Source organism: Gilliamella sp. B3367, from assembly GCF_026536825.1.
Lineage (GTDB): Bacteria > Pseudomonadota > Gammaproteobacteria > Enterobacterales > Orbaceae > Gilliamella > Gilliamella apicola_E.
The window spans coordinates 1-57,671 of record NZ_JAFNNJ010000003.1; the positions used below are offsets into that span (position 1 = coordinate 1).

Annotated in this window: 47 protein-coding genes, 1 tRNA gene and 3 pseudogenes; 27 read left to right on the forward strand and 24 right to left on the reverse strand. The window is 36.0% G+C overall.

Going from position 1 to position 57,671, the window contains the following annotated elements; all coding sequences use genetic code 11:
* The 6 genes and pseudogenes from J3U23_RS05905 to fbpC form a co-directional block, all read left to right on the forward strand.
* Positions 1-98: pseudogene (locus J3U23_RS05905) on the forward strand (elongation factor Tu); the annotation flags it as partial.
* A gap of 135 nt (positions 99-233) precedes the next feature.
* Positions 234-635, forward strand: a complete 402-nt coding sequence (secE, locus tag J3U23_RS05910; RefSeq protein ID WP_065563742.1) for a preprotein translocase subunit SecE — start codon at positions 234-236, stop codon at positions 633-635.
* A gap of 1 nt (position 636) precedes the next feature.
* A complete protein-coding gene (gene nusG, locus J3U23_RS05915; protein ID WP_065563741.1) occupies positions 637-1,182 on the forward strand; it encodes a transcription termination/antitermination protein NusG in 546 nt (181 codons plus the stop codon).
* 525 nt (positions 1,183-1,707) lie between these two features.
* Positions 1,708-2,709 carry an ABC transporter substrate-binding protein gene (locus J3U23_RS05920; protein WP_416379937.1) on the forward strand — a complete coding sequence of 334 codons (1,002 nt, stop codon included), beginning with the start codon at positions 1,708-1,710 and terminating at the stop codon, positions 2,707-2,709.
* A 116-nt stretch (positions 2,710-2,825) separates the two neighbouring features.
* Positions 2,826-4,910 (forward strand): ABC transporter permease, encoded by a 2,085-nt coding sequence (locus tag J3U23_RS05925; protein WP_267338776.1) that lies wholly within the window; start codon positions 2,826-2,828, stop codon positions 4,908-4,910.
* A gap of 162 nt (positions 4,911-5,072) precedes the next feature.
* On the forward strand, positions 5,073-6,119 hold the full coding sequence (gene fbpC / locus J3U23_RS05930; RefSeq protein ID WP_065735070.1) for a ferric ABC transporter ATP-binding protein: 1,047 nt from the start codon (positions 5,073-5,075) through the stop codon (positions 6,117-6,119).
* A 313-nt stretch (positions 6,120-6,432) separates the two neighbouring features.
* Here fbpC and J3U23_RS05935 read toward each other — a convergent pair whose 3' ends face one another.
* Both J3U23_RS05935 and J3U23_RS05940 read right to left on the reverse strand, forming a co-directional pair.
* A complete protein-coding gene (locus tag J3U23_RS05935) occupies positions 6,433-8,358 on the reverse strand; it encodes an ABC transporter ATP-binding protein (protein ID WP_267330379.1) in 1,926 nt (641 codons plus the stop codon).
* A 221-nt stretch (positions 8,359-8,579) separates the two neighbouring features.
* Entirely contained in the window at positions 8,580-10,583 is a 2,004-nt protein-coding gene (locus J3U23_RS05940) for an OPT family oligopeptide transporter (RefSeq protein WP_267338777.1), read from the reverse strand.
* 220 nt (positions 10,584-10,803) lie between these two features.
* Here J3U23_RS05940 and mazG point away from each other — a divergent pair, with 220 nt between their 5' ends.
* Both mazG and J3U23_RS05950 read left to right on the forward strand, forming a co-directional pair.
* A complete protein-coding gene (mazG, locus tag J3U23_RS05945; RefSeq protein ID WP_065563738.1) occupies positions 10,804-11,601 on the forward strand; it encodes a nucleoside triphosphate pyrophosphohydrolase in 798 nt (265 codons plus the stop codon).
* Positions 11,594-12,034 carry a hypothetical protein gene (locus tag J3U23_RS05950; protein WP_267338778.1) on the forward strand — a complete coding sequence of 147 codons (441 nt, stop codon included), beginning with the start codon at positions 11,594-11,596 and terminating at the stop codon, positions 12,032-12,034. Before mazG ends, J3U23_RS05950 begins: the two co-directional genes overlap by 8 nt.
* A 234-nt stretch (positions 12,035-12,268) precedes the next feature.
* Here the strand turns inward: J3U23_RS05950 and J3U23_RS05955 are convergent, their stop codons facing one another.
* Both J3U23_RS05955 and gltB read right to left on the reverse strand, forming a co-directional pair.
* The gene (locus J3U23_RS05955) at positions 12,269-13,681 is read right to left on the reverse strand and encodes an FAD-dependent oxidoreductase (protein ID WP_267338779.1); all 1,413 of its coding nucleotides are present in this window, start codon (positions 13,679-13,681) and stop codon (positions 12,269-12,271) included.
* A gap of 14 nt (positions 13,682-13,695) precedes the next feature.
* A complete protein-coding gene (gene gltB, locus J3U23_RS05960; protein ID WP_267338780.1) occupies positions 13,696-18,153 on the reverse strand; it encodes a glutamate synthase large subunit in 4,458 nt (1,485 codons plus the stop codon).
* A gap of 390 nt (positions 18,154-18,543) precedes the next feature.
* Between gltB and J3U23_RS05965 the strand changes: the two genes are divergently transcribed.
* On the forward strand, positions 18,544-19,725 hold the full coding sequence (locus J3U23_RS05965; RefSeq protein ID WP_267338781.1) for an NAD(P)/FAD-dependent oxidoreductase: 1,182 nt from the start codon (positions 18,544-18,546) through the stop codon (positions 19,723-19,725).
* On the opposite strand, the gene J3U23_RS05970 is transcribed toward J3U23_RS05965, so the two are convergent.
* Positions 19,722-21,146 (reverse strand): sigma-54 interaction domain-containing protein, encoded by a 1,425-nt coding sequence (locus J3U23_RS05970; RefSeq protein WP_416379938.1) that lies wholly within the window; start codon positions 21,144-21,146, stop codon positions 19,722-19,724. The two genes, J3U23_RS05965 and J3U23_RS05970, sit on opposite strands and share 4 nt — an antisense overlap.
* Positions 21,147-21,400: 254 nt before the next feature.
* Between J3U23_RS05970 and lysA the strand changes: the two genes are divergently transcribed.
* The 4 genes from lysA to J3U23_RS05990 are packed head-to-tail and all read left to right on the forward strand — an operon-like array spanning position 21,401 to position 26,824.
* Positions 21,401-22,798, forward strand: a complete 1,398-nt coding sequence (lysA, locus tag J3U23_RS05975; RefSeq protein WP_065563732.1) for a diaminopimelate decarboxylase — start codon at positions 21,401-21,403, stop codon at positions 22,796-22,798.
* Between the two features lie 53 nt (positions 22,799-22,851).
* Positions 22,852-24,258, forward strand: a complete 1,407-nt coding sequence (locus tag J3U23_RS05980; protein ID WP_267338782.1) for an APC family permease — start codon at positions 22,852-22,854, stop codon at positions 24,256-24,258.
* A 19-nt stretch (positions 24,259-24,277) separates the two neighbouring features.
* On the forward strand, positions 24,278-25,384 hold the full coding sequence (locus J3U23_RS05985; protein ID WP_065735086.1) for an alanine/ornithine racemase family PLP-dependent enzyme: 1,107 nt from the start codon (positions 24,278-24,280) through the stop codon (positions 25,382-25,384).
* A gap of 54 nt (positions 25,385-25,438) precedes the next feature.
* Positions 25,439-26,824: an amino acid permease gene (locus J3U23_RS05990; RefSeq protein ID WP_065735088.1), complete on the forward strand. Its 1,386-nt coding sequence runs from the start codon at positions 25,439-25,441 to the stop codon at positions 26,822-26,824.
* Between the two features lie 94 nt (positions 26,825-26,918).
* On the opposite strand, the gene J3U23_RS05995 is transcribed toward J3U23_RS05990, so the two are convergent.
* From J3U23_RS05995 to aas, 13 genes and pseudogenes are all read right to left on the reverse strand, one after another.
* A complete protein-coding gene (locus J3U23_RS05995) occupies positions 26,919-27,521 on the reverse strand; it encodes a MarC family protein (RefSeq protein WP_065735090.1) in 603 nt (200 codons plus the stop codon).
* Positions 27,522-27,672: 151 nt separating this feature from the next.
* A complete protein-coding gene (gene rplS / locus J3U23_RS06000) occupies positions 27,673-28,023 on the reverse strand; it encodes a 50S ribosomal protein L19 (protein WP_065563727.1) in 351 nt (116 codons plus the stop codon).
* A gap of 31 nt (positions 28,024-28,054) precedes the next feature.
* A complete protein-coding gene (gene trmD, locus J3U23_RS06005) occupies positions 28,055-28,807 on the reverse strand; it encodes a tRNA (guanosine(37)-N1)-methyltransferase TrmD (protein WP_267330388.1) in 753 nt (250 codons plus the stop codon).
* A gap of 16 nt (positions 28,808-28,823) precedes the next feature.
* Complete coding sequence (gene rimM, locus J3U23_RS06010; protein ID WP_267338783.1) at positions 28,824-29,351, reverse strand: ribosome maturation factor RimM; 528 nt, start codon at positions 29,349-29,351, stop codon at positions 28,824-28,826.
* Positions 29,352-29,369: 18 nt separating this feature from the next.
* Positions 29,370-29,618, reverse strand: coding sequence for a 30S ribosomal protein S16 (gene rpsP / locus J3U23_RS06015; protein WP_065563724.1), 249 nt, complete (start codon positions 29,616-29,618; stop codon positions 29,370-29,372).
* A gap of 262 nt (positions 29,619-29,880) precedes the next feature.
* Positions 29,881-30,249 carry a DUF956 family protein gene (locus J3U23_RS06020; protein WP_267338784.1) on the reverse strand — a complete coding sequence of 123 codons (369 nt, stop codon included), beginning with the start codon at positions 30,247-30,249 and terminating at the stop codon, positions 29,881-29,883.
* A gap of 150 nt (positions 30,250-30,399) precedes the next feature.
* Positions 30,400-31,311: a PTS system mannose/fructose/sorbose family transporter subunit IID gene (locus J3U23_RS06025; protein WP_267338785.1), complete on the reverse strand. Its 912-nt coding sequence runs from the start codon at positions 31,309-31,311 to the stop codon at positions 30,400-30,402.
* A 16-nt stretch (positions 31,312-31,327) separates the two neighbouring features.
* Complete coding sequence (locus J3U23_RS06030) at positions 31,328-32,128, reverse strand: PTS mannose/fructose/sorbose transporter subunit IIC (protein ID WP_267338786.1); 801 nt, start codon at positions 32,126-32,128, stop codon at positions 31,328-31,330.
* Positions 32,129-32,149: 21 nt separating this feature from the next.
* Positions 32,150-32,692 (reverse strand): annotated as a pseudogene (locus J3U23_RS12075) (PTS system mannose/fructose/N-acetylgalactosamine-transporter subunit IIB); the annotation flags it as partial.
* A gap of 59 nt (positions 32,693-32,751) precedes the next feature.
* Positions 32,752-33,124, reverse strand: a pseudogene (locus J3U23_RS12080) (PTS sugar transporter subunit IIA); the annotation flags it as partial.
* A 186-nt stretch (positions 33,125-33,310) separates the two neighbouring features.
* Complete coding sequence (gene murQ, locus J3U23_RS06040; RefSeq protein ID WP_267338788.1) at positions 33,311-34,222, reverse strand: N-acetylmuramic acid 6-phosphate etherase; 912 nt, start codon at positions 34,220-34,222, stop codon at positions 33,311-33,313.
* Positions 34,209-35,396, reverse strand: coding sequence for a lysophospholipid transporter LplT (gene lplT, locus J3U23_RS06045; RefSeq protein WP_065563718.1), 1,188 nt, complete (start codon positions 35,394-35,396; stop codon positions 34,209-34,211). The genes murQ and lplT overlap by 14 nt, the downstream gene beginning before the upstream one ends.
* 15 nt (positions 35,397-35,411) lie before the next feature.
* Complete coding sequence (aas, locus tag J3U23_RS06050; RefSeq protein ID WP_267330393.1) at positions 35,412-37,559, reverse strand: bifunctional acyl-ACP--phospholipid O-acyltransferase/long-chain-fatty-acid--ACP ligase; 2,148 nt, start codon at positions 37,557-37,559, stop codon at positions 35,412-35,414.
* 183 nt (positions 37,560-37,742) lie between these two features.
* Between aas and J3U23_RS06055 the strand changes: the two genes are divergently transcribed.
* A complete protein-coding gene (locus tag J3U23_RS06055; protein WP_267338789.1) occupies positions 37,743-38,717 on the forward strand; it encodes a hypothetical protein in 975 nt (324 codons plus the stop codon).
* Between the two features lie 142 nt (positions 38,718-38,859).
* Here J3U23_RS06055 and gpsA read toward each other — a convergent pair whose 3' ends face one another.
* The 3 genes from gpsA to J3U23_RS06070 are packed head-to-tail and all read right to left on the reverse strand — an operon-like array spanning position 38,860 to position 40,841.
* The gene (gene gpsA, locus J3U23_RS06060; protein ID WP_065735117.1) at positions 38,860-39,879 is read right to left on the reverse strand and encodes an NAD(P)H-dependent glycerol-3-phosphate dehydrogenase; all 1,020 of its coding nucleotides are present in this window, start codon (positions 39,877-39,879) and stop codon (positions 38,860-38,862) included.
* 25 nt (positions 39,880-39,904) lie between these two features.
* A complete protein-coding gene (gene secB / locus J3U23_RS06065) occupies positions 39,905-40,375 on the reverse strand; it encodes a protein-export chaperone SecB (protein WP_065563714.1) in 471 nt (156 codons plus the stop codon).
* Positions 40,376-40,400: 25 nt separating this feature from the next.
* Positions 40,401-40,841: a rhodanese-like domain-containing protein gene (locus J3U23_RS06070; protein WP_267338790.1), complete on the reverse strand. Its 441-nt coding sequence runs from the start codon at positions 40,839-40,841 to the stop codon at positions 40,401-40,403.
* Positions 40,842-40,971: 130 nt separating this feature from the next.
* Here J3U23_RS06070 and J3U23_RS06075 point away from each other — a divergent pair, with 130 nt between their 5' ends.
* From J3U23_RS06075 to fruA, 12 genes are all read left to right on the forward strand, one after another.
* A complete protein-coding gene (locus tag J3U23_RS06075; RefSeq protein WP_065563712.1) occupies positions 40,972-41,475 on the forward strand; it encodes a DUF4952 domain-containing protein in 504 nt (167 codons plus the stop codon).
* Between the two features lie 269 nt (positions 41,476-41,744).
* Positions 41,745-43,154 carry a glutamate--ammonia ligase gene (gene glnA / locus J3U23_RS06080; RefSeq protein ID WP_065563711.1) on the forward strand — a complete coding sequence of 470 codons (1,410 nt, stop codon included), beginning with the start codon at positions 41,745-41,747 and terminating at the stop codon, positions 43,152-43,154.
* A 74-nt stretch (positions 43,155-43,228) separates the two neighbouring features.
* Complete coding sequence (gene glnL, locus J3U23_RS06085) at positions 43,229-44,278, forward strand: nitrogen regulation protein NR(II) (protein WP_267332421.1); 1,050 nt, start codon at positions 43,229-43,231, stop codon at positions 44,276-44,278.
* A gap of 11 nt (positions 44,279-44,289) precedes the next feature.
* The gene (glnG, locus tag J3U23_RS06090) at positions 44,290-45,723 is read left to right on the forward strand and encodes a nitrogen regulation protein NR(I) (RefSeq protein ID WP_267338791.1); all 1,434 of its coding nucleotides are present in this window, start codon (positions 44,290-44,292) and stop codon (positions 45,721-45,723) included.
* A 200-nt stretch (positions 45,724-45,923) separates the two neighbouring features.
* Complete coding sequence (locus J3U23_RS06095; RefSeq protein ID WP_267338792.1) at positions 45,924-46,880, forward strand: siderophore ABC transporter substrate-binding protein; 957 nt, start codon at positions 45,924-45,926, stop codon at positions 46,878-46,880.
* A gap of 8 nt (positions 46,881-46,888) precedes the next feature.
* Complete coding sequence (locus J3U23_RS06100) at positions 46,889-47,848, forward strand: ABC transporter permease (RefSeq protein ID WP_220225630.1); 960 nt, start codon at positions 46,889-46,891, stop codon at positions 47,846-47,848.
* The gene (locus J3U23_RS06105) at positions 47,838-48,809 is read left to right on the forward strand and encodes an iron chelate uptake ABC transporter family permease subunit (RefSeq protein ID WP_065735126.1); all 972 of its coding nucleotides are present in this window, start codon (positions 47,838-47,840) and stop codon (positions 48,807-48,809) included. Before J3U23_RS06100 ends, J3U23_RS06105 begins: the two co-directional genes overlap by 11 nt.
* Complete coding sequence (locus tag J3U23_RS06110; RefSeq protein ID WP_220225631.1) at positions 48,806-49,561, forward strand: ABC transporter ATP-binding protein; 756 nt, start codon at positions 48,806-48,808, stop codon at positions 49,559-49,561. Before J3U23_RS06105 ends, J3U23_RS06110 begins: the two co-directional genes overlap by 4 nt.
* A 145-nt stretch (positions 49,562-49,706) precedes the next feature.
* Positions 49,707-50,744 carry a catabolite repressor/activator gene (gene cra / locus J3U23_RS06115; RefSeq protein ID WP_220225632.1) on the forward strand — a complete coding sequence of 346 codons (1,038 nt, stop codon included), beginning with the start codon at positions 49,707-49,709 and terminating at the stop codon, positions 50,742-50,744.
* Positions 50,745-50,933: 189 nt separating this feature from the next.
* The gene (gene fruB / locus J3U23_RS06120) at positions 50,934-52,124 is read left to right on the forward strand and encodes a fused PTS fructose transporter subunit IIA/HPr protein (RefSeq protein WP_267338793.1); all 1,191 of its coding nucleotides are present in this window, start codon (positions 50,934-50,936) and stop codon (positions 52,122-52,124) included.
* Between the two features lie 2 nt (positions 52,125-52,126).
* Positions 52,127-53,062, forward strand: coding sequence for a 1-phosphofructokinase (gene fruK / locus J3U23_RS06125; protein WP_267338794.1), 936 nt, complete (start codon positions 52,127-52,129; stop codon positions 53,060-53,062).
* 8 nt (positions 53,063-53,070) lie between these two features.
* Positions 53,071-54,813, forward strand: a complete 1,743-nt coding sequence (fruA, locus tag J3U23_RS06130; RefSeq protein ID WP_267337132.1) for a PTS fructose transporter subunit IIBC — start codon at positions 53,071-53,073, stop codon at positions 54,811-54,813.
* A 52-nt stretch (positions 54,814-54,865) separates the two neighbouring features.
* Here the strand turns inward: fruA and J3U23_RS06135 are convergent, their stop codons facing one another.
* On the reverse strand, positions 54,866-55,438 hold the full coding sequence (locus J3U23_RS06135) for a TIGR00730 family Rossman fold protein (protein WP_267338795.1): 573 nt from the start codon (positions 55,436-55,438) through the stop codon (positions 54,866-54,868).
* 142 nt (positions 55,439-55,580) lie between these two features.
* Between J3U23_RS06135 and J3U23_RS06140 the strand changes: the two genes are divergently transcribed.
* Positions 55,581-55,656: transfer RNA gene (locus J3U23_RS06140), tRNA-Asn, on the forward strand.
* 244 nt (positions 55,657-55,900) lie between these two features.
* Here the strand turns inward: J3U23_RS06140 and J3U23_RS06145 are convergent.
* Both J3U23_RS06145 and J3U23_RS06150 read right to left on the reverse strand, forming a co-directional pair.
* Positions 55,901-56,458, reverse strand: coding sequence for a hypothetical protein (locus tag J3U23_RS06145; RefSeq protein ID WP_267338797.1), 558 nt, complete (start codon positions 56,456-56,458; stop codon positions 55,901-55,903).
* 166 nt (positions 56,459-56,624) lie between these two features.
* Complete coding sequence (locus tag J3U23_RS06150; RefSeq protein WP_267338798.1) at positions 56,625-57,626, reverse strand: hypothetical protein; 1,002 nt, start codon at positions 57,624-57,626, stop codon at positions 56,625-56,627.
* Positions 57,627-57,671: the final 45 nt, after the last annotated feature.

A 57,671-nucleotide genomic window follows, 5' to 3' on the forward strand; every position in this document is an offset into this window, starting at 1 on the left:
TAATTCACCCAATCGCAATGGCAGACGGCTTACGTTTCGCTATCCGTGAAGGTGGTCGTACTGTTGGTGCTGGTGTTGTTGCTAAGGTTATTAAATAATTTAAGCAAGCACTATTTAGAAAGGGTGTCGTTTGATGCCCTTTCTTATCTAGTCTGTTTAGCAAAATGTTTTTATTAAGAAAGAGCATTTTGGAAAATGGATAATATTATAAATAACATAATTATAGGTTCTATATGCTAGTAAGTAACGAGAGTCAAGATACAAGCACAGTTCTAGACAAGTTTAAATGGGTTTTGGTTCTAGTATTAATTGCGTTAATTGTTTGGGGAAATTCTTATTTCTCTGCGCCTAATGATATATATCAACCAAATACAGTTGTTCGAATTATTGCGGTTGTTGTCATTTCGCTTTTAACCTTATTTATTGCATTTACAACCAATAAAGGAAAATCATTTATAACATTTCTGCAAGAATCACGAAAAGAGTTAAGAAAAGTTGTATGGCCAACTCGTAAAGAAACAGTACAAACAACTTTATTAATAGCTGTTATTACAATTATTGTTGGTACAGCTCTTTGGGGTATGGATTCTTTATTCCGTTCAGTCATCTTTTATTTAACATTAATAGGGCGTTAATATGAGTGAAACACAACAAAAACGCTGGTATGTGATCCAAGCTTATTCTGGCTATGAAGCACGTGTTGCACAATCATTACGTGAATATATTAAATTACATAATATGGAAGATTCTTTTGGTGAAGTTTTAGTACCAACCGAAGAAGTTGTCGAAATGAAAAGCGGTCAACGCCGTAAAAGTGAACGTAAATTTTTCCCAGGTTATGTTTTAGTTGAAATGATGATGAACGATGCGACTTGGCATCTAGTTAAAAGTGTTCCAAGAACTTTAGGATTCATCGGTGGAACATCAGATCGACCAGCACCAATCAGCCAGCGTGAAGTTGACGCTATCATGAATCGTTTACAACAAGTTGGTGATAAGCCACGTCCTAAAACCCTATTTGAACCAGGTGAACTTGTTCGAGTTAATGAAGGACCGTTTGCAGACTTTAATGGTGTAGTTGAAGAAGTTGATTATGAAAAAAGTCGCCTAAAAGTATCGGTATCAATTTTTGGTCGTTCAACACCGGTTGAACTTGATTTTAGCCAAGTAGAAAAGAGCTAATTTATCTGAATATTTTTAATTCAATGAAAAGAAAAATCACAGAAATTATTCTGTGATTTTTTTTTAACCTCCCTTATAAAATAACAACTATTATTCTTTATTCACTACTTAAACGTAATGACGTAGATAGCCTTGTTTTGATATCAACGTCAACGTTCTATTCTTTCGATAAAAAGTACGATATAAAATGTTGGTGAATTTTTTTCATCACCGACAAATTGGATACTTTTTTTATATTTTTTTCTTCAAAAGTTCAATCCTATCACTACATACCTCATTAAGTATCTCTCCTAACAAGTATTTTGATAGTTCATAATGATGTACTTAACTTTAAGTCTTAAACAATATTCTTATTAAATAGTTGTAAATATTATAAATTGTCTAAAAAATTAGATCGTTATCACAGTATCAATTATGCATTTTATGTAACATATAAAAATTATAGTTTTTTATTCAATGAAAAAGAAAATATTAATTATCTAAGGGAAGGAATTAACTATGCAAAAAAAAATATTAACATTATTAATGTTGATGGGAATTGCTGTTGGAAGTGCATCGGTTGCTAATGCCAAAGGTCGATTGGTTATTTATTGTAGTGGTACAAACGCGTTATGTGAGGAAGAAGCTAAGGCTTTTGGCGAAAAATATAATGTTAAAACATCACTTATTCGTAATGGTAGTGGTAGTACATTGGCAAAAATTGAAGCAGAAAAAGAAAATCCGCAATCAGATATTTGGTATGGTGGAACGCTAGACCCACATTCTCAAGCCGGTGAAATGGGATTATTGTATGCATATCAATCACCAAATTTAGAGCAAATCATACCAGAATTCCGTGATCCAGCTAAAATAAAAGGGAATTATTCTTCAGCCGTTTATATTGGTATTTTAGGATTTGGTGTAAATACAAACAGAGCAAAACAGCTAGGTGTTGAAGTACCAAAATGTTGGGCTGATCTGATTAAACCTGAATTTCGAGGTGAAATCCAAATTGCTGATCCACAAAGTTCTGGCACAGCTTATACAGCACTAGCGACTTTTACTCAACTATGGGGTGAAGATAAAGCCTTTGATTATCTTAAAGCGCTTAATCGTAATATTTCTCAATATACTAAATCTGGAGTAGCTCCGGCACGTAATGCTGCAAGAGGAGAAACTATGATTGGTATCGGTTTTTTACATGACTATTCATTAGAAAAGGAAAACGGAGCGCCATTAGATTTAATTTCACCTTGTGAAGGCACTGGTTATGAGATCGGAGGTATAAGTATTATTAAAGGAGCACGTAATTTAGATAATGCTAAGTTATTTGTTGATTGGGTATTATCTAAGCAAGCACAAGAAATTGCTTGGCAAAAAGCCAAATCCTATCAGATTCCAACTAATATAACAGCAGAGTCCTCACCACTAGCACTAAAATTAAATGATCTTAACCTAATTAAGTATGATTTTGATAAATATGGTGATTCCAAAATGCGAACTTATTTAATTAACAAATGGGTTAATGACGTCAAAATGGAAAAATAACATTATTTTTCTGGAATATTACCTACTACTAGCTGTGTATATCAGCTAGTAATTACTAATTACTTCTTTTTGTGTAGATAATAAAATTTTTGCACTATGTTAGTTGTGGTGAATTTATGTCATATAGTATTTCTAGTCAATTAAAACAGCAAATGTGTAAGTGTGATCCAGTTTTTTTCTGGTTAGCTTTTATTGTTATTTCTTTTATTTTATTTCCATCCTATGGATTAGATTATGGATTGTTTGAATCAACTACTGATGAATTATTAGAATCATATGGTTGGTCAAATATTGGTATTAGTATTGTATGGTTTGTATTACCATTAGTTTTATTAGTAAGACCTATTAAGCCTCTTGATCGTTCTGCGCTACCTCGTCATTATTTTGATGCTGTTTATGCATTATTTTGTATGGTATTTACCGTAACAAGTTCATGGTTTTTTAATCACAGCATGGGCTATGCGACAATATTTTTGTTTATTGGCTTAGGGATGATAATGACTCATGCATTTGCTCGCCTTGAGTGGATGGGTGGGGATTGCTTTGTTATTGGATCAATGATAACAATTATCGTATTGATATTAATATTTATTTTATACCCAACTATTACTATCTTTATGCCAATGTTTACTGACGGAGAGAAGTTTGTACCATTCCAATTCATCGATATTTTGTCAAAATCTTATATTATTCGGGTGATTTTTAACTCTATTTTATTAGGTATTGCTGTTGGAATTAGTGCAACATTTTTTGGTTTAATCTGTGCGCTGTATACTGCTAGAATCGCTAAGCGTTCGGTGGTTATAGGTCGAATTTTTTCTCTATTACCAATTGTTACCCCTCCTTTTGTCGTTGGGCTTGGTGTTACGCTGATGATGGGGCGATCTGGTTATGTTACTGAATTTGCTGCTAATTATTTAGGTTTATCTGATACTAACTGGTTGTATGGTTTTACTGGTATCTGGCTTGCACAGGTATTAGCTTTTGCTCCAATGTCATTTATGATTTTAGACGGTGCAATCAAAACAGTTCATCCTTCATTGGAAGAAGCTTCTTATACACTAAGAGCAACACCCTATAAGACATTTTTTTCTATTTTTCTGCCATTAATAAAACCAGCATTAGCCAATTCATTTTTAATTGTTTTTGTACAATCACTTGCCGATTTTAGTAACCCTTTAGTTTTAGGTGGTAATTTTGATGTGCTTGCTACACAGATCTATTTTTATATTACTGGGGCACAGTTAGATTATCCTTCAGCAAGTACCCTTGGTAGTGTGCTATTACTATTTTCTTTAGCAATATTTTGTGTACAGTATCTTTGGATTGGTAAAAGATCTTACGTTACCGTTTCAGGAAAATTTTCTCGTGGTGATGTTCAGCCATTACCAATTAGTTTGAAATGGATCATTGTGGGATTATTTGCATTTTGGACACTATTTAATGGATTGCTTTATGGAAGTATCTTCTATGGTAGCTTTACGGTTAATTGGGGCGTTGATTACACCCTAACATTGGCAAATTTCATTAATCTATTTGGACAAGGATTTAGCGATGGCGCATGGCCATCTTTATTAGATACCTTATTATTTGCAGGTATTGCTGCGCCAATCACAGCCTTTTTGGGTTTATTAATCGCTTATGTTGTTGTTAGACAACATTTTAAAGGTAAAAAGATTATTGAGTTTACTACAATGCTTTGCTTTGCTGTGCCAGGAACAGTTGCTGGAGTATCTTATATTTTAGCTTTTAATACCGCCCCTTTTTATCTAACAGGTACCGCTGCTATAGTGATTATCTCGATGATTATGCGTAATGTACCGGTTGGTATTCGGGCTGGAATAGCTGGGCTAGGGCAATTAGATAAATCTCTAGATGAAGCTTCATTAAGCTTAAAGGCTGGATCATTTAGAACTATATTTTATATTTTAATTCCGCTTTTACGCCCAGCGATTTTATCAGCTTTAGTTTATAGCTTTGTGCGAGCTATTACTACGGTGAGCGCAATTGTGTTCTTGGTTACACCCGATACACGTGTTGCAACTGCCTATATTTTAAATAGAGTTGAAGATGGTGAATACGGTATTGCCATTGCCTACGGCTCAATATTAATTGTAGTTATGCTGTCAATTATTTTGTTGTTTGATTATTTAGTTGGTGAATCAAGAACTTCTCGTTCAACTGCTAAAAATACCCAATAGTTTGTCTCAGAAGGACTATAGGTTTAATTGAACGTAAGTAGCTTTTGGTTATGCTTGAATCTTAGGATTGTTTAATTATATAAATAGAATCTATAAGGTTAATAAATTTTTTGAATTAAATTAAAAGTTTAATATTAAAAAACTTTTGTGTAGGAATGAATTATGTCGAATGAGAATTATGTTGAACTAAGAAATATTACTAAACGATTTGGTAAAAACACGGTGATTGAAAATTTCAATTTATCTGTTGCTAAAGGTGAAATGATTACCTTACTAGGCCCTTCAGGCTGTGGAAAAACCACAATTTTGCGTCAACTTGCAGGACTTGAAAAGCCTAGTGAAGGGCAAATATTTATTGATGGTGAAGATGTAACTAATTTATCTATTCAGCAACGAGATATTTGTATGGTGTTTCAATCTTATGCACTTTTTCCACATATGTCGATAGGTGAAAACATTGGTTATGGATTGAAAATGATTGGTGTACCTAAAGAGGAGCGTAAAAAAAGGGTTGAAGAAGCATTAGAATTAGTTGATCTAGCCGGATTTGCCGATCGTTTTGTCGACCAAATTTCGGGTGGACAACAACAACGTGTTGCTTTAGCCCGTGCGTTGATACTTAAGCCTAAAGTTTTATTATTTGATGAACCATTAAGTAACTTGGATGCCAATTTACGTCGCAGTATGCGAGAGAAAATACGAGAACTACAGCAACGTTTTAATATTACTTCATTTTATGTCACTCATGATCAGAGCGAAGCTTTTGCTGTATCGGATAGGGTACTGGTTATGAAAAAGGGGATCATTATGCAAGTTGATTCACCACAACGTTTATATCGCAGACCCGCTTCAAGGTTCATGGCTAATTTTATGGGGGACGCTAATATTTTCCCTGCGCATTATGACAATGGTTATATTTCAATTTTTGGTTATAAGCTCGATTGCCAAGATCAAATCAAACCTAAATCAACACAATGCGTTGTTGGTGTTAGGCCAGAGGCTATTGAATTGATGGAAAACCGCGCTGAAGATTGCCAAAAATGTCGTGTCGAAAATGTAGCATACATGGGGGCTCAGTATGAAATTTCAGTTAACTGGCATGATCAAATTTTACTTTTACAAGTTAATTCTATTTTATTAAAACCTAAAGTAGGCGATGAATTTTATCTAAAAATTCATCCAGAAGGAATGTTTGTGTTAGATGAGTAAATTACCTATACAGATTTAATAAATCATTTTTAGTGATACAATTTGGTTTGCTTAACTGTTTTTATCATTTTTTACTAAGGTATAATACCTCCTCTTCTAAGGAGGTATTTTTGTTGCCATTCAAATCGTTTGTTCTTTAATCAGATAACTCTTAGTAAACAGTGAGCAAGAAAGGATATATTGGTGGTGCGAAGCCTATATTGGAATATCCAAAATTAGCCATTAAAGGGAAAATAACTAGCGGCAATGATTAATATTAAAGATTATTCTGAGTGCACTTCAAATTAACAACAATAAAATTTAAGAAGCAGTTTCACTGCTCACAATTAAGATCTTCTAATTGTTGTTGTAAATCCAGCCAATTCATTTCTACTTGTTCCTGCTGGTTTTTTAGTTGACTCTGTTTTAATAATAATTCAGTTAATTCTGATTTTTTATCATTTTCATAAATAATCGGATCTGATAATTGCAATTCAATGTCTTTAAGAGCGGTACTCAATTGTTCAAGTTTTTGCTCTTCTTTTTGCAACAATTTTTTAATTGGCTGCATTTGCGCTCTTAATTCCGCTTCACGGCGTTTTTGTTCTTTGCGTTCTTGCGAAGAAATATTTTGGACACTATCTTTTTTAGCTGTATCTTGATCTGGTTCAGGCTGATTTTCCGCTTTCTGCTCGTCGGCAAGCCATTTTTGATAATCATCGAGATCACCATTAAATGGTTCAACTTTGTGATCGTGAACTAAATAAAACTCATCAGTTGTTGAACGTAGTAAGTGGCGATCATGCGATACAACAACTAACGCGCCTTCGAAATCAATAAGCGCTTCAGTTAATGCTTGGCGCATATCTAAATCTAAATGGTTAGTTGGCTCATCAAGTAACAGTAGGTTTGGCTTTTGCCAAACAATTAATGCTAAAACTAATCGAGCTTTTTCACCACCTGAAAATGTTTTTACAGGTTCATTGACTTTATCGCCATGAAAATCAAAACCACCTAAGTAATTACGCAATTCTTGTTCTGTTATTTTAGGATCAGAAAGCTTGGTTAAATGCCAAAGTGAGGATTCTTCACCACGCAAATACTCTAACTGATGCTGAGCGAAATAGCCTAATTGAACACCTTTGGCTAAATTAATATGACCTTCTTTAGGTTGTAATTCTCCCGCTAATAATTTAATTAAAGTCGATTTACCAGCTCCGTTCCGTCCTAATAAACCAATTCTCGAACCGGGAACAAGATTTAATTTAATTTTTTCAAGGACGATTTTATCTCCATAACCAGCAACCACTTTATCCATCATCAATAATGGACTTGGTAAAAATTCAGAAGGTTTAAAATTGAAATGGAAAGGATTATCCACATGTGCTGGTGCAATAAGCTCCATTTTTTCTAACATTTTAATTCGGCTTTGAGCCTGTTTTGCTTTGGTTGCTTTTGCTCTAAAGCGATCAATATAGCTTTGCAGATGGGCGACTTTTTGTTGCTGACTTTCGTATAATGATTGTTGTTGTGCCAATTTAGTTATACGTTGGTTTTCAAATGAAGAATAGTTTCCGGTATATTCAAATAAACTTTTTTGTTCAATATGAATAATTTTATTAACAAGTGGATCTAAAAAGTCTCGGTCATGAGAGATTAAAATAAGCGTTCCCTGATAATTACTCAACCATTTTTCAAGCCAAATCACTGCATCTAAGTCAAGGTGGTTAGTTGGTTCGTCAAGCAGCAGTAAATCAGAACGGCACATTAACGCTTGCGCCAAATTTAGTCTCATCCGCCAACCACCGGAGTAGGATTTAACCGGTAAATTGAGTTGTTCGTTAGAAAATCCTAAACCATGTAATAGTGTTGCGGCTCTTGCCCGTATTGTCCAAGCATCAATGGTATCGAGTTGTTCGTGAATGATCGCAATTTGCTCACCATTATTTTCTTGATTAGCAATCGTTAGTTTTTGTTCTAATTGGCGATATTCTCGATCCCCATCAATAGCGTATTCAATAGCTGGAACATCTAAAGCAGGTGTTTCTTGATTAACCCAAGCAAGCTGCCATTGTGTAGGTATTGATACACTTCCAGCATCAGAGTGAATTTCGCCTTTAATTAATGAAAAAAGGGTGGATTTACCACAACCATTTTTACCTACTAATCCAACTTTTTGTTTAGGATTAATTGTTGCTGAAGCGTTATCTAAAAGCAGATTAACACCACGACGAATTTGGATAGAATCAAAAACAATCATAATATTGCCATCTATTACTCTAAAAAAAAGCTATGCTAACAAAAAAAGAACTTTATGCAATACGTTTTACTGGTGATTTATCCGCATTGCATTTGAATCGAATATTTATGATTGATAAGGTAAACAATGCGGAAAATGATAAAATAAGATTATTTATTAATATGTTGAATAAAAATCATATTTAATAATTAATGTAATAATTGCCTAAATATTAATATCACTTAAATTTTACTTTTTATTGCCGACAAAGCTCTGCGAATAAAAAGCCAACAGATAAGGATAAATACAAATAATCCTAGGTATTGTGGTAAATTTCCTAAGTTTTTAAATATTGCCAATGGGGCATCACTTCCTCCATTAGTAATACTTATCACAATTACTACCGCTAATATAACGCCAATTAAACTTTCACCAACAATTAAGCCTGATGCAATTAAAGCTGCTTTGCTATCCACTTTTTTAAATTGTATTTCTGGATCAACATTATTTTTCTTTGCGTTAGCATAAGTATAACGTTTTATAATCCAAGATAGTAATGTGCCAACAAAAATCGGTGTAGTGACACTTGGTGGCAAATAAATGCCTAATCCGACAGCAAGAGCTGGTAATCTAAATTTTGAGTTATTTTTAGCAAAAATTAAATCAGTGATGATAATTATTCCCCCTAATACTAGGCCAATAAAAATCATTGTCCAATCAAGTTTATGCGAAAAAATACCTTGTGCAATAGTTGTCATTAAAGATGCTTGAGGAGCAGCTAAAACTTGAGAAAGATCCATATCACTGCGAGGAACAGCACCTGTAAATCCGTAAGCGTGATATAAGGTTTCTAGAATAGGAGCTATAACTAAAGCACCCACAAAGCAACCAATTAATAAAGCAACTTGTTGCTTCCATGGTGTTGCATTGACTAGATAGCCTGTTTTTAAATCTTGCAAATTATCATTTGATATACATGCTATTGCTAAAACAGTACTTGTCGTAAATAATGCTAATGCTGTTGCAAAATTCGATCCTTCAATCGTTGATAACATGCCATTAATTTCACCTAGTCCTAATAAAATAAGTGAAACAGCAATAACTGCAACTATTGCAATACCAGACATAGGACTTGCTGATGATCCGACTAAACCAGCCATATATCCACAAGCTGCAGCAACTAAAAAACCCATAATAAAAGAAAACAATACCGCACATGCAACTAATGACCAAGCTATGCCTGTAGATAAGCCACTATCAGCTATAAATGAATAAAAAGTCACGACTAAAATGACTAACATCATCCCCATAATAGAAAAAATCCATTTAGGGGATAGATCGCGTTCTGTTGTGTCTTTTATTGACACATCTGAACGTAGAGTTTTAAAAGAAATTTTCACTCCTTCAATAACTGGTTTTATTAAAGAGAGCAAAGTCCAAACAGCTGAAATAGCAATCGTTCCTGCACCAATAAAACGGATATCGTTGTCCCAAATTTGCATGGCAACTTGAGATAAAGGTAAACTTGAATCATAACCGTTGATAGCTGTTAAAATCGGTATGCCAAATACCCAAGCAATAATAGTCCCAAGTAGTATTGCAATACCTGAAATAATACCAATTAGATAGCCTGCACTTAATAATGCTAAAGAAAACCCTAAGGGTATTTGAAATATTGCTTTGCCTGCTGTGAACCAATAAGCTGTACTTCCGGATAACAGTTTAAATCCATTAGTAAATAAACTGATTAAAGATGCAATTACTCCACCGAATAAAATATCTTTTAATCCACCATTAGCGTCATTTCCTTCTTCCTTTGACCCAGCCTTTAATATCTCGGCAGCAGCAACACCCTCAGGGTAAGGTAAATCGCTTTTTACTACCATGACATGTCGAAGCGGTATAGAAAATAACACACCTAACATACCACCAGCCAAACATACAGCAAAGGTTAACCAAAATGGGAAATCATGCCAGTATCCCATCATTAATAAGCCCGGAATAACAAAAATGATTGAAGATAATGTCCCTGCAGCAGAAGCTTGCGTTTGAACCATATTATTTTCTAAAATGGTTGAATTAGGGAAAAACCGCAAAATCGCCATAGAAATTACAGCTGCAGGAATTGCAGATGAAAAAGTTAAACCGACCTTTAAGCCCAGATAAACATTTGATGCAGTAAAAATCATTGTTATCAGTGCACCAAGAATAATACCTCTAAATGTAAGTTCTCGTAGTTTATTCATATTTTTAGTGTTTTTTAAGTTGAAATTAAATGTATTATATACTTAATTGTGTATTTTGAGTGTAAATCTGTGTGATTTTATTGTTTTTAAATTTTTATTCATTGTTTTTAAATGGAAATATTTTTATTAAATTTTGGATGCTTACTATTTAGTTATTAAAACATTACTATTTTGTTTTGATACAATGTTATTTAACAATTACTACTTTGTGAGAAATATCGTGAACCAATTAGAACGTTTACAAGCTATTACTAAACAATTACGTAATCCAATTAAAGGTTGCGAATGGGACAGTAAGCAAACTTTTGAATCATTAAAATCATATACTCTAGAAGAAACTTATGAAGTCTTAGATGCCATAGAAAAAAAAGATATGGCTGAACTTAAAAATGAACTGGGTGATCTACTGTTTCAGATTGTTTTTTATGCTGACTTAGCAAATGAACAAGGTTTATTTAATTTTGATGATATCTGTCTCTCTGTGGCTGATAAGCTGATTAGTCGTCATCCCCATGTCTTTTCAAATGATACTACTGTTAAGCCAAATTGGGAACAACTTAAGCAACAAGAACGTGATAAACGAGCACAATATTCACTATTAGATGATATTCCCACCGCCATTCCAGCATTAATGAAAGCTGAAAAAATACAAAAACGCTGTGCATCAGTTGGATTTGATTGGGTAGAGTTAAAACCTGTTATTGATAAAGTTAAAGAAGAGCTTAGCGAAGTGGAAGAGGAATTGAATAAAACCGCACAAGATCAATCCAAAATTGAAGAAGAGCTTGGCGACTTATTTTTTGCCACCGTTAACTTAGCCAGACATTTAAAAGTTAAATCTGAGTTATGTTTACAAAATGCCAATAACAAGTTTATAAGGCGTTTTAAGCAGGTAGAATTATTACTTAAACAAAAAAATCACAATTTAATTGACGCAACACTTGAAGAAATGGAAGATGCATGGCAAATTGTCAAACAATCTGAACAATTATCTAGCGAAGTAAATCAAAATGACTGAACAAAAAAATGAATTATATCAAGAAATCGAAGCATGGGCACAAAATGCCATTTTACATAGCCCAACGTGGAGTATTAACCAGCTCGATTTTTCCGAAAAAAGTATTTCCGTTGTTGAAATTATTATTGGTGAATTAGCTGATAAAAATTTTAGTATCCCTGAAGAACAGCTTAATATGATTGCTCAAGAGTATGGTTGTTACTTATTACTGACAGCCCAAAAATTATACGGCGGTGAGTTTTATTGGAATGAAGAACTTGAACAACCGATGTTAATTTGTTGTGAACCACAAGCAGCTATCGTGTTATTAACTTGGAATAAAGTCAAAGGGCGCCTTTTAGGGGATGAAGCTGATCATCTAGCCTTTTTCTTAGAAGGGTTTGCTGAGGCGACTAAAAATCCTGAAAATGGTTCTCAGATTGTCTATTTATAACCAAATAATACAATAATTAAAGGTTATTAGCTGATACAATTTCATGTTATCAGCTAATAGTCATTAATGCCAATTATCAAAGTGAATATGCATTGGCGATTTCAACTCGATAAATGACGATATTTAGGTTGTAATCAATAAACGTTATGGTTTAGGCAGATCAATAAATATTAAGTAATAAGCCTTACTCCCACTCAGTAGGGAATGGAAATAAGGTTTACTTAGTTAATCACTTTATACTTCTAAGTAATCTAAAATCCCTTCTGCCCCTTTGCGACCTTCGCTAATGGCAGTCACCACTAAATCCGATCCTCTTACCGCATCACCACCAGCAAAGATTTTTGGATGGCTGGTTTGGTAACCTTTGCTTTGTGGTGCGATTATGCGCCCTCTATCATCAAAATCAACACCATGTTCGGCTAACCACGGCATAGAATGAGGTTTAAAGCCAAATGCCATTACAACTGCATCTGCCGGAAGTACAAATTCCGATCCTTGAATTATCACCGGAGAACGACGACCTTTTGCATCAGGTTCGCCAAGCTCCGTTCTTACCATTTTTACACCAGTAACATGACCGGCATCATTGATTTCGATGCTCAGAGGTTGTACATTGAATTGAAATTGTGCGCCTTCTTCTTTAGCATTTTTAACCTCGCGTTTAGAACCTGGCATATTAGCTTCATCACGGCGATAGGCGCAAGTCACTTCAGTTGCACCTTGACGTATAGACGTTCGAACGCAATCCATTGCTGTATCACCACCACCTAATACCACGACGCGTTTATTTTTCATATCGACATAAGGCGCATCATCAGTTTGTTGGTGTTGCATAATATGTTTAGTATTAGCAATTAAAAATGGTAGGGCATCATAAACACCATCGGCATCTTCATTTTCTAGGCCTGCACGCATTGATTGATAAGTACCAGCACCAACAAAAACTGCATCAAATTCATTGATGAGATCGGCTAATTGTACAGCTTTACCTACTTCAGTATTAAGGCGAAACTCAATTCCCATTTCGGTAAAGACATGTCTGCGGTGAATTAAGACTTCTTTATCTAATTTGAAAGCAGGAATACCAAAAGTTAATAGGCCACCAATTTCCGGATGACGATCAAAAACAACTGGTGTAACACCATTACGAACTAAGACATCAGCGCAAGCTAATCCAGCAGGGCCTGCACCAATAATTGCGACTCTTAGTCCAGTTTTTTCAACGTTAGATAGATTTGGTTTCCATCCCATTTTAAAGGCTTCATCAGTAATATAACGTTCAATACTGCCAATCGTTACGGCTCCAAATTCAGCATTTAAAGTACAGGAACCTTCACAAAGACGATCTTGCGGACAAACTCGTCCACACACCTCTGGTAGACTATTGGTTTGGTGAGATAGCTCAACAGCCTCTAAAATTTTCCCTTCATTAATTAATTTTAACCAATTTGGGATATAGTTATGTACTGGACAGCGCCATTCACAATAAGGATTACCACAAGCCAGACAACGATCTGCTTGTGCTTGAGATTGCGAGGCTGAAAAGCCTTCATAAATTTCAACAAACTCAATTTTACGGACGTTTAGCGATTTTTTAGGCGGATCAACACGTTGTAAATCGATAAACTGATAAACATTTTGACTCATATCGTGTTTTCTCCTTACTGTGCTTGCACACGTAGCTCTGCTGAAGAGCGACTACGGTGACCTAATAACGCTTTAACATCACTAGATTTTGGTTTAACTAAAACAAATTGTTTCGCAAAATCTTCCCAATTAGCTAATATCTCTTCTGCCCAAGATGAGTGAGTAAGCTGTGCGTGTTCCATGATTAAACCACGTAAATGTTCTTCATGAATCGAGTAGTCAGCTACATTTAACATTTCCACCAACTCTTTATTAATACGCTTATGCAAATCACTATCGGTATCTAAAATATAAGCAAAACCACCAGTCATACCAGCACCGAAGTTTACGCCAGTTTTTCCTAAAACACAGACAATTCCGCCCGTCATATATTCGCAGCCATTATCACCAATGCCTTCAACGACACTTATGGCTCCAGAGTTACGCACAGCAAAACGCTCACCCGCTCGACCAGCAGCAAATAATTTACCGCCAGTTGCGCCATATAAACAGGTATTACCAGCAATGGTTGCTTCATGGCTCAAAAATGCAGAACCTTGTGGTGGACGAATGACAATGCGACCTCCAGCCATGCCTTTACCAACATAGTCATTAGCATCCCCTGTAAGGGTTAAATCCACACCACCAGCATTCCAAACGCCAAAACTTTGACCTGCAGTACCATTGAAGTTCAATGAAATAGGGGAGGTAACCAAGCCTTGATCGCCATATTTTTTAGCAATATAACCGGATAAAGTGGTACCAACAGAGCGATCTGTATTTTGAATGTCAAAGTAGAAACTTTTAGTTTGACGATTATCAACCGCATCTTGTGCTTGAGTTATGATCTCTTTATTAAGCACACCTTTATCAAATGGTTTGTTATCTTCAATACAGTGAACTGGTTTGCCTTCAATAGGGGATGCTGTTTTAAGTAAACTTGATAAATCCAGTTTTTGCTGTTTTGCAGTAATACCATCTAGTTCAATAAGCAGATCAGTACGACCGATTAAATCAACAATTTGTCTAACACCAAGTTCAGCCATAACTTCTCGAGTATTACGTGCAAGAAAACGGAAGTAGTTCATCGCTTTTTCTGGCAATCCATGATAATGTTCGCTACGTAATTTTTCGTCTTGAGTGGCCACGCCGGTTGCACAGTTATTTAGGTGACAAATACGGAGGTATTTACAACCCAATGCAACCATTGGTCCAGTACCAAAACCAAAACTTTCAGCGCCTAGAATTGCAGCTTTTACAATATCTGCCCCCGTTTTTAATCCACCATCAACTTGCAAACGAATTTTATGACGTAACCCATTAGCAACTAATGATTGCTGGGTTTCAACCAAGCCAAGCTCCCAAGGGGAACCTGCATATTTGACTGATGTTAATGGGCTGGCACCAGTACCACCGTCATAACCTGAAATAGTGATTAAATCTGCATATGCTTTAGCAACCCCTGTTGCGATAGTGCCTACTCCCGGTTCAGAGACTAATTTAACCGAAATCATTGCAGTTGGATTAATCTGTTTCAAGTCAAAAATCAATTGAGCTAAATCTTCAATTGAATAAATATCGTGGTGTGGTGGAGGTGAAATTAATGTCACTCCCGGCACAGAAAAACGTAATTTTGCAATATAAGGGGTGACTTTATCACCAGGTAATTGTCCTCCCTCACCTGGTTTTGCGCCTTGGGCTACTTTGATTTGAATAACATCGGCACTCATTAAGTAACCTGGTGTAACACCAAATCGACCAGAAGCCACTTGTTTGATACGTGATACTTTTATCGTGTTGTAACGAGCGGGATCTTCTCCACCCTCACCAGAATTAGAAAAACCACCTAATGTATTCATTGCTTCAGCTAATGATTCATGCGCCTCTGGGCTTAAGGCACCGATTGACATGGCAGCGGAGTCAAAGCGTTTAAACAATGATGATTCTGGTTCAACTTCATCAAGCGAAATAGCCGCGTTTTCAGGAGGATTTAGTTTTAATAAATCTCGCAGAGTTGCTGGTGGTCGATTATTTACAATATCCGCATAACGTTGATAATCTTCATAATTACCTTCATTAACTGCTTTTTGTAGTGATTGCACCACATCTGGATTATAAGCGTGGTATTCACCACCATAAACAAATTTGAGTAATCCACCTTGTTCTAATGGTTTACGTCGTAACCATGCTTTTTTAGATAAATTAAACTGATCTTGAGCAAAGTCCTCAAAATTGGCACCACTGATACGGCTAGTTACACCTTGGAAGCATAGCTCAACGACTTCTTCATGGAGACCAACTGCTTCAAATAGTTTAGAGCAACGGTAAGAGGCGACTGTTGAAATCCCCATTTTTGACATAATCTTATATAAGCCTTTATTAATACCATTACGGTAATTAATAATCGCTTCACGGTAAGATTTATTCATCGTACCATTATCGACCATTTGCGCTAAAGTTTCATAAGCTAAGTATGGATAGATTGCAGTTGCGCCAAACCCTAGCAAGACTGCAAACTGATGCGGATCTCGGCAGCTTGCGGTTTCAACAATGATATTTGCATCACAGCGTAGATTTTTTTCAACTAGACGTTGTTGCACTGCGCCAACAGCCATTGGGGCTGGAATAGGTAAGCGATCTGGCGCTATATTTTTATCAGATAGGATTATTAGTACAGTTCCTTCACGTACTTTTGCTTCGGCATCACCACATAATTGTTCAATTGCATCACGTAAGCTACCATCAATTTCATAAGTGATGTCAAGCGTTTCAGATTTGTAGTAGCGTGATTCTAAGGTCGTTAATTGTTTAAAATCCGAATGAACTAATACCGGGTATTTAAAAGCAACTCGATGAGCTTGACCTTCAGCTTCAGCAAACACATTCATTTCACGACCAATGCTCGTTGATAGTGACATCACGTGTGCTTCACGTAATGGGTCGATAGGTGGGTTAGTTACCTGAGCAAATTTTTGTCGGAAATAATCATAAATTAAGCGAGGACGACTTGATAATACTGCAAATGGCGTATCATCGCCCATAGAGCCTGTTGCTTCTTGACCATTTTCACCTAAGACTCGAATACACTGGTCAAGTTCTTCACTGCTATAACCAAATTGTTTTTGGTAAGTAGCTAGTAAAGTATCGTCATAATCACGAGAGCCGATATCATCATCAGGAAGATCTTCAAATGGAATCAGTCGTTTTACATTCTTAGCCATCCATTCTTTGTACGGATGACGTTTTTGTAAATCGTTATCCGTTTCTGACGATTGTAAAATGCGACCTTCTTCAGTATCAATCACTAGTAATTCACCAGGGCCAACACGTCCTTTGGTCACTACTTCATCTGGTTGATAATCCCAAATACCAATTTCGGATGCACAAGTAATTAGTTTGTCAGTGGTAATCACATAACGTGCAGGGCGAAGGCCATTACGATCTAAGTTACAAGCGGCATAACGTCCATCGGACATAACGATACCTGCAGGGCCGTCCCACGGTTCCATATGCATAGAGTTGAAATCAAAAAAAGCACGGAGATCTTCATTCATATCCGGATTGTTTTGCCATGCAGGAGGCACAAGTAAACGCATAGCACGAACAATATCCATACCGCCTACTAAGAATAATTCAAGCATATTATCTAGCGAGCTTGAATCCGAGCCTGTAACATTAACAAACGGCGCTGCATCTTGTAAATCGGGTATAAGTGGCGTTTTGAATTTGTAAGATCGCGCTTTAGCCCATTGCCGATTACCCTCGATAGTATTAATTTCACCATTGTGGGCTAAATGTCTAAATGGTTGAGCAAGTGGCCAACGCGGTACGGTATTGGTTGAAAAACGCTGATGGAATAAACAAATTGCTGTTTCCATACGAATATCAGCCAAATCTAAATAGAATCTAGGTAAATCTTTAGGCATACATAAGCCTTTATAGATATTGACCTGATTTGAAAAACTACATACGTAAAACGTATCATCTTGCACACGTTTTTCTATGCGGCGTCGTACCATATACAAACGACGCTCTAAATCAATTTTTGTCCATCCAGCAGGGGCATTAACAAAAACTTGTTCGATTCTTGGCAGTGATGACAGGGCGATTTCACCCAGAACGCTTTTATCAATTGGTACTTCACGCCAACCTAAAATAGATAGAGTTTCTTCGGCTAGCTCTTCTTCTACAATATCACGGCTTGCTTGGGCTTCGGCTTCATCTTGGCTTAAAAATAGCATGCCTACAGCATAGTTTGTTGCCAAACGCCATTCGGCATCTTCTGCGACAACTCTAAAAAATCGATCTGGTTTTTGCATTAAAAGCCCGCAGCCATCGCCCGTTTTACCATCGGATAAAATGGCACCACGGTGTTGCATTCGAGCAAGTCCGTGGATTGCAGTACGCACCACTTTGTGACTTGGTTGCCCTTCTATATGAGCGATTAAACCAAATCCGCAGTTATCTTTCTCATGATGCTGGTTATATAACATATCATTGCCTCTAATTCATCGTTATTATTTTTTGAGAAGATATAGGCATTAATCCCATAATAGGTGTGAAGGTAATTAAAAATAGGTTTTTGGTCAAATAAATATTACTTATAAGTCAATCTTTTAATAACTCAGTCTATATTTATTAATGAAGCTAATATCTCATATTAACTATTTGTTTATACTATAATTAAAATTTAATAGAGACAAAAGTTTCAGAAATTGGTTTTTTTCTCATAATAATAATTAATATTTGATTAAAAAAAAGTTGAGGAACGGGGTTTTTGAGCATCAAAATTGGCGATTTTTACATATTTTTTCAAGAATGAGTGAGTTAGAATCGCTACTCTTATATAATAGATAATCTTTATTATGGGTAATAGGTCTTATATGCAAAATAAAATTACAATTATTGGTGCGGGTGCTGCTGGGCTTTTTTGTGCCGGATTATTAGGACAAAAAGGTTATGATGTAACTGTTATTGATAATGGTAAAAAATTAGGACGCAAAATTTTAATGTCTGGTGGTGGTAAATGTAATTTTACCAACCTTAACGTAGAATCAACCCATTATATTTCAGAAAATCGTCATTTTTGTAAGTCTGCATTAAAGCGCTTTACTCAATGGGATTTTATTCAACTGGTTAATCAATACAATATTGCCTATCATGAAAAAGATCATGGACAGTTATTTTGTGATAATTCAGCGCAAGATATTGTTGATATGCTTGCCCAAGAGTGCCAAAAGGGGCAAGTTAAATTCATGTTAAACACTCAGCTTGAAGATGTTGAGGCTGAGCAGCAAGGATTTAAACTATCGACTTCACAAGGTTTTGTTCATACTGATAAATTAATTGTAGCAACTGGTGGGCAATCTATGCCAGCACTAGGTATGACCGCTATCGGATATAAAATTGCCGAAAAATTTTCGATTCCTGTTGTGCCCGTAAAAGCAGGGTTGGTGCCATTTACCTTACATAAACCTTTGCTAGAAGTATTATCCACTTTGTCGGGCATTGCCGTGCCGGTTGAAGTATCTAATGAACGAATATCTTTTAAAGAGAATTTGCTATTTACTCATCGAGGATTATCTGGACCAGCGATTTTACAAATCTCTAGTTATTGGCAAGCAGGTGAAGCCATTACCATTAATTTGTTGCCAGACGTAAGCTTTGAAGGTGATTTTCAACGCTTGTTAGAAAATAATCGCAATCAAAGCATTAAAAATTGTTTGGCGCAAATATTACCGAAGCGGTTAATTGAAGCTTTGATGCAATTAAATTTGATAGCCGATTTAACCGTTAAGCAATTAACGCCTACTCAGCAGCAAGTGCTTTACCAAACATTAACTAGGTGGATGGTTACACCGAATGGAACGGAAGGCTATCGTACAGCTGAGGTAACTTTGGGTGGAGTGAGCTGTGATGCTTTATCGTCAAAGACGATGGAGGCGAAAAATCACCTCAATCTCTATTTTATTGGTGAAGTTGTTGATGTAGCTGGTTGGCTAGGTGGTTATAATTTCCAATGGGCTTGGAGCAGTGCATTTGCTTGCGCGCAAGCCTTTGATTAATTATCAATTACCCCCATATGTATATCATATTTCTTAACTTTATATTGTAAGGTGGTTCGCGAAACATCGAGTAATTTTGCCGCTGTAATAATTTTCCCATTGGCCTGATTTAATGCATCAATAATAAGTTGCTTTTCATAATTTTCGACTTGTTCGGTAAGATTACCAGTTATTTCGCTGGTAGTCGGTTTTTCAAGCTTGGCTTCATCTTGTGAATAAGGGCTATGAAGGTCAAATAATTCTTCATCCAGAATAATCTGCTGCAATTCTCCTGGCTCATTTTGTAAAACCATACTACGGACAATAGCGTTTTCTAGCATTCGCACATTACCCGGCCAAGGCGCTGACATAAGTTGCTGTAATGCATGTTCACTAATACCAGTAATCACAACACTTACATCAGTTTTATGTTTATCAATAAAGTATCTTGCCAATACAGGAATATCTTCTTGTCTTTCGCGTAGTGCTGGCAGTTTAATTAATCCGACATTTAATCGATAAAATAGATCACTACGCATTTTGCCGGTTTTTAACAAATCGGCTGGTGATTCATTCATAGCTGCAACAATTCGAACATCAGCATGTTGCTCTTTATTCCCGCCTAGTGGCCAATAGGTTTTTTCTTGTAAGAATCGTAACAGTTTGCTTTGCATTTCAAGTGGCATCGCGTTAAGTTCATCAAGAAATAACGTACCACCATTAGCAAGTTCAAGATAACCTTGGCGATTTTCAGCTCCAGTAAACGCTCCTTTGACAGTCCCGAATAAAGTACTTTCAATCAATGTTGTAGGCAAAGCGCTACAGTTAAGTGAAATAAACGCTTTATCACGGCGTTGGCTAGTTTGGTGAATTAATCTAGCAAATAGCTCTTTCCCTGTGCCGGTTTCGCCAACAATTAATACTGGCACATCATTACTACCTAAAATATTAGTTTGGTCGATCACCTGTTGCATTTTTTTTGAAGCAAAAACGATTTCTGGTAATGGTTGTTCTTTATTTTGATATAATTTTCTATTAAGACTGAATACCTGATCTTGCAGTTGTCTAACATTAGATAAATTACGACCAATTTCAACCGCGCCAATAATTTCTTTTTTGTGATTATAAAGAGGAACCGTTGTATGTTGATAATCAACTAATTTGCCCACATGATTATAATAGGTTTGATAGGTATCTTGATATTCTTTACCATGTAAAGCTTGTAGCATAGTACTATCTTCTTTTTTCAAATTAGGGTAAACTTTAAGCATTGGTTTACCTATGGCTTGTTCCATTGGATAGCCATCAAGTTCTGCACTTTCCTGATTGTAGTAAATATATTTACCTTCTTTGTCAATAATAGCCATAGGCTGATGTATTAGATCAAAAAAATGTTTAAATATTTCCAATGCTTGTAATAATTCAGGATCAATTATCATGATACTAAAACCTTTTGAAAGTTGGATTCTTACTAAGTATAGCGAGCGTTAATTTAAATATCTTTCAATTATTACTAAAAAAAGTGACAAATTTTTGTCATAAAAACATATTTTTTACTAAATGACTAATATTAAATTTGTAATTATTCTGTTAAACAATTGATTGTTTGTGTTTTTTTAAGTTGGCACGTTGATTGCATTGTAAGTGAGTAATCTTTTTACTTACCTTTTTTATGTACTAATTAACTGGAGGTCATATGTCCGACACAATTATGTCAAATTATAACAAAATACGCACAGATCTTATAACTAAAGATCGTCGTTTCAGTGCTCAAGGCGGCAAACTTTGTTTTGATGGTGTGAATTTGGAAGAATTAGCAAAGAAATATCCAACACCTTTTTACGTATTTTCTGAAAAAGAAATTGACCGTAATATTCAGGAGATCAAAGATTCGTTTAAAGCTCATCCAAATACTAAGATTTTCTATGCGTCAAAAACATGTTCAGTAATGGGTGTGCTTAAAGCGATTAAAGATGCGGGTATCTATGCAGAAGCTAACTCAATGTTTGAAGTTCGTAAATGTTTAGAAATCGGTTTCCCAGGTAGCCAAATTGTTTTCAACGGTGTGGTTAAAAAACCAGTTGATTTAGAATTTGCTATCCAAAACGATCTTTACATCATCAACGTAGATAGCCTATATGAGCTTGATATTATTGATGAGATTTCTCGACGTTTGAAAAAAGTTGCAAATGTTTGTGTGCGTGTTGAACCAAATGTACCGTCAGCAACTCACGCAGAATTAGTAACCGCTTATCACGCTAAATCTGGTATCGACTTAGAACAAGCTGAAGAGACTTGCCGTCGTATTCTTGAAATGCCTTATGTTCATTTACGTGGTTTACATATGCACGTAGGGGATCAAGTACCAGAAGCAGAACCTTTTGCAAAAGCGACTAAAGTATTAGTTGATGAATCACGCCGTTTAGAAGAAGTTCTTGGCATTAAATTTGATTTAATCAACGTTGGTGGTGGTATTCCTGTTCCATATAAATATGACGAAGAAAATGGTAATCCATTAGAAGACAATATGTATGCTGGTATTACTGCACAAGATTTCGCCGATGCGGTAATCAGTGAAGTACATAAATGGCGTACTGACGTTGAAATTTGTATCGAACCAGGTCGTAAAGTAACCGGTTCAGCTGGTGTGCTTTTAACTGAAGTTGCTTGTGAAAAACGTAAAACTAACTACGATTTAGACGGTAACATTGAAGAACATGTTGAATGGAAATTTGTTGATGCGGGTTACAGCGTATTATCTGACAGTCAACACTTTGATTGGTTCTTCTATGTTTATGATGCATCAAGAATCACTGAGCAACATGATGAGTACATTAAATTAGCGGGTCCATTATGTGACGGTGGTGACTATTTCCATGTGGGTGTTAAAGGTGAAGAATTCTTATTACCTAAAGACACACAAATTGGCGATATCATTGCTTTCCTTGATGCCGGTGCTTATACCATCGAAAGCCAAACAGTTTATAACAACCGCCCACGTACTGCTGTTGTTATGATTGATAAAGAAGGCAAAGATCGATTGATTCGCCGTGAAGACACTTACGAGGATATGGTTGGATACGACGTGTATTAATCATGAACTGGCTGGGGCAATAACTGCCCCAGTTGTTATTATGTGAGGTTATTATGAGTGATTCTAAAGATTCAAGTTTACTTGGTATTAAAGACATTGTGTTTATGAATGTCATTGCAATATTGAGTTTACGTCAAATTCCTAATGTTGCTCCTTACGGAGCGTCAGCAATGGTGCTTTGGCTACTTGCTGCATTTTGTTTGTTTTTTCCATTAGCCATGGTTTGTGGTGAGCTTTCAACAGGCTGGCCAAAAGATGGTGGGATCTTTGTATGGGTAAAAGAAGCATTTGGTAAACGTGTTGGTTGGATAGTGGTTGTTTGCTTCCTGTTTTCATGTGTGCTTTTCTTCCCATTAATGTTGCAGTTTGGTTTTACTGCAATTGGTTATATGTTTAGCCCTGAACTTGCTCAGAATCAGGTATTTATTGGTGTTGGCTCCATGGCAGTATTCTGGATCTTAACGTTAATGAATATCAAAGGCATGAAATGGACTAAAATCATTAACAGTGTTAGTGCATGGTTAGGTGTATTTATTCCTGCTGCTATTATCGTGTTATTAGCTATTGTATGGTTAATGACTGGTCATCCAATGGCAACTGATTATAGCCATGTTAGTGATTGGATTCCGGATTTAAGTAGCTGGGATACTATTGTATTTTTATCAAGCATGATGTTTGCTTTTGCTGGGCTAGAAGTTGCACCAATGATCGCTGGTCGTACTCGTGATCCACAACGTGACTTCCCTAAAGCGATGGCGGTATCTGCAGTTGTTATCGTTGGTATCTATATGATTGGTACTTGGGCAATTAATACCTTATTACCTGCTGCTGATACTGATATTGTTGCCGGTGTAATGCAAGCGATGGAAGCTGCTGCTAAAGAGCTACACATGCCTTGGTTATTACCAGTAATGGCAATTTGTTTGTTCTTTGGTGCATTAGGTCAAATTAACTCATGGTTAGTTGGTCCTATTTATATGTTACAAGAAGCATCAAAAGAAGATAACTTACTTGGTGAACGTATTGGTCGCTTACATCCTGTATATCAAACACCAGCATTTGCTTTAGCTATCCAAGCAATAATTGTAACGGTACTTTGTTTCTCAACATTCGTATCACCAAGTATTGCTGCTGCATATTGGATGTTAACTGCATTAACAACCATTTGTTACTTTATTCCTTATTTAGTGATGTTTATTGCGTACTATCGCTTACGTATTACTCAACCAGATGTACCACGTAGCTTCAAGATTCCTGGTAAAGTTTTACCAATTATTTTACCTGGTTTAGGTTTCTTATCTACGCTATTTGCGGTGATCTTAGTCTTTATTCCACCAGCACAAATTGATATGGGTGGATATGTTGAGTACATCGCTAAAATTGTTGGTGGTGCAGTGCTTGCAATTGTGTTAGCTGAATGGATATACCATCGCGCACAAAGACGTAACCGCTTGCAATAAGATATAGAGGAGTAAATTTATGTACAAACCTATATTGGAAATTGATTTAGGTAAATTAAAAGACAATGCCCGTGTTGAAAAAGAACTTCTTGCTAAACACGGCATTGAAGTGATGGCGGTAAATAAAGTCTTTGATGGCTGTGTTGAAACCGCCAAAGCGGTGCTTGATGGTGGTATTGATGTTATAGCTGAATCAAGGACCTACAATTTGAAGAAACTTAAAGATGCTTTAAATTGTAAAACTTGTTTATTACGTAGTCCTTGTTTAAGTGAGATCAGTGAAGTAGTGAAATACGCAGATATTAGCTTAAACAGTGAAAAACAAGTTATCCAAGCACTTTCTGATGAAGCGGTAAAACAACAAAAAGTCCATCAAGTACTTTTAATGGTTGATATGGGCGATTTACGTGAAGGTATTTGGTTTGAACATGTCGATGATATCATCGAAACAGTCAAACTAATCTTATCTTTACCGGGTGTTGAGCTTTATGGGCTTGGGACCAACTTCAACTGCTATGGTACTGTTCTACCAACTGTTAAAAATGGTGTGGATTTTTTACACATAGCGCGTAAAGTAGAAGAAGCTTGTAATATCAAGATCAAGTATCTATCAGCTGGTAATTGTACAAGTTACCATCTGCTTGATAAAGGGATCTGGCCAGAAGGGCTTAATCACATTCGAATTGGTGGTTTACATGAGTTTGGTATTGAGTATGTGGATATGAAATATCTTGATGAGTTTCATCACTCAAACAAACCTGTAGAAAAAGCTTGTAGTGACATGTATAAATTGTATGCACAAATCATCGAGCTTAATAGTAAACCAACCGTTCCTGTTGGAGAATTAGGTGTTGATGCCTTTTTGAACAGCAAAACTTTTGTTGATCATGGTACTCGTAAACGCGCGCTTCTCGCTTTTGGCCGTCAAGATGTGCCAGCAGAAAGCTGTATACCGATTAATGACAACATTACGGTCTTAGGTCAAACCAGCGATCATACTATTGTTGATATTGAAGATGTTTCTGAAACATTACGTGTTGGCGATATGATTGGGTTTGAGCTTGATTATACAGCCCTACTTATGGCTTGCCAAACCAATGGTGTAGAAAAACGGTTTGTTTATTAATATCTATCAGCTGCTGGGCAACCAGCAGCTATTATTGATTACTAGGCGGTTTACATGGCAACATCAGAATCTCAAGAAAGTCCTTATCCCAGTACCTTAAAGAAAAACTTAAAAAATCGTCATTTATTGATGATTTCGTTAGGTGGCTCAATAGGAACTGGATTATTTATTGGTATTGCAGCACCACTTAGCACGGTTGGACCGTTAGGCACGATTATCGCATATCTACTTGCGGGTAGTATTATGCTGTCGACCATGCTTTGCTTAGGTGAACTTTCTTGTGCATTCCCACATGCGGGTTCTTTTCAGCATTATGCACTAATGTTTATTCCACATCCTATTTGGAGTTATACCATTGGCTGGTTATATTGGTTAAGCTGGGTACTGTCTATGGCTGCTGACTTAACTGCAGCTTCGATGATCGCTCACCAAGTTTTTTCCTCTATTCCCATCTATATTCTTAGTCTAATTATTTTAACCGTTATTACTTGTGTCCATTTAACGTCTGTTAGAGCTTTTGGCGAAAGTGAATACTGGTTTTCAACGATAAAAGTATTGGCCATTATTGCATTTATAGCTGTTGGCATTTATTTACTCTATCATCAATATAATCAAACACATGTATTACCAACACTTAAAACCGACCAAGGTTGGTTTCCTAGTGGATTTTTATCAATTTTTGTTTGTATGACAATTGTTACTTATTCATTTCAGGGCGTCGAATTAATTGGTAGTGCAGCGGGTGAAGCGCAATCACCTCAAAGCGTATTGCCAAAAATTATCACTGGTGTGGCTTTTCGTATCATCTTGTTTTATGTGTTAGCGATTGCGGTGTTAGCACTAGTTTACCCTTATGGAGCAACCCATAATGAAATTAGCCCATTTGTTTGGGTATTCAATAAAGCCGGGATTACCTTTGCTTCATATGTGATGCTATTTGTTATCTTTTGTGCTGCAATATCGGCCGCTAATTCGGCTGTTTATGCCAGCTCGAGAATGCTATGGTCGATGGCTCAAGATGATTTAGCACCAAAATACTTTTCAGAAGTCAATAAACGAGGCGTGCCAACTAAAGGAATATTATTTATCGCAATTATTGCGTTAGTTTCGCTGTTTTCTAAATATATTGCTGCTGAAAAATTATATCTCTATTTGGTAGCAAGTACTGGACAAGTTGGGTGTTTTGCTTGGATTATTATTGCTTGGTGCCAATATCAATTTCGTAAGGGAGTGAATGAAGGCAAATACTCTAAAGATATGATCAAATTTAAATCTCCGCTATTTCCTTGGTTAGCGATGATTTCTATTACTGTTAACATTATTATTATTGTTGGGGTATGGTTTGGTGAATCAGGGCATTTTATTTTATTATCTGAGGTAATCTTAATTTTCGTAATTTTAGCTTCATATTACTTTTTCAAAAAACGTAAATCCGATTAACTTTATTATCAGTTTATGTAATCACCTTAACTATCAATTAAAGGTGATTACTTACTGTTAGTAATTGAACTTTTAATTATCTGAATTATAAAACTTATTTTAAAAATGCAGAGACGCCAGTAAATACAACTTGAGCGGCAATAGCTGATATTAATAACCCGGTAAGTTTTGACAAAATTGCAATACCAGTATTTTTTAAAACGTTAGCAATGCTTTTTGCGCATAGTAACATGGCATAAATACCGCTTGAGGCAATCAATAGCGAAAGGGCGCCAATCAGGTTTTGCATACCTACCGAACTTGTCCCCATAACAATAATCGTACCAATGGAGGCTGGTCCCATACATAAAGGTATTGCAAGAGGAACCACACTAATATCATCATCATCAGTATGAATTTTATTTTTTTCAGGTGAATCATTCATCAATGAAACAGCGGTAATAAATAGCAATGCTCCCGACCCAATTCTAAAAGCATCGAGTGTAAAACCAAACACACTAAACATGGCATTACCAAAAAAGAATAACACAATACCAATAATAAAAACGGCACACGATGTTTTAAGTGCAGTCTTTCGGCGTTGTTGTTCATCATATTGTTTAGTACCACTTAAGAATGCACTTAGCACTGCTGGTGGTGTCATTAACGCGAATAACTTGGTTGTGGTGGCGAGAATTTCAACAAGATAGTTATCCATAGTATTACCCTTTATAGCTTTAGATATTGCTTGAAATCTGTCAACAATTGTTGGCGGGAATCAACTATACACATAAAAACGGTCACCATAAAGGTGACCATATTTAATTGGATATAATTTTAATAGTTTATTAAATATTAACCAATTTGAATTAGTTAAGGCGCTCTTTAATACGAGCCGCTTTACCACGAAGTTCGCGTAAGTAGTAAAGTTTAGCTTGACGTACTTGACCACGACGTTTCACAGTAATTGAATCAACAGTTGGTGAGTGAGTTTGGAATACTCGTTCAACACCTTCGCCATTCGAAATTTTACGTACTGTAAATGCAGAATGTAAACCACGATTGCGAATTGCAATAACCACACCTTCATATGCTTGAAGACGTTTTTTGTTACCTTCAACAACCCATACTTTAACTTCTACCGTATCACCCGGACGAAAAGACGGGATGTCTTTTTTCATTTGTTCTTGTTCTAATTGCTGAATAATTGCATTTTTCATAATTTTGTCTCTTACTAGTTATACTGAAATATTAATGGCTCGGTTTATCACGATATTCACGTTGGAATTCAGTGAGTAAACGTTGCTCTTCATCAGTCAGAGCTAGATTTTCAAGAAGATCTTCTCTTCTCAACCAAGTTCGTCCTAGTGATTGTTTCAATCGCCAGCGACGAATCGCTTCATGGTGACCAGACATTAACACATCAGGCACCGCCATTCCATCTAACACCTCAGGTCTGGTATAGTGTGGACAATCAAGTAAACCGTTTGCAAAAGAGTCTTCTTCTGCTGATGATTCATGATTCAATACGCCTGGAATAAACCTTGCTAATGCATCAATCATTGTCATCGCCGGTAATTCACCGCCACTTAACACGTAATCCCCAATTGACCATTCTTCATCAATTTCGGTTTGGATAACGCGTTCATCTATACCTTCATATCGACCACAAATCAAAATCAATTTTTGATATTGTGACAACTCGCAAACACCTTGTTGGTTTAATTTGCGCCCTTGTGGGGAAAGATAGATTACTTTTGTATTTTCACCTGCTACTGCTTTCGCAGCATGAATCGCATCTCTAAGTGGTTGTACCATCATTAACATGCCGGGACCACCACCATAAGGCCTATCATCGACAGTCTTATGCTTATCATGCGCAAAATCGCGCGGGTTCCAATATTCTACTGTTAACAGTCCGTTTTTTACTGCTCGACCAGTTACACCATAACAGGTAATAGCTTGGAACATTTCGGGAAAAAGGCTAATTACGCCAATCCACATATTCTTACCTTACCGATTAAAATGCGGGATCCCAATCGACCACAATCATTTTTGTTGTTAAATCAACTTGTTTAATAAATTGTTCTTCAACAAAAGGAATTAAACGTTCTGTTGCTCCAAATGCATCTTTTAGATTTGCTTTAACAACCAACACATCATTAGAACCGGTTTCCATTAAATCAGTTACTTGACCTAAATCATAACCGTTAATTGTTTTCACTCTACAGCCAATCAAATCCTTCCAATAGAAATCGCCTTGATTAAGCTCAGGCAATTCTTTTGCATCAACGAATACTTCAGCATTAGTTAACGCATTGGCTTGATCTCGATCATCAACGCCTTTGAGTTTGACAATCATATCTTGATTATGAGGTTTAAAGCTCTCAACGATTACTTCCTGCCATTTTCCAGCACGCTGGATATACCAAGGTTTGTAATCAAAAATACTATCTGGAAATTCTGTAAACGAAAAAATCCTGAGCCATCCACGAATGCCGTAGCTTGAACCAAGTTTACCAACAACGATTAGATTCTCAGTATTCATCTTTACACTATTACTTAATTAAGCAGCTTTTTGTGCTTGTTTGATCAATGTATTAACACGATCAGAAATAGTAGCACCTAAACCAACCCAATAATTTACGCGATCAAGATCTAAACGTAATTCTTCTGCTTTACCTTGTGCAATTGGATTAAAAAAGCCAACGCGCTCAATAAAACGACCATCACGTGGGTTACGGCTATCAGTGACAACTACTTGATAAAAAGGGCGCTTTTTAGAGCCACCACGAGCTAAACGAATAGTTACCATAACATCCTCTTAAATTAAAAAATAATCTTTCTTTTGCCCAACACGGACAAAATCAAAGCCCCAAAATTATACTCTTTCTAGCAAAAAGTGCAATGGCTGATTGTGTGTGAAAAAGTTAGGTAGTATCAGTTATCGACAAGCTTAGTTATAAATGAACATAAATTCATCTTTTTAACTAGTTATATTATAAATAATTAGCTTCATTGATAATGGTGAGCTTGCTTGCTATATAATGATATATTTTAAAAGTGATGGTTGATCTTTAAGACCTTTTCCGGAACAAAGCTCGTTTTAACACGTCAAAAAATCCTAACGCTTTGACCATTTTTTTGCTATCAACATAGACACGTATTGCTTTTAATACTTTTTTCGGCTCTTTGGACGCGAAAGCGAACGTGCCGTCTTTTTTGGTTTGTATGGAGTAACGAGATATCCACTTACCTTTAAAAAATACCGATGCGATAACATAATCGACCTCTTCCCAAGGAATTTGAATATATTTCCGAGGATCGCGTTGATGATAAAATTCGAACGCCTTATCACCAATCATAATATGGCCATATTCTGAAAAACCTGAAAAAGCAGTCGCTTTTACTGTTAAATCTACTTTGGTATTTAATGATTGAACCATTTAGCTACTTATATCCATTATTTTAATCTGAGTTGCTAAGGCACCCTTTTCTCATTATTTATAAAGAAAAGGGTGATTTTTGTTTGAGGAAAAACAGCAATTTTGCTTAAAAAGTGCGCTCCTCAACTTTTTTAGTCAACATTGTTGGCTTTATAAAAGACCAATAACATGACCAGTAACACCGACTAAGAATAGTGCAAGAATAATTATAATAGGTGATACTTTTTTACGAAGTAACCACATACAGAAGAACGTTAATAGTAATGGTACAAGTCCAGGAATTAGCTGATCTAAGTTATTTTGTAAAGTCGTTACTTTGTCTTGACTAAGTGCGAGCCCATCTTGCATTTGTATCAATGCTTTTTGTATACCTTCGGCACCAGCAGGTAGGGAATTCCAATCAATAAATGCACCATTATCTAATTTTACTGTGGATACGACTGGTTGGAATTTTATTGATACCCACCTTTGTACTAAAGCTGCCAGAACAAACATCCCCAAGATAGATGCACCTTTAGTGATTTTTTGGAGTAAACCTCCACCTAAGTTATCGGTAATTTTAGAACCAGTACGGTAACCTAATTCTTGGGTAAACCACATGAAGCACATGCGAATAATGTTCCAAAGTAGGAAGAATAGAATTGGACCTAGAATATTACCACTTAAGGCAAGTGAGGCACCTAGTCCACCAAGCATAGGACGAAGTGTAAACCAGAAAACTGGATCACCAACCCCAGCTAAAGGTCCCATCATTCCCACTTTTACCCCTTGAATAGTGACATCATCTACAGGTGCTCCATTAGCTCGTTCTTCTTCAAGGGCTAACGTCACACCAAGTACAGGTGATGCTAAATAAGGATGTGTATTGAAAAATTCTAAATGGCGTTTAAGTGCTGCCGAACGATCTTCTTTTGTGGTATATAATTTTTTGATAGCAGGAATCATTGAATAAACCAAGCCACCATTTTGCATACGTTCGTAGTTCCAAGAACCTTGAAGGAAAGTTGAACGCCAAGCTACCGATAAACGGTCTTTTTTCGATAAATGAATTCGATCTGTCATGTTCTTCTCCAAGTTCTTAGTAATCATTTAAAATATCATCAAGTGGATCGCCTTTACTACCACCATTTGATGAATTGCCACGTTCAGAAAGATTTAGATAAATTAGTGCTAAAGCAATACCTAGAGCACCAATTGCAATCAAGGTTAATTGTGATATCGCGGCAACAACAAAACCAATAATGAAAAATGGCCAAACTTCACGACTTGCCATCATATTAATTACCATCGCATAACCAACAGCCACTACCAAGCCTCCACCAATACCCATACCTTCTGATAGCCATTTAGGCATTGAATTTAATGCGTCTTTTACCACTTCAGCAGGAATAAATAACAGCGCTGCTGCTGGTATTGCAATACGTAAACCTTGTAAACAAACCCCTAATATTTGTAACCATTCGATTCTACGGATATTACCTTGCTCTGCTGCAGCATCCATTAAATGCACTAATGGGACGGCAATAGTTCGCACAATCATCGTTAAAAATAAGCCAGCAACTGCTAGTGGGATGGCAATAGCGATAGCTGTCGATACTCCAGCCTCACCTTGTCCACCAAGAACTAAAATAATAGATGAAGCAACAGCAGCAAGCGCGGCATCAGGTGCAACCGCTGCGCCAATATTTGCCCAGCCTAATGCTATCATCTGTAATGAACCACCTAACATTACGCCAGCTTCTAGATTTCCTGTTACTAAACCAATTAGTGAACAAGCAACTAGTGGTTGATGGAATTGGAATTGGTCTAAAATACCTTCCATTCCAGCTAAGAACGCAATAACTATCACTAAAATGATAGCAATAATTGATAAAGTCATAATAATAACCCCTTAATTAAACTAATTCTTTTGTTCAGCTAATTCTTGTTTCGCTTTCTTTAATAATTCATCCATATTATCCTCAGAATCATTAGGTACTTTGCGAATGTCGAATTTCACATTTTTCGCTTTTAATTTCTCGAATGTATCAACATCTTCAGCGCTCATTGACAGCACTTTGTTGACCATTACCTTGCCGACAGAATGCGCCATTGAACCAACATTTAATGTTTGAATATCAACACCGCCATCTATAGCGCGAAGTACATCTTCAGGGTTTTCGAAAAGTAATAAGGCTTTTGTGTTACCAAAACGAGGATCATGCGCAACTTCAATAATTTTTTTAATTGGCACAACATTGGCTTTAACACCAGGAGGTGCGGCTTCTTCAATCAGTTTTTTCCTTAATTCATCTTTGGCAACTGAGTCTGAAACCACAATAATACGATTAGGGTTAGTCGCTTTAGTCCAAGAGGTTGCCACTTGTCCATGTAACAAGCGTGAATCAACACGCGCTAATACAATTTTCAATTTACCATCGCCTAAAACAGTACCTTCAGGGATAGTGCTTGTTTGTTGATTGTTTGGCGTTGTTTTAGCTGCCACTTCAACCGTTGTTCTAATACCATCTTGGGCTGATTCAATAATGGCGGCAGCCACTTCTTTGGCGGTCTCCATCGATAAACGTGATGAGTATGCCTCAATCAACATTGGAAGATTTAAACCTGCAACGATAGCCCAATTTGGATGTTCACCACAGAGTGTATTGGCTTGGTTAAATGGTGTTCCACCCCATAAGTCGACTAAAAAAAGTACTTCATTTTGATCATCGAAAGTAGCAATTGCTGCCAGCATCCGTTCCTTTAAGCTTTCAGGACTATCACTTGGATGCAAAGTAACGGCTTTAACGTTTTCTTGCTCTCCAAATATCATCGTCCCTGATTGTAAAATACCTTCAGCAAACTCACCATGAGTTGCCAAGATTATTCCAACCATAACGTACCTCCCAGTTTTTTATATTATTGCTAATATAAAGTTAATAAAATAAATCTATTTACTTATTTTAATTAACAATATGATTTATAAATTCGATCTTCATCAAGGTTTGATAAAATATATTGCTAAATTTTAGAATAATCTTTCTTTATCAGAACAGTAATATTTGTGTAATGCTAAGAAAGATTATTTATTGCTTTGTTCTAATGCTTTACGGATAAAACCGTTATTTTGTTGTAATGCTGTTTTTGCTTGCTGAGCTGTTAAACCTGCAAGAATCATTAAAATAGCTGTTTTACAATTTTTGTTACATTGACTTAGCGTGGAGATAGCCGTCTCCCGACTACAATCGGTCGCTTGCATGACAATTGATATTTGACGTTCTACGAGTTTAGCATTAGTGGCCTCAACATCAACCATTAAATTACCGTAAACCTTACCCATTTTAATCATGCTAGCTGTGGTTAACATATTAAGCACTAATTTTTGTGCTGTACCGGCTTTCATTCTTGATGAACCGCTAACTACTTCTGCGCCAACAATTGGGGTAATGGCAATATTGGCCAAGTTAATCATCGGTGCATTGGGGTTGCAACATAAGCTAATTACTGTTGAACCCAGTGATTGAGCATATTGCATACCGCCGATAACATAAGGTGTGCGTCCACTTGCTGCGATACCTACTAAAATATCTTTTTTGCTAAAATTGATATTTTTTAGATCATTAACTGCTAGCTCAGGTGAATCTTCTGCATTTTCAACCGCTTTAAATATGGCAGGGTGCCCGCCAGCAATTAATCCAACGACTTGTTCTGGAGGCGTTCCGTAAGTAGGTGGGCACTCGCTCGCATCTAAAATACCTAATCGTCCAGAAGTGCCGGCACCAAGGTAAATTAAACGGCCATGATTTAAGAAAGCCTGGCTGATTGCATCTACCGCATTGGCTATATTAGCTAATTGTTTTTCGACTGCGATTGCCACTTTTTTATCTTCATTATTGATAATTTGAAGTATTTCAAGGGTGGATGCGCAGTCGATGTTCTCGCTCGCACTATTGCGATTTTCGGTGATCATTGCTGATAAATTAATGTTTGACATGTGATTTTAAACCTAACCATACAAACCCGATAAGAATGGCAAATAGCATACCAAAACCTACACCGATAGTAATAACAGATAATCCACAAGCAATAGCTAACGTATAAGCGCTGAGCATAATCATCATTGCACTATATTCGCTTAAGTTTTGTATCGAAATTACACTACCAGCACCAATAAGCTCTTTCCCCATTTTTTGAATTAACGCATTTAGTGGGACTAAAAAATAACCACCTAAAGCACCAATAATCACTAATAGAATATAAGAACTCGTCATATTGCTTTGTAAGGTAAATGCAATGACGGCAAACCCCATTAATATTCCTGCTGGAATACATCGTAATGTATTGGATATTGAAACCATAGCACTAGCAAGGCCAGCACCAACAACAATACCTATTGCCACAACGGCATTTAGATTTGTTGGGGTTGAGTTGTCAGTAATACCTAACACAATTGGCACCCAGCTAATTAATAAAAAGCGCAAGGTAATACCCGCTCCCCAAAATAGGCTAGTGCCAAGTAAAGTATAAAGTGCTTGTTTATTATTGAAAATGATTTTAAAGGTTTTAGCAAAATCCTTTATCATACTCATAAACTTCCACTCAATGTCTTTTCGAGCGACAGGAAGTTTAGGAATAAAAATATTGGCTATAACAGCTAGGCCATACATTATTACACAAGTAAGTAATGCAAATGTGATGTTTAAGTCAGCAATATGGCCTCCAGCAAGTGAGCCTAGTAAAATAGCTGCAATTGTTGATGCTTCAATTAAACCATTTGCTTTCACTAAATTATCGCCTGAGGTTAGCTCACCTAAAATACCATATTTTGCTGGTGAATAACCGGCTGCTCCCACACCAACTAGAAAATAACCTAAAAATGGATTGATATTTAAGCAAATAACAGCAGCACCTAATAATTTAATACCATTTGAGATCATCATCGCTCTGCCTTTAGACATGCTGTCAGCAAATTGACCAACAAATGGCGAAAGAAGGATGAAAGGGATGACAAAACCGATTTGTAATGCCGATTGGCTCCACTCTGGATAATTGAGTTGTTTAATAAAAGCTAATATTGCAAAGAAAATAGCATTATCAGCAAAGGCTGAAAAAAACTGGGCTAGCATGGTTGCAGCCATGCCAACGGTTAATAAAGGCTGTTTATTCATAGTGAATCCTTGCTATTATTCATTTTCATCAGCCATTTTGCGTAGCGTAATAAAATCGATTTTGCCAGTACCAAGCAATGGTAATTCTTTAACCACACGAATATCTCTAGGAATGGCTAATGCAGGAATACCTAAATCTTGTGCTGCCTGATTAAGCTGTTCTCGAGTTAATGTAGTTGAAGTAGTAAATAGCACAAGCGCTTCACCTTTAGCGGCATCAGCTTTTACTGTAGCGCCATGCATGGCATCAGGATCGACTTTTCTAGCTAGCGCTTCAACACTTTCCAGTGAAACCATTTCGCCCGCAATTTTAGCAAAGCGTTTCAGTCGCCCTTTAATTGTCAAAAACTCATCTTTATCAATATCTACGATATCGCCAGTATCATACCAGCCTTTTTCTGCATTACCGTTTTGGTCAATGGCAACGGGCTCTTCAAGTACGCCGGGTTTTTCAACTCGTAAATAACCTTTCATTACGTTAGGTCCTTTAAGCTGTAATTCCCCGCCATTGGTAATCCCTGGGATAGGTATCAATCTTGATTGCATACCTGGCAATAGACGACCAACAGTTCCGGCTTTAAATGCCATTGGCACATTAAGGGCAACAACTGGTGCACATTCGGTTACGCCATAACCTTCTAAGATTCGAATGCCATATTTATCTTTCCACTGTTCTCGCACCGCTTCGGAAAGTTTTTCAGCGCCGGCAACCACATAACGTAATCGCATAAAATCATAAGGATGAGCGTAGCGAGCATAATTGGCTAAAAATGTTGGTGTGCCAAATAACACGGTACAGTTTTGGTCATAAATGATTTCTGGCACCATACGATAATGTAATGGGTTCGGATATAAAAAGGTACGACTTCCAGAAAACAACGGTAAAAATAAGCCGGCAGTAATACCAAAAGCATGGAATAATGGCAATGCGGACATAAAACGGTCAGCCGGTGTCGGATCGATAACGGTACGAATCTGTTCAACATTTGCCAATAAACTACCATGGCTGTGCACTACACCTTTAGGATTGCCTTCTGAGCCTGATGTAAATAACACTAAAGCTTCATCATCACTTGATTGTTGTCGTTTCACTAAACGTGGAATGTATTGATGAAGTGCCACATAGAGTTTATCAACAAAAGTCAAACTACTACGCAAGTCCTCAAGGAAATACCAATTTACGTCCTTAATTTCTTCTAATAGATAATCAAGCTTACCTTTTTGAATAAATTTGCGTGAAGTAATGATCGTTTTTATTTCAGCCGCAGTAATTGCACAGGTTAACCCTTTAGTTCCTGCTGTATAATTAAGCATGGCTGGAATACGATTTTTGACTGATAGACCAAAAATAGTTGCAACAGTAATCGTTGCATTAGGGAGCAATAAACCAACTCTTTCTTTTTGTTTGGTAATCTTAGAAATAATGCAACTAACACCGATAATTTGCTTAAGCAAGTTTCGATAAGAGGCTTCGTGAGTGGTAGGATCTTGAACCATTCGCGATTTTACCCCATAACGAACTTGGGCTTCGAGCAACGCTTCAAAAAGTGTCAATTTTGGTCGGCTTGCCATTCTGGCATTCATCATAATTTGATGTAATTTTTCACCAGCAATATATCGTCGTTCACTTGCTTTTGGTGCATCAGGCATTGGGATTGATGTTGGTTCCAATACATGAATTGTAATTTTAGGAAATAGATGACGTTTAAATAAGCCTTTTAAACGGCTAGTTAACGTAAATTCTGCACCTTCAATCCAGACAGGTACAATCGTTGCTTGAGAACGAGCAGCAACAAATGCTGCACCGTCATAAATCTTCATTAATGAGCCGGTTATGGTAATTCGACCTTCCGGGAAAATAACAATTGGTCGTCCTTTTTCAATTTCACGAACTAACCTTTTAATCGCCATTGGACTTAATGGATCCATTGGCACAAAATCAACGTAACGTTTGGCTAAACGGACTAGCCAATGATCAATGTAGCCTGCGTAGATAGCAAATACTGGTTTAACTGGTAAAAATACGCCGATTAAAATGCCGTCTAGGAAGGAAACATGATTAGGTGTGATAAGTAATCTGTCTTGTTTTAAATTATTGAGATTCCCTTGAATCTTTACATGAAATAAAATTTTTAAAAAAAACTTTAATATTTTAAATAACATCTGATTTCTCAATTTCCGTACAAAATTGTACTTTGTAATAATAATGAAAATAAATTAAATATACAAGAAAGCGAAAATTATCAATTTATATTGATATTAAACAAGAGTTTTTAATTTTTTGTTGGTAAGATTAAATAATGGATAATAAATAATATGAAAATAAATATTAAATAAGGAATCGAAATGTTAATTTTAACTGCCCAAGATATTCAACAATTCTATACTATGAAAGATGCCGTTTCAGCGGATAAACAAGCACTGAAAATCTATACTCAAGGTAATAGTGAAGTTCCATTACGCATCAACTTTGACATGCAAAAAGGGCAATGTTTGATTATGCCTGCTCATATAAAAGAAAATGATGTGGTTGGCTTGAAAATTGTCTCGGTTTTTCCTGATAACCCGAAACTTGGTAAGCCATCTGTTCCCGCGCAAGTGTTTATGATCGATCCGTTAACAGGCGAAGTTTGTGCGATGTTAGATGGCACATTTGTGACCCAATTACGCACAGGCGCGGTACAAGGTGCAGCTACCGATTTATTAGCCAGAAAAGATGCTAAACGTGCTGTATTAATTGGTACTGGTGGACAAGCTGCGTCACAGTTAGAAGCGATGTTAACCGTCCGTCAATTGACTGATGTAGCGATCTTTGGGCTTGATGTCAATAAAGGCAAGCAATTTACTGAAGAGATGAAGAAACGATTCGCTCATTTTTCCGCTAACCTCTATTTTTCGAACGATTTAGATGAAGATATTCGCCAAGCAGATATCATTACCTCTGTCACCACATCAAAAGTTGTGACATTCAATGGCGATTTGGTTAAACCAGGAACACATATCAATGGAGTAGGTGCTTACACGCCAGAAATGCACGAAATACCAAGTAATATTGTTAAAAATGCTGATATTCGCGTACTTGATACCAAAGATGGTGTATTTGCTGAGGCGGGTGATATTATCGATCCAATTAATCAACATTTAGTTACAAAACAAGATTTTTATGAATTAGGTGATTTAGTTATTGATTCACAAAAATGTCGCCAAAACGATCAGCAAATCACGTTATTTAAAAGTGTGGGAACGGCAGTATTAGATGTCTATGTTGGTTATGATATTTACCAGAAAGCCAAGGAAAAGGGCCTAGGAATGAGTGTTTAAAACGCCTACCAAAAACCACGACATATCAAAAAAAGTTGAGGAACGGGGTTTTTGAGATCTTAAATTAGTGTTAATTCTGTTTTTATTAAACTTCATAATAGGTTAATTATAAAAAAAGTTGAGGAGCGGGGTTTTTAAAGATCTAAGACTCGCTTTTTAATTCTTGTTTTTGTGAGCGACCCAATAATGACATGGCTGCAAGTTTTGGATCTTTATGTTCGTAAAGCACTTTATAGATTTGTTCTGTGATAGGCATATCAACATGATATTTTTGAGCTAATGCCCAAACTTCTTTAGTATTTCGGCAACCCTCAACCACTTGAGCAATAATATCTTGTGCTTCTTGAATGGATTTGTTTTGACCTAATAAAATACCAAATCGACGATTTCGGGACTGATTATCTGTACAAGTAAGTACCAAATCGCCTAAACCAGCCATCCCCATAAACGTGGCAGGATCGGCCCCAAGCGCTTCGCCTAATCGCATCATTTCGGCAAGTCCGCGGGTTATTAAAGCTGTTCTCGCATTTGCACCAAAACCCAGCCCATCGGACAAACCAGCACCAATTGCAATAACATTTTTTACCGCGCCACCAAGTTGAACGCCAATAAAGTCTTTACTGCTATAAACACGAAATGATTTACTACAGTGAAATAAATTTTGGAGTTCAGTTAAAAATTGATCATCGGTTGAGGCAACGGTTACTGCTGTTGGTAAGCCTGATGCAACTTCTTTAGCGAAAGTAGGGCCTGAAATAACCGCTAATGGGATTTTATCACCCAATACTTCTCTGGCAACATCTTGTAATAGTCGACCGGTATCGACTTCAAGTCCTTTGGTTGCCCAAACAATTTTGCTATCTTTTCTTAAAAATGGTTTGATTTGTTTAAGAATGCTACCAAATGCGTGGCTTGGAACAACAATTAATAAAATTGGTGAAGCTGAAACGGCAGTTTTAAGATCCGCTTCAACTTGAAGTTGGTCAGGAAAAGAAATATCCGGTAAAAATTGTCTATTTTGTCTATCATGTTGCAAAATAGCCATCTTATCTGGGTTATGTCCCCATAATAAGGTTGAGTGACCATTTCGTGCCAGTAATATTGCCAGCGAGGTTCCATAAGAACCTGCGCCAATCACTGTCACTGCTGCATTTTTATTCATAAACATAGACTTTATTAACTAGTAATTACTGTAAAGTTTCAGTCGATTCGGTTTTAGCTTCTTGCTGTTGCAAATAGCTAATGAATAAAGCTTCAAAATTTACAGGTTCTAAATTAAGTTGTGGGAAAGTTCCTTTATTTACTAAGCTTGAAATAACTTCACGCGCATAAGGGAATAAAATATTAGGACAATAAGCACCTACACAATGTTGAATTTGAGCATCGTCAAATCCGATAAGCGAGAAAATACCTGACTGAGTCACTTCACAAATATATACAACTTCTTCTTGTTGTTTTACGGTTACTGTGACACGTAAAGAAACTTCATGCACACCTTCACTCAACGCTTGTGATGATGAATTTAGTTCTAAATTCATTTCTGGTTGCCATTGTTTTGTGAAAATTTCTGGAACGTTGTTTGTTTCAAATGAAACATCTTTGGTATAAATGCGTTGAATAGCAAATTGTGTTTCAGGTGTATTGTTTTGTTCTGTCATGATAAAACCTTATTTTAATATTATATTATTTTCTAACTAATGGTAAGTTTTCGCCGTTCCATCCAGCAATACCATCTTTTAATGTAAATACATGCAAAAAGCCCTGTTTGACTAATACTTCACCAATGCTTGCTGATGTTAAACCATTATCATCAACCACGATGATAATATCTTCTTTAAATTTTTCAATGGTTTTTGCGCTAGCATTTTTAATGTCAACGGGTAAAATGTTGTGAGATTCAGTAATATGCCCTTTTTTGAAACTATCTGCTGAGCGAATATCGACAATAACTGCGTTTTGTTTGTTGATCATACTAATTGCTTGCGCGTTATTAATTATTTTCACTTTTGATAATTTACTTTTCACGGTCATTACAATGATTGCAACGAATAACACAATCCAACCTAATGAAAGTAAAAGGTGATTTTGGATAAAAGGTATAATTTCGAGTGTAACAAAGTCCATACTTTTATGATTACCTATTATTATTAAAAATAGGTTAAGATTATAACGATATTGTCTACTGAAATATAGACCTAAAGGGAGAAATCTTATTTTAAGCTAATAAGATTTAAAAGTTTTAAGGATTGAAACTATGTTATTTAAAAGATTTATTTTGTTGCCATTCATTTTCGTTACTTTAATTTCGTCAGCATTAGCAGAATCAAATAATCTTAATACTGACGAAATACTAAGCCTAGAGGAACTAAAGGAAGATAGTCAATCTAGTTCATTAGGGTTTGATCCGAATCTAACTTGTCGAGACTTTTTCCATGAAATTGATCCAAATGCCCCTGATTTTTTTCAATATGAAAAGTGTAGGACAACCGACTATGGGCAAACATGGCCTATTGAGGTTATTTATAAAGTTGAAGGTAAATATGCTAAGCAAGCTCATGAATATTTAATTAAGACTATGGGAATGGGCGATTTGAAATTCGTATGTTGTTATTGGGAACAACTAAAACCAGTAGCAATTGTCAATCCAAAAGATAATGTATTATATGAGGCTACATTTATTTCGGAAGAAACCCTAAAAAAGGATTGGGATAAAACAACCTTTTATTTAATAATAAAAGGTTATCGAAAAGAATCGTAGATCATTCAAAAGAGTTAGCAAATTCACTTTTCATTAATGGCACCAAAATGTAACGCAAGTAGCAGTATGTTACATTTTGGTGCATTATTTTGGTGCCATGTGCATTATTTTGGTGCATTAATGTTAATTTTTGCTATTATCTAACCAATAAAAACCGTTCAAAAATAGTGGTTAAAAAATTGGCATCAAATTTGCATATAATTTAATAAATAGGCAAATATGCCTTTGAACTGAACATTTATTTTATATGTCCTCAATGGAGAAGCTACATGTCTACACAAAAAGTTTTTACACTAATAAAAGAAAACGATGTTAAATTTGTTGATTTACGTTTTACTGATACTAAAGGTAAAGAACAACACGTTACCATTCCTGTTAGTCAAATTGACGCAGATTTTTTTGAAGATGGTAAGATGTTTGATGGCTCTTCAATTGCAGGTTGGAAGGGGATTAACGAATCAGATATGGTGTTAATGCCAGATGCATCAAGTGCCGTGATTGACCCATTTTTTGAAGATGTGACATTGAATATTCGTTGTGACGTTTTAGAACCAGCAACATTACAAGGCTATGATCGTGACCCGCGCTCAATTGCTAAACGCGCTGAAGAGTTTTTAAAATCATCAGGCATTGCTGATACTGTTATTTTTGGACCAGAACCAGAATTCTTCCTATTTGATGATGTGCGTTTTGGAACGCCGATGTCAGGTAGTTTTGTTCATATTGATGATATTGAAGCTGCTTGGAACTCAGGTACTAAATACGAAGAAGGTAACAAAGGTCACCGTCCAGGTGTTAAAGGTGGTTACTTCCCGCTTCCTCCTGTTGATTCTTCACAAGATATTCGTTCTGAAATGTGTTTAATTATGGAGCAACTAGGTTTAGTTGTTGAAGCTCATCACCATGAAGTTGCAACTGCTGGTCAAAATGAGATTGCTTGCCGTTTCAATACATTAACTAAAAAAGCTGACGAAGTGCAAATCTATAAATATGTTGTACAAAATGTTGCACATGCTTATGGTAAAACCGCGACATTTATGCCAAAACCAATGTTTGGTGATAACGGTTCTGGTATGCACTGCCATCAATCACTTGCTAAAGATGGTGTGAACCTTTTTGCTGGTGATAAATATGCTGGCCTTTCTGAAATGGCTTTATTCTATATCGGTGGTATTATCAAACACGCTAAAGCAATTAATGCTTTTGCTAATCCAGCAACTAACTCTTATAAACGTTTAGTACCGGGTTATGAAGCACCTGTTATGCTTGCATATTCTGCTCGTAACCGTTCTGCATCAATTCGTATCCCTGTTGTTACTAGTCCTAAGGCTCGTCGTATCGAAGTTCGTTTCCCAGATCCAGCTGGTAACCCATACTTATCATTTGCTGCACAGTTAATGGCTGGTTTAGATGGTATTATCAATAAGATTCATCCGGGCGATGCGATGGATAAAAACTTATATGACTTACCACCAGAAGAGTCTAAATTAATTCCACAAGTTGCAGGTTCACTTGAAGAAGCGTTAAATGCTTTAGATGCGGATCGTGAATTCTTAACCCGTGGTAATGTGTTTACTAATGACACTATCGATGCTTATATCGATTTAAAACGCCAAGATGTTGATCGTGTACGTATGACTCCGCATCCGGTTGAATTTGAATTGTACTATAGCCTATAAGTCATTATTTTATTATTTGAAGTTTTAACCACCGCTGTTTGGCGGTGGTATCTAATGAGAACGGAGTGCTTACGATGACATTTGATAATGAATCTGATGCGAATCTTGTTCTCGACTCTATGATAACCAATATTTTATTACTTGATAAAAAGCTCAATATTCTTTATGCCAATACTGCGGCACAACAATTACTAGCCCAAAGTTCTAAAAAAATATTAGAAAGTTGTCTTCCTGATTTGTTAGGGTATTTTTCGTTAGACCTTGATTTAATGCAAAATGCCTTAGATCAAAACCAAGGTTTTACCGATAGTGAAGTAAATTTAGTGATAAATAATGAACTACATATTTTATCATTGACGGCACAACTGCTTGCTAATGGTCATATTTTGATCGAAATGGCACCACTTAATAGCCATAAAAAACTAAGCCAAGAACAATTACAACAAGCTCAACAAAATGCAGCACGTGAGCTTGTCCGTGGACTTGCCCATGAAATTAAAAACCCATTAGGTGGGCTTCGAGGTGCAGCGCAGCTATTATCACGTGAACTGCCTAAAAATGAGTTGCAAGACTATACACAAATTATTATTGAACAAGCAGATAGATTAAGGAATCTTGTTGATAGGTTATTAGGTCCACAACAACGTTTACAACAAAAACAGCAGAATATTCACCAAGCTATTGAGCGAATTTATGCGCTTTTAAGTTTAGAAAAGCCGTCAAACGTAACGATTATACGTGATTATGATCCTAGTCTGCCTGAATTAGTGCATGACTCTGAACAGATTGAACAGGTAGTTTTAAATATCATTCGTAATGCGATACAAGCGATTGGTTCGAAAACAGGCTCTATCACAATAAGAACGAGAACGGCATTTCAGGTTACTTTGCATGGTCAGCGTTACCGACTTTGTGCTCGCATCGATATTGAAGATAATGGACCTGGCGTTCCAGTGCATATTCAAGATACGTTGTTTTATCCTATGGTAAGTGGTTATGAAGGTGGTAATGGTATCGGTTTGTCGATTGCTCATAATATTATCGATCAGCACCATGGAAAAATTGAGTTTAATAGTTGGCCAGGCCACACAGAGTTTTCTATCTATCTGCCCATCAAACAATGAGGTTAATTGAAATGAATGTTTGGATTGTTGATGATGATAGTTCGATTAGATGGGTGTTAGAAAAAGCACTTACTAATGCTCATTTTAATTGCATCAGTTTTTCAAGTGGTCAAGAAGTGATTGATGCTTTAGTGAATCACCCACAAAAACCAGCCGTTATATTATCTGACATAAAAATGCCTGGAATTGATGGCTTATCTTTACTTAATTATATTAAAGAGCAAATGCCCAATTTGCCTGTGATTATTATGACGGCGCATTCCGATCTTGATGCCGCTGTTAATGCTTACCAAAAAGGTGCTTATGATTATATTCCTAAGCCTTTTGATGTTGATGAAGTTATTCAACTGGTGGAACGAGCTATTTTACAAACTCAAAGCAATAAACCGAGCAGTCCCTCTAGCAGTAAAGCTTCTACTGGTATTATCGGTGAAGCTCCATCAATGCAGGAAGTGTTTCGTATTATTGGGCGACTTTCAAAATCATCTATTAGTGTGCTGATTAACGGCGAATCAGGAACGGGTAAGGAGCTAGTAGCTAAAGCATTGCATACCCATAGTCCACGTTCTCAGTCACCTTTTATTGCACTGAATATGGCTGCCATTCCAAAAGATTTGATTGAATCTGAATTGTTTGGTCATGAAAAAGGCGCATTCACTGGTGCTGCCCAAATAAGGCATGGTCGTTTTGAGCAAGCCAACGGTGGTACGCTATTTTTAGATGAAATTGGCGATATGCCGTTAGATGTGCAGACGCGATTATTAAGAGTGCTTGCCGATGGTCAATTTTATCGAATTGGTGGTTATTCACCGGTTAAAGTTGATGTTCGTATTATTGCCGCAACCCATCAAGATCTTCAAGCGAGAGTAAGGGAAGGTAAGTTTAGAGAAGATTTATTCCATCGCTTAAATGTTATTCGTATTTTATTACCGCCATTACGAGATAGAGCACAAGATATTCCAAAACTGGCTGAACATTTTTTACGTACTACTGCCAAAGAGTTAGGCGTCGAAAGTAAAGTGCTGAGTCCTGAAGCGCTTAATTTATTATGTATGTTTAATTGGCCGGGCAATGTTAGGCAATTGGAAAATGTTTGTCGTTGGGTGACTGTAATGTCGTCAAATAATGAAATTTTTGTTCAAGATTTACCTCCAGAACTTTTACAGTTATCGGTGCCTGCTACATCTGTTAATTATGACGTTAATACCAATCCTCAGCCGTTAACAGATTGGAAAACGATGCTCGAACAGTGGGCTAAGCAAGCATTATTAGCGGGCCAAACAGGGATATTGACACAAACCGTTAGTGAAGTTGAACGGATTTTATTGAAATGCGCACTTAATTTTACTCGTGGTCACAAACAAGATGCTGCCAACCTTTTAGGTTGGGGACGAAATACGTTAACCAGAAAGCTTAAAGAATTACCCGAAGATTCCAATTATTAATTGACATAGAATTGATCAATAATCAGCCTTTAATTTAATATTATTGGCTGATGTTTTTATAAGCTTATTAATTATTGATTTTTTTGTTTATCAAAGTTCATTGAACACTTATTTATTTTTAGTTACAATTCAGTCTAAATGATAATCATTCTATTTATCATTTACGCGCTTTTGAACTAAGCTAATAATTAGGAGTTACAATGTTTTCATCTATCAAATTTAAATTTTTAGTATTACTAACCGCTTTATTTGCTTTGGTTGGTTGTGATGATAAAAAAGAAGCACCTGCCGCTAATAAAACATCAATTGTTGTTGAACATGCTCAAGGTAAAACAGAGGTTCCTGAAAATCCGAAAAAAGTAGTCGTATTTAATACTGCAACACTTGATATTATTGATGCATTAAATATTCCCGTTACAGCAGTTCCTCAATCTGATGTGCATTTCCCCGAGTTCTTATCTAAATATGCTGATAAAACTTATACCAATGTCGGTACATTATTTGAACCAAATTATGAAGTATTAAGTTCATTACAACCTGATGTGATTATTGCAGGTGGTCGGGCCAATGATGTATATAAAAAATTAAGTGATATTGCGCCGACAATTTCGCTTGATATTGATCCTAATAATTTTGTGGCTAGTTTGACGCAGCGTACTGAGCAGTTAGGTAATATTTTTGGTAAACAAGCAGAAGCTAAAAAACTAATTGCTGATTTTAATCAGAAAATTGATAGCTTAAAATCAAAAACTAGCACTGCTGGAACGGCTTTAGTGATTATGGTTAATGGCGGAAAAATGTCTGCTTATGGTCCTAAATCACGTTTTGGTTTTATTTTTGATGTATTAGGTTTTAAACCTGCAACAACATTCCAAGAAGCAGGACGTCATGGTAATGCAGTAACTTCTGAATTTGTATTAAGTGTTAATCCACAATGGATATTTGTGCTTGATAGAGATAACGCAATTGGTAATAAAGAAGCACAATCTGCACAACAGGTTTTAAATAACGAATTAATTCAAAAAACCGATGCATGGCAACAAAACCATATTGTTTATTTAGATTCTACTTCTATGTATATCTCTGGTGGTATTCAAACTTATAGTCGTTTGATGGATCAAATAAGTGATGTTTTACAAAAATCATCAGCAAATTAATATAAATCATGTCTAAAACGGTTTACTTTATTGCAGGCATTGTTTTTTTATTCGCAATGGCTGCATTAAGCCTTTTTATTGGTGCTGGGCATGTTACGTTAGCTGATTTATGGTCTGACAGTAATATGCGACAAATCTTTTTTGTTAGTCGAGTACCTAGAACAGTGGCACTATTATTAGCTGGCAGCGCGATGAGTGTTGCTGGTTTAATTATGCAACTCCTTACCCAAAATCGTTTTGTGGAACCTTCGTTAGTAGGTACAACTCAGTCGGCTAGTCTTGGTTTATTAGTGATGATGGTGCTTGCGCCAGGTGCAAGTGTGATGATGAAAATGGTGGTTGCCAGCTTATTTGCTATGGCGGGCACTATGTTATTTATGTTCATTTCTCGCAAAATTATTTATAAATCTGCCCTGATGGTGCCTCTTATTGGGATTATGCTTGGTGCGGTAATTAGTGCCATTTGTACTTTTTTTGCGATGTATTTTGACCTATTACAATCACTTGGTGGTTGGGAGTCAGGAGACTTTTCCGGAATCTTGCAAGGTCGTTATGAGTTATTATGGTTAGTTGGAGGTATTACTCTACTCGCTTGTTGGAGTGCAGATCGGTTCACTGTTGCCGGTTTAGGTAGAGACTTTTCGGTTAATGTTGGGCTTAATTATAATCGAGTCATGTTAATTGGTCTTGTTGTGATTGCTTTGATAGGTGGAATAGTCGTTGTGGTGGTTGGTGTATTGCCATTTTTAGGACTGATTGTTCCCAATATTGTCAGTTTATTATTTGGTGATAATGTTAGAAAAACGATTCCTTGGATCTGTTTATTAGGCAGTGGGCTTGTTTTGCTATGTGATATTATTGGACGCGTTATCCGTTATCCATTTGAAATACCAGCCAGTGTCATTCTTGGTGTAGTAGGGGCTATTATTTTTTTAGTATTGTTGAGTAAAAAACGTCATGCTAGTTAATCAAAAACGCCATATTTCTAGCCGAAAAACAGTATGGTTATTACTTGGTATTGCCGTGCTTTGTGTTGTTTTTTTCATGACATTTAATTTAAAAGGCAATATCAGCTACATTTTGACACACCGGACTTGGATTGTATTAACGATGATTTTAGTCGCCTTTTCGGCAGCAACGTCAACATTACTTTTCCAAACTGTTACGAATAATCGAATTTTAACACCTTCAATAATGGGGTTTGAATCACTGTTTGTGTTGATTCAAACAGTGGTAATATTTTTTATTGATGCCCAAGGTATCCCTTATATTGGTATTGTCGGTAAATTTATCTTTGAGTCATTACTATTAATTTTATTTTCTCTATTTTTGTATCGAGGATTATTTAACAAACTTAAACAAAATCTTCATTTAGTTTTATTAATTGGGATTATTCTAGGAACGCTGTTCCGTAGCTTTTCCAATTTATTACAACGTCTAATGACACCAACTGAATTTGCTGTATTACAAAGTCGAATTTTTGCAACTTTTACTCGAGCTGAACCCGTACTAATTGTCTTTTCATTAGTTATTTCCAGCATAATTGGTCTATTTTTATGGCGAATGCGTTTTCGGTTTGATGTACTAGCATTAGGTCGTGATAATGCGATTAATCTTGGTATCGATTATCAAAAAAGTGTCACCATTATTTTATTATTAGTTTCGGTATTAGTGTCAATATCGACCGCATTAGTTGGTCCATTTACGTTTTTAGGCTTACTTATTGCAAATTTAGCGTACAGTATTAGTGGTTCCAGCCAACATCGCTTTTTATTGCCAACCGCATTTTTATTAGGAATTATTTTCCTTGTTGGTGGGCAAATGTTTTTAGAGCATGTTTTAAACATGGTTGGTGCATTATCTATTGTAATTGAGTTTATTGGTGGTTCGCTGTTTATCTTCTTATTATTGAAAAAGGTTCCAATGTGATAGAAATTGATAATATTAGTAAAAAATATCAAACCATATCTGTATTAAAAAATGTGAATGCGACCATATCACAAGGTGGAGTGACAGCTATCATAGGTCCTAATGGTGCAGGTAAATCGACATTATTATCAATTATCAGTCGTTTATTACTGGCTGATGAAGGACAAGTAAAAATACAAAGTATGGACGTGGTTAATACGCCAAGTGACAAACTTGCCACCTACTTATCGGTATTGAGGCAAGAAAACCGTTTTACTAGCAGATTAACTGTTTTTGAATTAGTAGGATTTGGACGTTATCCTTATTCAAAAGGGCGATTAAATAAAGATGACTTAGCACATATCCATCGAGCACTGGAATTCTTAAATTTAACTGAGTATAAAGATCGGTTTTTAGATGAACTTTCTGGCGGGCAACGACAACGTGCTTATGTTGCTATGGTGCTTTGTCAAGATACTGAGTATGTTTTGCTTGATGAACCGCTAAACAATCTTGATATGAAACACGCAGTTTCGATGATGAAACAGTTACGCCGAGCGGCCGATGAGCTCGGTAAAACGATTGTTATTGTTATCCATGATATCAATTTTGCCTCAGTTTATTCTGATTATATTTTAGCCATGAAAGATGGCCAACTTGTTTATCAAGGTAGTCCAAAAGAAATTATGAATTCAACTATTTTAGAAGATATATTTGATACGCCAGTAAAAATAGAAACGATCCATAACCAAAACATTGCTATTTATTATTAATAAAAGATTTTTTAACTAAAAGGGTTTAGATTCACACTAAATCCTTTTTTTCTTATAATTCGTTAAGTTTAAATGATAAGTTCTGTTTACATTTAATTTGTGTTCAGTTTAAATAACTGATGAATTTTTTTATTGAGATATATTCATGAAATTAGAACAAATTGCACTGTTAGCTGGCGTTTCAAGAACGACAGCCAGCTATGTAATAAATGGTAAAGCTAAACACTACCGAGTTAGTGATAAAACCATTGCTAAAGTGATGGCAGTAGTGAAAGAATATAATTACCAACCCAATGCTGTAGCAGCAGGTCTAAGAGCGGGGAAAACACGTACTATTGGTATCATCATTCCAGACTTTGAAAATATAAGTTATACCCGAATTGCAAGTTACTTAGAGCAGTTGTTAAGAAAAGAAGGCTATCAATTATTGCTTTCTTGTTCTGAAGATAATCCGGAAATTGAAAAAGAGTGTGTAAAACATTTAAAACAACGCCGTGTAGATGCTTTAGTCATTTCTTCATCGTTTGTTAATGATTCTGATTATGCGTTTTACAACGGTTGGCAAAATAGTGATACTCCTTTGTTTGCATTAGACAGAACACTCTCAACATCTGAATTTAGGAATGTTGTTGGATCTGACAAAGAAGATTCTAAAATGCTAGCTCAAGCTTTTAATCAATTTGTTGATGGAACAGTCGCTTATATTGGTGCATTACCTAACTTGTCTGTTAGCCAGCTACGAATGGAGGGTTTTAAGGAAGTTGCTTTAAATCATAGCAATAAAGTTGATTTTTTGTGTGCAAATAATTATAGTCGTCGCGATGCAGAGGTTACTTTTAGTCAATGGTTGGCAAATAATGATTTACCAAACGGCATTTTTTCCACTTCTTTTTCTTTATTACAAGGCACCATTGATGCAATTCTGAAAAAGTTTGGTCGTTTACCGGATAATCTAACAATTGCCACCTTTGGTGATAATGAGTTACTCGATTTTTTACCGTGTAAATTGATTGCGTTATCTCAAGATCATAAATCAGTATCAGAAGTAACCATTGAATTATTATTAAATAGTTTGCATAAAAAGAACTATCAACCAGGAACAACAGTCATACCGCGACGTTTAATTTATCGAGGTAGCCTGAGTCGAGAAAAATTGCTAAAAAGTCAAATTAAATCGTCATAGAGCTAAAAAGATTTACTCAAAAAGCTGATCTAGATCACATTTTAGGAATTAATAGATATAATTTATTTGATAATTAGGACGTTTATATTCATTATCGCTGAAACGATTCAATCATGATTCAATAACGATTATGGGATTGCTGAGTTGTTTTTAGTACACCCAATATTATAACCCAGAGGTATTTATTATATGTTTCATTTAGTTAAAGAAGATATCCATTTAAATGAACAAGCAACCAACAAAAGTGAGGCAATTAAAAAGATTGCAGCCGCATTAACTAGCGCTGGTTATGTTGAAGAAGGCTACGTTGATGGTATGCTTGAACGTGAAAGTCAAGCTGCAACTTATTTAGGTATTGGTATTGCTATACCTCATGGCACACCTAAAACTCGCCACTTAGTTAAAAAAACTGGGGTTCAAGTTTTTTGTTTTCCTCAAGGCGTAGAGTGGGGTGATGATGGCGAAAAAGCTTATCTAGCTATTGGTATCGCTGCGAGTTCTGATGAGCATTTAGAATTACTTCGCCAATTAACTCATGTACTTGGTGCTGATGGGGTTGAAGAGCGAATCAAAAAAATTCAAACTGCCGATGAAGCTTTAGCTATTTTAACTGGCAAAGAAAGTGTAGAAGATAGTCAATTTGTAATTGATGAATCCTCATTATTATTGGATATACAAGCTGATAGCTTAACTACATTACAAGCTTTAAATGCTTCACGTTTAAAACAACACGATGCGGTTAATGTCAGCTTTATTACGAACGTACTTGATAATAAACCAAGTTATTTAGGTAATGGAGTATGGTTAAGTGACAGCCGCGAAGGCAATTTAAAAAATGCGATTGCTATTAGCCGTACGGTGAATGATCTTAATCAAGATGGCAAACCTGTTAAGCTTCTTATTACTATTTCAGCTGTTGATGATTCAGTTACAGCTATCGTGAATAACATTGCATCATTAGCTTATAACCAAAAATTAGCATTATTAATTTCTGCAAAAAGTGATGATTTTAATAATCTACTCCTATCAGGGGATCATTCTGTATCATCTGAAACATCAGAAAATGTTAATGATTCATCAAACAGTGGTGCTAATGGTGAAGAATTAAGCCGAGTATTTGTTATTCCAAATGAAAATGGCTTACACACTCGTCCATCATCAGTTCTTGTCAAATTAGTTAAAGAGTTCAATAGCAAAGTGACGGTAGCTAATCTAGATGGTAAAAACGAGCCAGTTAGTGCAACTAGTTTAATGAAAATTGTTGCGCTAGGTGCGAAAAAAGGTAGCCGTTTACAATTTACTGCTGTTGGTAATGATTCAGAACAAGTATTAGATGCAATCGGTAAAGCAATTGAAAGTGGTTTAGGAGAGGGTGCTTAATCATGACTTATCGTGTTGCAACGATCACTTTAAATCCTGCTTATGATTTATTAGGTTTTTGTCCAAAAGTTGAGCTTGGTGATGTTAACTTAGTTCAAACTAACGCTTTGCTTGCTGCGGGTAAAGGTATCAATGTTGCCAAAGTATTATCTGATCTTGGTATTAAATTAACCGTGGGTGGTTTTTTAGGTAAAGAGAATCGTGATGGTTTTAATTTACTTTTTAAATCTCTGAATGTTGATGATAAATTCCAGACCGTTGATGGTCGTACCCGAATTAACGTTAAACTCACTGAAGAAAATAGTGAAGTCACTGACCTAAATTTTTCAGGTTTCACGATTAACGATCAAGATTGGCAAACTTTCGTTTCCAATTCTTTAGAATGGTTGAAAGAGATAGATATGGTTGCCATTAGTGGTAGTTTACCTGCTGGAGTATCACTGGAAAAATTCACAGAATGGATGAAACAAGTTAAAACAATTTGTCCTAAAGTGGTCTTTGATAGTAGCCGTGATGCTTTAGTAGCAGGGCTTAAGGCCAACCCTTGGTTAATTAAACCAAATGATAAAGAACTGGAAATGTGGGTAGGCAGAAAACTATCTACATTATCAGAAATTAAAACAGCAGCCATGGAACTTATCGATGGTGGGGTAGAAAACGTAGTAATTTCACTTGGCAGCAAAGGTGCTTTGTGGGTAACTAAACGTGAAGCATGGTTAGCCAAACCACCTAAATGTAAAGTGGTTAGCACTGTTGGTGCTGGTGATTCAATGGTCGGTGGGTTAATGTATGGTTTATTAAATAATAAATCAATCAAAGACACCCTAGTATTTGCATCAAGTGTTGCCGCTTTATCTGTTGAACAAGCTGGTGTTGGTGTGTCAGACCGTCAAGCGGTTACCAACATGTCGGAAAAAATTGAAATAATCGCTGGATAGGAGTATTCATGAATATATACATTGTTGAAGGTAGCAATTCAGGCCCAGTTAATGGGCGATTAGCTAAAGCGGAATTAGCGTTAGCTGCTAATTCTTTAAATTTTAAAATTGTTGATAATGCAACATCAGCCGATACTATCATTTCGGTTGGTAGCGGTAATATTAGTGACAAATCAGTTATTGGCAAAAAAGTTTATGTTGTTAATGATATAAATGATGTTTTTGCTGATCCTAAAAAAATCTTAAATGATGCACAAAGTAAAGCAACTGTTTATGAACAATCGACTGGTGATACTAGCACTTCTGTGGCAAACAGTGGACAAAAACGTATTGTTGCGGTAACTGCTTGCCCAACAGGTGTTGCTCATACATTTATGGCAGCTGAAGCGATTGAAGAAGAAGCGAAAAAACGTGGTTGGTGGTGTAAAGTAGAAACTCGTGGTTCTGTTGGTGTTGGAAATGAATTAACACCAGAAGAGATTGCTTCTGCTGATGTAGTTATAGCTGCATGTGATATTGATGTTGATTTAAGCAAATTTGCTGGTAAAAAACTTTATCGTACCAAAACTGGTCCAGCTCTTAAAAAGACCGCTCAGGAATTAGATAAAGCATTTGAAGAAGCAACAATTTATCAACCGTCTGGTTCTACTTCTGTTGCAACATCAAGCAATGAAAAGAAAGGCTTTTATCAACATCTACTAACAGGTGTGTCTTACATGTTGCCAATGGTGGTTGCAGGTGGTTTGATCATTGCGCTTTCTTTTGCTTTTGGTCAGTTCCAAGAAGTATTAAAAACAGTTACTGTACTTGAAAATGGCGTACAAGTTGTTAAACAAACTCTTGTAAATGAGCTTGTTGGTGAACCTCATTTAGCTCAAATTGGTGGTTTAGCCTTCTCGTTAATGGTTCCATTGCTTGCTGGTTATATTGCTTACTCAATTGCTGATAGACCAGGGCTTGCTCCTGGCCTAGTTGGTGGTTTACTTGCAGTTTCAACTGGTGCAGGATTCTTAGGTGGTATTATCATTGGTTATTTTGCAGGTTATGTCGCATTAGCTATTACAAAATACTTACCATTACCAAAAAGTATGGAAGCATTGAAACCAATATTAATTGTGCCTTTACTTGCAACTTTAATTACTGGTCTTGTTATGCAATTTGTTGTTGGTACGCCAATCGCATGGTTAATGAAAATTATTACTGTATGGCTAAATACCATGAATGGTGCTAATGCTGTTATGTTAGGTGCATTATTAGGCGGTATGATGTGTACTGATATGGGTGGACCAATTAATAAAGTTGCTTATGCTTTTGGTACTGGTATGATTTCTTCACAAGTTTATGCACCTATGGCTGCAGTTATGGCGGGGGGAATGGTTCCTCCATTAGCGATGGGATTAGCTACTTTAATCGCTCGTAAAAAATTTGCTAAAGCAGAACAAGAGAGTGGTAAAGCGTCTTTAGTTTTAGGCTTATGCTTTATCTCTGAAGGGGCAATTCCTTTTGCAGCGCGTGATCCGTTACGTGTTATCCCTTGTTGTATTGTTGGTGGTGCAATCACTGGTGGTATGGCATTGGCATTTGGTTCAACGTTAATGACGCCACATGGTGGTTTATTTGCATTAGCAATCCCTGGCGTAGTTAAACCTGTTGGTGGATATATATTATCAATCGTTGCAGGCTCTGTAATTGCAGGTGTTGCTTACGCATTGATTAAGAAACCTGAATCACAAACAACAGCTATCGCATAATAATTATGCAACTAAAAACGCCATCAATTGATGGCGTTTTTTTTATATTAAATTATTTTTTTACCCAGCGTTGTAAGTCTTTTGGTATAAAACTGTCCATTTTTTCTAACATTGAATCAGCAGTATCTGAGATAATTAATGTTTGATAAAAACTTTCTCGAATAAATCCCTCTAGTACTGCGTGCTTTAAAAAGTTCAGTAAAGGTTGCCAAAATTGGCTATTAAATAGTGCGACGGGTTTTTCATGATAACCAATTTGCATCCCAGTCCAAACTTCAAAAAGCTCTTCTAACGTGCCCGTTCCCCCTGGCATTGCAATAAATCCATCGGCAAGCTCAGTTAGTCTTGCTTTACGTTGATGCATATTTTCAACAACTTCTAATCGAGTAATACCAAGGTGTGCAGTTTCGGCTTTGACTAATTTTTCTGGAATGATGCCAATAACCTCACCACCATGATCTAAAACGGAATTAGCAATTATGCCCATTAATCCTTTATTGCCTCCGCCATAGATTAATCGTCTATTTTGATTGGCAATAACCTTGCCTAATTGCATAGCCGCTGTACGATACTCTGGACGATTCCCTTCACTAGCACCACAAAAAACACAAATATTCTTTTTCATAAATTTTACTCTACTTGTTAATCTGTACTATTTTAGCATAGTATTCACGCTATTTGCTTACAAGCTGAGCAGTTAAACTTAATTAGTGTTTTATAGATTGACATAATCGTCATAGATAGTTAATATTCTGTCCGTCAAGTGTTCCTCCATAGTTCAGTCGGTAGAACGGCGGACTGTTAATCCGTATGTCACTGGTTCAAGTCCAGTTGGAGGAGCCAACTTTCCACTTTATCTCATATCTATACATCTCTATTTGTTTATAAATCAATAATGTCAAAATCAAATTGATGTAACACATCATAGACAATTTGATTGGGGTTGGCTGAATAGGAATCGGTTTGAGGTTGTAATACCTTGTTGTCGGGTTGATTGGGTTATGATTGTTTATTGTCCGGCTAGGTTGCTCTTTTTTCCATTTTGGGTTGTAGACTTATTTTTTGTTTATGTATCTAACTTTTAATATTATTTATTTTTGACGTTGAAACATTTAGGATCATCAATTGAATTTATGATTAAATTAATTTCATTTCCTTTCTTTCTTGACATACTATATTTACAGATTTGAATAGTATTTCCTGATTGGATTTGTTCCATGGATATTAATTCTAATAAGTTGTTTTTATCCTTTTCAAAGATGAATTTATCAACCGTTAAATGTCTGGTTTCTTGTATAATTTCTAAGGTATATTCTTTTTTACTTACTTTTGTCAAAGTAAATGTTAGATCATTTCTATCACCATAGTTACTAATTAATAATTTATAGTTTTCTTTAAATTTTATATTTCCTTGTTCTATTTGAATTATAAAATGATCATACTGTTGATCCGATACTAAATTTTTATGGAGTTCCCCTGCATTATCAAATTGAATATGAAAAATATTATTTTTAATAATATCAGCTTCGCTCTCATCTTGAATCTTTTGTTTACTATAAACATTTTTAACTTGTCCTTGACAAGAAAAAGTTAATATCATTATTAGAATAAAAAAGATTCCTTTATTTTTTATTAATACACTCATTATATTTCATTATACCTTTTAATATTTCTGTAAACTTCTTTCTTTCTTCTAAACCATTGGGGACTTTTACATTTCATTAATTGCTCATGATACCAATAAAATATATGATTAATAGATAAATTAAATCAAAAATAATTATATTATACTAAGCGTGTTTAACATTGTCCTATTTTTCAAACTCACCGATTAAAATTCGTCCCCCTCGATCTTCAGGATCTGGTTTGTCATGGAATGATGCATGAAAAATGATGAATTTATCTTTATAAAATCCAATTGGATAAGAGGCTGAAAAAAAGCCTGTAAACTTTTGTTCAAACCAAGTTTGTCCATAGTCATAAGAATATCGGAAAATAGGATAAAGGGATGAAATAAGTTTATAGTCGCATACAAAATTTTTATAGCGATAATATCGGCTTCTATCCCCTTTTTCGAAAGTATATAAAAGCTCTTCTTTATTATTATAATAAGAACCTCCACCTTTAGACTTATTTTCATTGAATTTAGTAAAAAAATATTCACCATCCTTATAAGTCAGCACATCATAATTATTATGTAATTGCTGTATGACGGTTTTTGTATTATTTTTCGGGTCGTAGCGAATGACTTGTTTGGCATCTAGAATAAGTAATGTATCATCAGCAGTAACCCAAAAAGAACGGTTGTTTAATTCGTAGGGTAAAGGATACTGTTCCTCTCGATTCAATAAATTAACCAGTTTTAATGCCTTGTTATGGGAATACACGGCATATTTTCCATTAAAATTATAATAGGAGATATCAGCTTCAGAATCATATTCATCTATTTTAACGATTTTTAAACTGTTGTTATCTAAAAGATACATGGAATTTTTTTTACTGTTGTCTGGTAATCTACTTTGAGCTTTTATTAATGAATAATCATTGCTGGGATAAATCCATCTTATCTCTTGTTCGGGAAGCGATAACTCTTGATAACTTTTGCCCCGATCTTTCGATACATGTATTACTGCTTGATACCCTCTTTGGCTTGAATCAAAGGCATTAAGATCTTTATTTCCAATCAAAATAATGGTGTTTTCATTGGGGGCTATAAAATCTTCAAAACGAAAAGCAGACATCGGATCTAAGACAGTTGCTTGGTCGGTTAATTGGTATAATTGATTAAAATCGTATTTGGCTATCCATTTCATATTTCCTTGTTTATCGGGATTACAGCTGAATAAAAAAAGGCTTAA

Coding starts and splice junctions, on each gene's coding strand:
- secE (WP_065563742.1), top strand. CDS start 234: ATGCTAGTAAGTAACGAGAGTCAAGATACAAGCACAGTTCTAGACAAG.
- nusG (WP_065563741.1), top strand. CDS start 637: ATGAGTGAAACACAACAAAAACGCTGGTATGTGATCCAAGCTTATTCT.
- J3U23_RS05920 (WP_416379937.1), top strand. CDS start 1,708: ATGTTGATGGGAATTGCTGTTGGAAGTGCATCGGTTGCTAATGCCAAA.
- J3U23_RS05925 (WP_267338776.1), top strand. CDS start 2,826: ATGTCATATAGTATTTCTAGTCAATTAAAACAGCAAATGTGTAAGTGT.
- fbpC (WP_065735070.1), top strand. CDS start 5,073: ATGTCGAATGAGAATTATGTTGAACTAAGAAATATTACTAAACGATTT.
- J3U23_RS05935 (WP_267330379.1), bottom strand. CDS start 8,358: ATGATTGTTTTTGATTCTATCCAAATTCGTCGTGGTGTTAATCTGCTT.
- J3U23_RS05940 (WP_267338777.1), bottom strand. CDS start 10,583: ATGAATAAACTACGAGAACTTACATTTAGAGGTATTATTCTTGGTGCA.
- J3U23_RS05950 (WP_267338778.1), top strand. CDS start 11,594: ATGACTGAACAAAAAAATGAATTATATCAAGAAATCGAAGCATGGGCA.
- J3U23_RS05955 (WP_267338779.1), bottom strand. CDS start 13,681: ATGAGTCAAAATGTTTATCAGTTTATCGATTTACAACGTGTTGATCCG.
- gltB (WP_267338780.1), bottom strand. CDS start 18,153: ATGTTATATAACCAGCATCATGAGAAAGATAACTGCGGATTTGGTTTA.
- J3U23_RS05965 (WP_267338781.1), top strand. CDS start 18,544: ATGCAAAATAAAATTACAATTATTGGTGCGGGTGCTGCTGGGCTTTTT.
- lysA (WP_065563732.1), top strand. CDS start 21,401: ATGTCCGACACAATTATGTCAAATTATAACAAAATACGCACAGATCTT.
- J3U23_RS05980 (WP_267338782.1), top strand. CDS start 22,852: ATGAGTGATTCTAAAGATTCAAGTTTACTTGGTATTAAAGACATTGTG.
- J3U23_RS05985 (WP_065735086.1), top strand. CDS start 24,278: ATGTACAAACCTATATTGGAAATTGATTTAGGTAAATTAAAAGACAAT.
- J3U23_RS05990 (WP_065735088.1), top strand. CDS start 25,439: ATGGCAACATCAGAATCTCAAGAAAGTCCTTATCCCAGTACCTTAAAG.
- J3U23_RS05995 (WP_065735090.1), bottom strand. CDS start 27,521: ATGGATAACTATCTTGTTGAAATTCTCGCCACCACAACCAAGTTATTC.
- rplS (WP_065563727.1), bottom strand. CDS start 28,023: ATGAAAAATGCAATTATTCAGCAATTAGAACAAGAACAAATGAAAAAA.
- trmD (WP_267330388.1), bottom strand. CDS start 28,807: ATGTGGATTGGCGTAATTAGCCTTTTTCCCGAAATGTTCCAAGCTATT.
- rimM (WP_267338783.1), bottom strand. CDS start 29,351: ATGAATACTGAGAATCTAATCGTTGTTGGTAAACTTGGTTCAAGCTAC.
- rpsP (WP_065563724.1), bottom strand. CDS start 29,618: ATGGTAACTATTCGTTTAGCTCGTGGTGGCTCTAAAAAGCGCCCTTTT.
- J3U23_RS06020 (WP_267338784.1), bottom strand. CDS start 30,249: ATGGTTCAATCATTAAATACCAAAGTAGATTTAACAGTAAAAGCGACT.
- J3U23_RS06025 (WP_267338785.1), bottom strand. CDS start 31,311: ATGACAGATCGAATTCATTTATCGAAAAAAGACCGTTTATCGGTAGCT.
- J3U23_RS06030 (WP_267338786.1), bottom strand. CDS start 32,128: ATGACTTTATCAATTATTGCTATCATTTTAGTGATAGTTATTGCGTTC.
- murQ (WP_267338788.1), bottom strand. CDS start 34,222: ATGTCAAACATTAATTTATCAGCAATGATCACCGAAAATCGCAATAGT.
- lplT (WP_065563718.1), bottom strand. CDS start 35,396: ATGAATAAACAGCCTTTATTAACCGTTGGCATGGCTGCAACCATGCTA.
- aas (WP_267330393.1), bottom strand. CDS start 37,559: ATGTTATTTAAAATATTAAAGTTTTTTTTAAAAATTTTATTTCATGTA.
- J3U23_RS06055 (WP_267338789.1), top strand. CDS start 37,743: ATGTTAATTTTAACTGCCCAAGATATTCAACAATTCTATACTATGAAA.
- gpsA (WP_065735117.1), bottom strand. CDS start 39,879: ATGAATAAAAATGCAGCAGTGACAGTGATTGGCGCAGGTTCTTATGGA.
- secB (WP_065563714.1), bottom strand. CDS start 40,375: ATGACAGAACAAAACAATACACCTGAAACACAATTTGCTATTCAACGC.
- J3U23_RS06070 (WP_267338790.1), bottom strand. CDS start 40,841: ATGGACTTTGTTACACTCGAAATTATACCTTTTATCCAAAATCACCTT.
- J3U23_RS06075 (WP_065563712.1), top strand. CDS start 40,972: ATGTTATTTAAAAGATTTATTTTGTTGCCATTCATTTTCGTTACTTTA.
- glnA (WP_065563711.1), top strand. CDS start 41,745: ATGTCTACACAAAAAGTTTTTACACTAATAAAAGAAAACGATGTTAAA.
- glnL (WP_267332421.1), top strand. CDS start 43,229: ATGACATTTGATAATGAATCTGATGCGAATCTTGTTCTCGACTCTATG.
- glnG (WP_267338791.1), top strand. CDS start 44,290: ATGAATGTTTGGATTGTTGATGATGATAGTTCGATTAGATGGGTGTTA.
- J3U23_RS06095 (WP_267338792.1), top strand. CDS start 45,924: ATGTTTTCATCTATCAAATTTAAATTTTTAGTATTACTAACCGCTTTA.
- J3U23_RS06100 (WP_220225630.1), top strand. CDS start 46,889: ATGTCTAAAACGGTTTACTTTATTGCAGGCATTGTTTTTTTATTCGCA.
- J3U23_RS06105 (WP_065735126.1), top strand. CDS start 47,838: ATGCTAGTTAATCAAAAACGCCATATTTCTAGCCGAAAAACAGTATGG.
- cra (WP_220225632.1), top strand. CDS start 49,707: ATGAAATTAGAACAAATTGCACTGTTAGCTGGCGTTTCAAGAACGACA.
- fruB (WP_267338793.1), top strand. CDS start 50,934: ATGTTTCATTTAGTTAAAGAAGATATCCATTTAAATGAACAAGCAACC.
- fruK (WP_267338794.1), top strand. CDS start 52,127: ATGACTTATCGTGTTGCAACGATCACTTTAAATCCTGCTTATGATTTA.
- fruA (WP_267337132.1), top strand. CDS start 53,071: ATGAATATATACATTGTTGAAGGTAGCAATTCAGGCCCAGTTAATGGG.
- J3U23_RS06135 (WP_267338795.1), bottom strand. CDS start 55,438: ATGAAAAAGAATATTTGTGTTTTTTGTGGTGCTAGTGAAGGGAATCGT.
- J3U23_RS06145 (WP_267338797.1), bottom strand. CDS start 56,458: ATGAGTGTATTAATAAAAAATAAAGGAATCTTTTTTATTCTAATAATG.
- J3U23_RS06150 (WP_267338798.1), bottom strand. CDS start 57,626: ATGAAATGGATAGCCAAATACGATTTTAATCAATTATACCAATTAACC.